The sequence below is a fragment of the Amycolatopsis japonica genome (assembly GCF_000732925.1).
Lineage (GTDB): Bacteria > Actinomycetota > Actinomycetes > Mycobacteriales > Pseudonocardiaceae > Amycolatopsis > Amycolatopsis japonica.
The window spans coordinates 2316407-2373422 of record NZ_CP008953.1 but is presented as its reverse complement, the minus strand read 5'-3'; the positions used below and the strand labels follow the sequence as shown (position 1 = coordinate 2373422).

General features: G+C 69.0%; 55 protein-coding genes and 1 riboswitch (2 of these 56 cut by a window edge). Of the genes, 26 read left to right on the top strand and 29 right to left on the bottom strand.

The window, feature by feature from the left end; translation table 11 throughout:
• The 5 genes from pdxR to AJAP_RS11560 form a co-directional block, all read left to right on the top strand.
• On the top strand, positions 1-857 hold the 3' portion of the coding sequence (pdxR, locus tag AJAP_RS11580) for a MocR-like pyridoxine biosynthesis transcription factor PdxR (RefSeq protein ID WP_038510561.1). Its footprint begins 565 nt before the window's first position; the window shows 857 of its 1422 coding nt (coding positions 566-1422); its start codon lies off the left edge, out of view; it ends in the stop codon at positions 855-857.
• 154 nt (positions 858-1011) lie between these two features.
• Positions 1012-1455 carry a single-stranded DNA-binding protein gene (locus tag AJAP_RS11575; protein WP_038510559.1) on the top strand — a complete coding sequence of 148 codons (444 nt, stop codon included), beginning with the start codon at positions 1012-1014 and terminating at the stop codon, positions 1453-1455.
• Between the two features lie 84 nt (positions 1456-1539).
• Positions 1540-2568 carry a polyprenyl synthetase family protein gene (locus AJAP_RS11570; protein ID WP_228694910.1) on the top strand — a complete coding sequence of 343 codons (1029 nt, stop codon included), beginning with the start codon at positions 1540-1542 and terminating at the stop codon, positions 2566-2568.
• 36 nt (positions 2569-2604) lie between these two features.
• Complete coding sequence (locus AJAP_RS11565) at positions 2605-2913, top strand: cupin domain-containing protein (protein WP_038510553.1); 309 nt, start codon at positions 2605-2607, stop codon at positions 2911-2913.
• A gap of 93 nt (positions 2914-3006) precedes the next feature.
• The gene (locus tag AJAP_RS11560; RefSeq protein WP_038510550.1) at positions 3007-3633 is read left to right on the top strand and encodes a TetR/AcrR family transcriptional regulator; all 627 of its coding nucleotides are present in this window, start codon (positions 3007-3009) and stop codon (positions 3631-3633) included.
• Here the strand turns inward: AJAP_RS11560 and AJAP_RS11555 are convergent.
• Positions 3623-4573 carry a hypothetical protein gene (locus AJAP_RS11555; protein ID WP_038510547.1) on the bottom strand — a complete coding sequence of 317 codons (951 nt, stop codon included), beginning with the start codon at positions 4571-4573 and terminating at the stop codon, positions 3623-3625. The genes AJAP_RS11560 and AJAP_RS11555 overlap by 11 nt on opposite strands.
• 187 nt (positions 4574-4760) lie before the next feature.
• Between AJAP_RS11555 and AJAP_RS11550 the strand changes: the two genes are divergently transcribed.
• The gene (locus AJAP_RS11550; protein ID WP_038510543.1) at positions 4761-5630 is read left to right on the top strand and encodes a hypothetical protein; all 870 of its coding nucleotides are present in this window, start codon (positions 4761-4763) and stop codon (positions 5628-5630) included.
• Here AJAP_RS11550 and AJAP_RS11545 read toward each other — a convergent pair.
• Positions 5627-6181: a hypothetical protein gene (locus tag AJAP_RS11545; protein WP_038510540.1), complete on the bottom strand. Its 555-nt coding sequence runs from the start codon at positions 6179-6181 to the stop codon at positions 5627-5629. The two genes, AJAP_RS11550 and AJAP_RS11545, sit on opposite strands and share 4 nt — an antisense overlap.
• Positions 6182-6238: 57 nt before the next feature.
• Positions 6239-6751: a mycothiol transferase gene (locus AJAP_RS11540; RefSeq protein WP_038510538.1), complete on the bottom strand. Its 513-nt coding sequence runs from the start codon at positions 6749-6751 to the stop codon at positions 6239-6241.
• Between the two features lie 99 nt (positions 6752-6850).
• On the opposite strand from AJAP_RS11540, the gene AJAP_RS11535 reads away from it, so the two are divergent.
• Positions 6851-7192 (top strand): ArsR/SmtB family transcription factor, encoded by a 342-nt coding sequence (locus tag AJAP_RS11535; RefSeq protein WP_037344963.1) that lies wholly within the window; start codon positions 6851-6853, stop codon positions 7190-7192.
• 41 nt (positions 7193-7233) lie between these two features.
• Positions 7234-9066 carry a DNA helicase RecQ gene (gene recQ, locus AJAP_RS11530; RefSeq protein ID WP_038510535.1) on the top strand — a complete coding sequence of 611 codons (1833 nt, stop codon included), beginning with the start codon at positions 7234-7236 and terminating at the stop codon, positions 9064-9066.
• Here the strand turns inward: recQ and AJAP_RS11525 are convergent.
• Positions 9063-9281: an antitoxin gene (locus tag AJAP_RS11525; RefSeq protein WP_038510531.1), complete on the bottom strand. Its 219-nt coding sequence runs from the start codon at positions 9279-9281 to the stop codon at positions 9063-9065. The two genes, recQ and AJAP_RS11525, sit on opposite strands and share 4 nt — an antisense overlap.
• Positions 9282-9423: 142 nt before the next feature.
• Here AJAP_RS11525 and add point away from each other — a divergent pair, with 142 nt between their 5' ends.
• On the top strand, positions 9424-10398 hold the full coding sequence (gene add, locus AJAP_RS11520; RefSeq protein WP_038522848.1) for an adenosine deaminase: 975 nt from the start codon (positions 9424-9426) through the stop codon (positions 10396-10398).
• A gap of 69 nt (positions 10399-10467) precedes the next feature.
• Here add and AJAP_RS11515 read toward each other — a convergent pair whose 3' ends face one another.
• Complete coding sequence (locus AJAP_RS11515; protein WP_038510528.1) at positions 10468-11892, bottom strand: cellulase family glycosylhydrolase; 1425 nt, start codon at positions 11890-11892, stop codon at positions 10468-10470.
• A 274-nt stretch (positions 11893-12166) separates the two neighbouring features.
• On the opposite strand from AJAP_RS11515, the gene AJAP_RS11510 reads away from it, so the two are divergent.
• A complete protein-coding gene (locus tag AJAP_RS11510; RefSeq protein WP_228694909.1) occupies positions 12167-12988 on the top strand; it encodes a lytic transglycosylase domain-containing protein in 822 nt (273 codons plus the stop codon).
• Here the strand turns inward: AJAP_RS11510 and AJAP_RS11505 are convergent.
• From AJAP_RS11505 to AJAP_RS11495, 3 genes are read right to left on the bottom strand one after another with little or no spacing between them, the layout of a single operon-like run.
• Positions 12985-14337 carry a vWA domain-containing protein gene (locus tag AJAP_RS11505; RefSeq protein ID WP_038510526.1) on the bottom strand — a complete coding sequence of 451 codons (1353 nt, stop codon included), beginning with the start codon at positions 14335-14337 and terminating at the stop codon, positions 12985-12987. The genes AJAP_RS11510 and AJAP_RS11505 overlap by 4 nt on opposite strands.
• Positions 14334-15215: an AAA family ATPase gene (locus AJAP_RS11500; RefSeq protein WP_005155088.1), complete on the bottom strand. Its 882-nt coding sequence runs from the start codon at positions 15213-15215 to the stop codon at positions 14334-14336. The genes AJAP_RS11505 and AJAP_RS11500 overlap by 4 nt, the downstream gene beginning before the upstream one ends.
• 21 nt (positions 15216-15236) lie before the next feature.
• Complete coding sequence (locus tag AJAP_RS11495; protein ID WP_038510522.1) at positions 15237-16682, bottom strand: MFS transporter; 1446 nt, start codon at positions 16680-16682, stop codon at positions 15237-15239.
• Positions 16683-16744: 62 nt separating this feature from the next.
• Between AJAP_RS11495 and AJAP_RS11490 the strand changes: the two genes are divergently transcribed.
• The 6 genes from AJAP_RS11490 (at position 16745) to AJAP_RS11465 (ending at position 21750) form a co-directional block, all read left to right on the top strand.
• Positions 16745-17704 (top strand): helix-turn-helix transcriptional regulator, encoded by a 960-nt coding sequence (locus AJAP_RS11490; protein WP_228694908.1) that lies wholly within the window; start codon positions 16745-16747, stop codon positions 17702-17704.
• Positions 17701-18735, top strand: coding sequence for an L-glyceraldehyde 3-phosphate reductase (gene mgrA, locus AJAP_RS11485; RefSeq protein ID WP_038510520.1), 1035 nt, complete (start codon positions 17701-17703; stop codon positions 18733-18735). Before AJAP_RS11490 ends, mgrA begins: the two co-directional genes overlap by 4 nt.
• A gap of 44 nt (positions 18736-18779) precedes the next feature.
• Positions 18780-19538, top strand: coding sequence for a class I SAM-dependent methyltransferase (locus tag AJAP_RS11480; RefSeq protein WP_038510518.1), 759 nt, complete (start codon positions 18780-18782; stop codon positions 19536-19538).
• A gap of 101 nt (positions 19539-19639) precedes the next feature.
• Positions 19640-20125 carry a hypothetical protein gene (locus tag AJAP_RS11475; protein ID WP_148311495.1) on the top strand — a complete coding sequence of 162 codons (486 nt, stop codon included), beginning with the start codon at positions 19640-19642 and terminating at the stop codon, positions 20123-20125.
• Positions 20126-20137: 12 nt separating this feature from the next.
• Positions 20138-20470, top strand: a complete 333-nt coding sequence (locus AJAP_RS11470) for a hypothetical protein (RefSeq protein ID WP_038510513.1) — start codon at positions 20138-20140, stop codon at positions 20468-20470.
• Between the two features lie 104 nt (positions 20471-20574).
• The gene (locus AJAP_RS11465) at positions 20575-21750 is read left to right on the top strand and encodes an MFS transporter (protein WP_084098609.1); all 1176 of its coding nucleotides are present in this window, start codon (positions 20575-20577) and stop codon (positions 21748-21750) included.
• On the opposite strand, the gene AJAP_RS11460 is transcribed toward AJAP_RS11465, so the two are convergent.
• The 4 genes from AJAP_RS11460 to sigC all read right to left on the bottom strand — a co-directional run bounded on the left by AJAP_RS11460 (position 21747) and on the right by sigC (position 26614).
• On the bottom strand, positions 21747-22988 hold the full coding sequence (locus AJAP_RS11460) for a PucR family transcriptional regulator (RefSeq protein WP_038510511.1): 1242 nt from the start codon (positions 22986-22988) through the stop codon (positions 21747-21749). The genes AJAP_RS11465 and AJAP_RS11460 overlap by 4 nt on opposite strands.
• 141 nt (positions 22989-23129) lie before the next feature.
• A complete protein-coding gene (locus AJAP_RS11455) occupies positions 23130-23585 on the bottom strand; it encodes a (2Fe-2S)-binding protein (RefSeq protein WP_005155104.1) in 456 nt (151 codons plus the stop codon).
• A gap of 26 nt (positions 23586-23611) precedes the next feature.
• Positions 23612-25864, bottom strand: coding sequence for a xanthine dehydrogenase family protein molybdopterin-binding subunit (locus AJAP_RS11450; protein ID WP_038510508.1), 2253 nt, complete (start codon positions 25862-25864; stop codon positions 23612-23614).
• Between the two features lie 180 nt (positions 25865-26044).
• Positions 26045-26614, bottom strand: coding sequence for an RNA polymerase sigma factor SigC (gene sigC / locus AJAP_RS11445; protein ID WP_038510505.1), 570 nt, complete (start codon positions 26612-26614; stop codon positions 26045-26047).
• A 58-nt stretch (positions 26615-26672) separates the two neighbouring features.
• Here sigC and AJAP_RS11440 point away from each other — a divergent pair, with 58 nt between their 5' ends.
• The 3 genes from AJAP_RS11440 (at position 26673) to AJAP_RS11430 (ending at position 29210) form a co-directional block, all read left to right on the top strand.
• Positions 26673-27401, top strand: coding sequence for a zf-HC2 domain-containing protein (locus tag AJAP_RS11440; RefSeq protein WP_038510502.1), 729 nt, complete (start codon positions 26673-26675; stop codon positions 27399-27401).
• 208 nt (positions 27402-27609) lie between these two features.
• Positions 27610-28812: an ROK family transcriptional regulator gene (locus AJAP_RS11435; protein WP_037344942.1), complete on the top strand. Its 1203-nt coding sequence runs from the start codon at positions 27610-27612 to the stop codon at positions 28810-28812.
• A 44-nt stretch (positions 28813-28856) separates the two neighbouring features.
• Positions 28857-29210: a nuclear transport factor 2 family protein gene (locus AJAP_RS11430; protein ID WP_038510499.1), complete on the top strand. Its 354-nt coding sequence runs from the start codon at positions 28857-28859 to the stop codon at positions 29208-29210.
• Here AJAP_RS11430 and AJAP_RS11425 read toward each other — a convergent pair.
• Positions 29207-29713, bottom strand: a complete 507-nt coding sequence (locus tag AJAP_RS11425) for a PaaI family thioesterase (protein ID WP_038510496.1) — start codon at positions 29711-29713, stop codon at positions 29207-29209. The two genes, AJAP_RS11430 and AJAP_RS11425, sit on opposite strands and share 4 nt — an antisense overlap.
• Positions 29714-29785: 72 nt before the next feature.
• Between AJAP_RS11425 and AJAP_RS11420 the strand changes: the two genes are divergently transcribed.
• Genes AJAP_RS11420 through AJAP_RS11410 form a run of 3 tightly spaced genes read left to right on the top strand, consistent with a single transcriptional unit; the run spans position 29786 to position 33479 of the window.
• Complete coding sequence (locus AJAP_RS11420; RefSeq protein ID WP_228694907.1) at positions 29786-30343, top strand: TetR/AcrR family transcriptional regulator; 558 nt, start codon at positions 29786-29788, stop codon at positions 30341-30343.
• Positions 30344-30387: 44 nt separating this feature from the next.
• Positions 30388-31122, top strand: a complete 735-nt coding sequence (locus AJAP_RS11415; RefSeq protein ID WP_038510490.1) for an HAD family hydrolase — start codon at positions 30388-30390, stop codon at positions 31120-31122.
• A 56-nt stretch (positions 31123-31178) separates the two neighbouring features.
• Positions 31179-33479, top strand: coding sequence for a glycoside hydrolase family 65 protein (locus AJAP_RS11410; RefSeq protein ID WP_148311680.1), 2301 nt, complete (start codon positions 31179-31181; stop codon positions 33477-33479).
• A 6-nt stretch (positions 33480-33485) separates the two neighbouring features.
• On the opposite strand, the gene AJAP_RS11405 is transcribed toward AJAP_RS11410, so the two are convergent.
• The 4 genes from AJAP_RS11405 to AJAP_RS11390 all read right to left on the bottom strand — a co-directional run bounded on the left by AJAP_RS11405 (position 33486) and on the right by AJAP_RS11390 (position 39297).
• Positions 33486-33665 carry a hypothetical protein gene (locus AJAP_RS11405; RefSeq protein WP_038510487.1) on the bottom strand — a complete coding sequence of 60 codons (180 nt, stop codon included), beginning with the start codon at positions 33663-33665 and terminating at the stop codon, positions 33486-33488.
• 39 nt (positions 33666-33704) lie between these two features.
• On the bottom strand, positions 33705-34661 hold the full coding sequence (locus AJAP_RS11400) for a Ppx/GppA phosphatase family protein (RefSeq protein ID WP_038510484.1): 957 nt from the start codon (positions 34659-34661) through the stop codon (positions 33705-33707).
• Positions 34662-34864: 203 nt separating this feature from the next.
• A complete protein-coding gene (locus tag AJAP_RS11395; RefSeq protein ID WP_038510482.1) occupies positions 34865-35905 on the bottom strand; it encodes an LLM class F420-dependent oxidoreductase in 1041 nt (346 codons plus the stop codon).
• An 80-nt stretch (positions 35906-35985) separates the two neighbouring features.
• The gene (locus AJAP_RS11390) at positions 35986-39297 is read right to left on the bottom strand and encodes a DUF885 domain-containing protein (RefSeq protein ID WP_038510479.1); all 3312 of its coding nucleotides are present in this window, start codon (positions 39295-39297) and stop codon (positions 35986-35988) included.
• A 125-nt stretch (positions 39298-39422) separates the two neighbouring features.
• Here AJAP_RS11390 and AJAP_RS11385 point away from each other — a divergent pair, with 125 nt between their 5' ends.
• Positions 39423-40409, top strand: coding sequence for an AsnC family protein (locus tag AJAP_RS11385; protein ID WP_038510476.1), 987 nt, complete (start codon positions 39423-39425; stop codon positions 40407-40409).
• 317 nt (positions 40410-40726) lie between these two features.
• On the opposite strand, the gene AJAP_RS11380 is transcribed toward AJAP_RS11385, so the two are convergent.
• From AJAP_RS11380 to AJAP_RS45325, 10 genes are all read right to left on the bottom strand, one after another.
• Positions 40727-41653 (bottom strand): RluA family pseudouridine synthase, encoded by a 927-nt coding sequence (locus AJAP_RS11380; protein WP_038510474.1) that lies wholly within the window; start codon positions 41651-41653, stop codon positions 40727-40729.
• Complete coding sequence (gene lspA / locus AJAP_RS11375) at positions 41650-42213, bottom strand: signal peptidase II (RefSeq protein ID WP_037344928.1); 564 nt, start codon at positions 42211-42213, stop codon at positions 41650-41652. Before lspA ends, AJAP_RS11380 begins: the two co-directional genes overlap by 4 nt.
• A gap of 24 nt (positions 42214-42237) precedes the next feature.
• Positions 42238-42825 (bottom strand): hypothetical protein, encoded by a 588-nt coding sequence (locus AJAP_RS11370; protein WP_038510471.1) that lies wholly within the window; start codon positions 42823-42825, stop codon positions 42238-42240.
• 19 nt (positions 42826-42844) lie between these two features.
• Positions 42845-44188: an aminotransferase class V-fold PLP-dependent enzyme gene (locus AJAP_RS11365; RefSeq protein ID WP_038510469.1), complete on the bottom strand. Its 1344-nt coding sequence runs from the start codon at positions 44186-44188 to the stop codon at positions 42845-42847.
• A 32-nt stretch (positions 44189-44220) separates the two neighbouring features.
• Positions 44221-44335: riboswitch (SAM riboswitch) on the bottom strand.
• A gap of 128 nt (positions 44336-44463) precedes the next feature.
• Positions 44464-45147, bottom strand: coding sequence for a M23 family metallopeptidase (locus AJAP_RS11360; protein ID WP_038510466.1), 684 nt, complete (start codon positions 45145-45147; stop codon positions 44464-44466).
• Between the two features lie 131 nt (positions 45148-45278).
• The gene (locus tag AJAP_RS11355) at positions 45279-46757 is read right to left on the bottom strand and encodes a potassium/proton antiporter (protein WP_038510463.1); all 1479 of its coding nucleotides are present in this window, start codon (positions 46755-46757) and stop codon (positions 45279-45281) included.
• A 112-nt stretch (positions 46758-46869) separates the two neighbouring features.
• Positions 46870-47553: an ArsR/SmtB family transcription factor gene (locus tag AJAP_RS11350; protein WP_038510460.1), complete on the bottom strand. Its 684-nt coding sequence runs from the start codon at positions 47551-47553 to the stop codon at positions 46870-46872.
• Between the two features lie 43 nt (positions 47554-47596).
• Complete coding sequence (locus tag AJAP_RS11345) at positions 47597-49198, bottom strand: penicillin-binding transpeptidase domain-containing protein (protein WP_038510457.1); 1602 nt, start codon at positions 49196-49198, stop codon at positions 47597-47599.
• A 214-nt stretch (positions 49199-49412) separates the two neighbouring features.
• Positions 49413-52574, bottom strand: coding sequence for an isoleucine--tRNA ligase (gene ileS, locus AJAP_RS11340; RefSeq protein ID WP_038510454.1), 3162 nt, complete (start codon positions 52572-52574; stop codon positions 49413-49415).
• A 164-nt stretch (positions 52575-52738) separates the two neighbouring features.
• Positions 52739-53095 carry an Imm21 family immunity protein gene (locus AJAP_RS45325; protein ID WP_051972406.1) on the bottom strand — a complete coding sequence of 119 codons (357 nt, stop codon included), beginning with the start codon at positions 53093-53095 and terminating at the stop codon, positions 52739-52741.
• Positions 53096-53367: 272 nt separating this feature from the next.
• On the opposite strand from AJAP_RS45325, the gene AJAP_RS44605 reads away from it, so the two are divergent.
• Positions 53368-53619, top strand: coding sequence for a hypothetical protein (locus AJAP_RS44605; RefSeq protein WP_202965563.1), 252 nt, complete (start codon positions 53368-53370; stop codon positions 53617-53619).
• A gap of 36 nt (positions 53620-53655) precedes the next feature.
• Here the strand turns inward: AJAP_RS44605 and AJAP_RS11330 are convergent, their stop codons facing one another.
• Positions 53656-54912: an HNH endonuclease signature motif containing protein gene (locus AJAP_RS11330; RefSeq protein WP_038510450.1), complete on the bottom strand. Its 1257-nt coding sequence runs from the start codon at positions 54910-54912 to the stop codon at positions 53656-53658.
• A 260-nt stretch (positions 54913-55172) separates the two neighbouring features.
• Between AJAP_RS11330 and AJAP_RS45205 the strand changes: the two genes are divergently transcribed.
• Together AJAP_RS45205 and AJAP_RS45200 are read left to right on the top strand one after the other, a co-directional pair.
• The gene (locus AJAP_RS45205; protein ID WP_321167118.1) at positions 55173-55925 is read left to right on the top strand and encodes a hypothetical protein; all 753 of its coding nucleotides are present in this window, start codon (positions 55173-55175) and stop codon (positions 55923-55925) included.
• A complete protein-coding gene (locus AJAP_RS45200; RefSeq protein WP_321167117.1) occupies positions 55915-56982 on the top strand; it encodes an FUSC family protein in 1068 nt (355 codons plus the stop codon). Before AJAP_RS45205 ends, AJAP_RS45200 begins: the two co-directional genes overlap by 11 nt.
• Here the strand turns inward: AJAP_RS45200 and AJAP_RS11320 are convergent.
• Positions 56979-57016, bottom strand: partial view of a hypothetical protein gene (locus AJAP_RS11320; protein WP_038510448.1) — the 3' end only. It continues 523 nt past the right edge of the window; the window shows 38 of its 561 coding nt (coding positions 524-561); the start codon falls outside the window, past its right edge; the stop codon is at positions 56979-56981. The two genes, AJAP_RS45200 and AJAP_RS11320, sit on opposite strands and share 4 nt — an antisense overlap.

Sequence of the window (57016 nt, the reverse complement as noted above, 5' to 3'; positions counted from 1 at the left end):
TCGACCTGATCGGCCGGGTCCTGATCGAACCCGGAACGCGTGTCGCCGTCGAAGACCCCGGCTATCCCCCGGCCGAACGGCTTTTCACCGCCCACGGAGCCCGGATCGCGAAGGTGCCGGTGGACGCCGAGGGTCTCGACGTCACCGCGCTCGTGAAGGGCACTCGATTGATCTATACGACGCCCTCGCACCAGTTCCCGCTCGGCACGCCGATGTCACTCGCCAGGAGGACGGCGTTGCTGGCGTGGGCGGAACGGAACGACGCGGTGATCATCGAGGACGACTACGACAGCGAGTACCGCTTCTCGGATCGGCCGCTCGAACCGCTCCAAAGCCTGGACCACGACGGCAGGGTGCTCTACGTCGGATCCTTCTCGAAGACACTGCTTCCCTTGCTGCGATTGGGTTTCCTCGTCGCACCCGCCTCGCTGCGACCGGCGCTGCGGCAGGCGAAGCAGCTCATGGACTGGCACGGCGACCTCGTCACCCAGTCGGCGTTGGCGAGTTTCATCGACGAGGGACTGCTCGCCCGGCACGTACGCAAGGCCACCCGGGAGTATTCGGCACGACGGGACCGGATCCTGGCCTTCGTACGCGACGAATTGCGTGACGTGCTGGAAGTCGTCTCGTCCAGCGCCGGACTCCATTTATGCGCGCCGGTCTCTCCACAAGCGACGGTCACTGTGGACAGTGCGGTCACCGAAGCGGCTCGGGCCGGGGTAGCCGTCGAAAGCCTGTCCACGTACGGAGGAACGCGCGGCGGCCTGGTGATCGGTTACGGGCTGGTCGGTTCCGACCGCATCGACGAAGGGCTCGCTCGGCTCGGCGAGTGCGTTTCGGCCGCCAGGATGTCATGAAAGGGTCGTTCAGGACACTTTCCGTCCTGAACGACCCTTTCCTGACATCCGTTCGCCGCGGGACGCCGAAAACTGTCGTACCCCGGTGCTCTCCTGTTCCCAGGCGACAGCGGGCCCGTCCGGGGCCGCGCGCGGAAGCAGAGGAGGAAGTCCCATGGCCGGAGAAACGGTGCTCACGGTGATCGGCAATCTGACGACCGACCCGGAGCTGAAGTTCACCCCGTCGGGAGCCGCGGTAGCGAACTTCACGGTCGCGTCGACGCCCCGCGTCCTGGACCGCGCGAGCGGGGAATGGCGTGACGGAGACCCGCTGTTCCTGCGCTGCGCGCTCTGGAAGCAGGCCGCGGAGAACCTGGCCGAATCGCTCACCAGGGGGACCAGGGTGATCGTGCAGGGCAGGCTGAAACAGCGATCGTTCGAAACCAAGGACGGCGAGAAACGCACGGTGGTGGAGCTCGACGTCGACGAGATCGGACCGTCGTTGCGGTATGCCACGGCGAAGGTCAACAAGGCGGGCCGGAGTTCGGCGGGCACGCCGACGGACGGCGCGTGGGAGCGAACGCCGGTGGCCGCCGGAAATCCGGAGCCGCCCTTCTGACCGGGCGCTTTCCCTCTCGGGAGGGAGCGGTCTCCCTCCCGCGCGTCAGGCGGTCGCGCGCCTCCGGCTCGGATGCTGGAGGGCGTGAACACGACCACGATCGTCACGGAACTCGGGCTGGACCCGGCCCTCGAGCGGCACATGCGGTTCGCCGCCGAACTCCGCACCGGGCTCACCCTGGTCGAGGAAAGACTTCAGGAGGTGTTGCGCAGCCCAGGTCATCCGGAACTCACCGAAGCCGCCACTCATCTCGTCCGCGCGGGCGGGAAGAGGCTGCGCCCGTTGATGGCGTTGGCCGGAGCCGCGTTCGGCGACGGGCGGGACGAGGCGATCTCCGCGGCCGTGCTCGTCGAGCTCGTCCACGTGGCGACGCTCTACCACGACGACGTCATGGACGAAGCGCCGATGCGGCACGGGGTCACCAGCGCGAACTCCTTGTGGGGCAACAAGAAGGCCGTCTTGCTCGGAGACTATGTGCTCGCCTGCGCGGCGCGGGTCGGGGCCGGGCTCGGTGATTACGCGTTGCGTTCGCAGGCGGAGACGTTCGGCAGGCTCGTGCGCGGCCAGTTCCTGGAGACGACAGGGCCGTTCGAAGACTGTGGCCGTCACGCGCCGTACGAGCACCACATCCAGGTGATGGCCGACAAGTCCGCGTCGCTGATCGCGATGGCGGGCAGGCTCGGCGCACAGGTGTCGGGCGCGGACGAGCGGACCATCGAAACGTTGGGCCAGTACGGCGAACTGATCGGCGTGGCGTTCCAGATCTCCGACGACGTCCTCGACATCTCGGCGTCCACCACCGACCTCGGCAAGTCCGCGGGCACGGATCTCCGCGAAGGCATCGTCACCTTGCCGATGCTCCACGCGCTCGACGACGAGGGGCCCGGTGCGGCTCGCCTGCGCGAGATCATCGGGCACGGGCCGGTTCCCGATCCGGCGGTCCGCCAGGAGGCGCTGGGGCTCTTGCGCGACTCCGCCGGCGTCATGCGTGCCCTCGCCGAAGCACACGGGTACGCGGCCAAGGCGAAGGACCTCGCGCTCAGCCTCCCCGACCGGCCCGCCCGAGCGCTGCTCGTCGGCCTTTCGGCGTTCGTGGTCGACCGCGGCGAATAGGACCACGGTGCCCGCGACCAGGGTTACAGTGGCGGAATGACCACCGAAACCCTGGAAAACGTCGAAGGCCGCGACATCGGCTCCGGAGTCTCGATCATCCGCGAACGGACCGACGTCGACGGTTCCGGACCGAGGCTGCACCAGCATCCGTATCGCGAAACCTTCGTCATCATCCACGGCCGGGCCAGGTTCACCATCGGCGACTCCGAGCGCGAAGGCGGGGCGGGCGACGTCCTGGTCGTGCCGGCGGAGGCCCCGCACAAGTTCGCCGTGATCGGCCCGGAAGTCTACGAAGCCGTCCACATCCACGAAAGCGACCATTTCATCACCGAATGGCTCGAGTAATTCTGTCGGACGCCAGAAAACCCTTTCCCGGTCTAGAATCCGACGACGTGCTCGTGGACGGGCGGGCACCCGAGGCGACGGGAACCGGGAATCGTGACCGACGTGGCGGACCGCAATGGTGACAAAACCCGCCAGGTGGACAGATTCGACCAACGACGCGCGCAGCTGGCGATGTCGGCGCTGGTCACGTTGTCCGAACTGGGCTACGCGCGCACGAGCCTGCGGGAGATAGCGCAGAACTCCGAGTTCTCCCACGGGGTGCTGCACTACTACTTCCGCAACAAGGCCGAGCTGATCACCTACTGCGTCAAGCAGTACAAGGCCGAATGCGTCACCCGGTACGACCGGATGGTCGAGACCGCGGAGACGGCCGAAGAACTGAAGGCGGCATTCGGTGCCGCGACCGCTGCCACGCTGTGTGAAAACGCCCGGTTGCACAGGCTCTGGTACGACCTGCGCAACCAGAGTCTGTTCGAGAAACTGTTCCAGGCCGAGGTGCTGGCCATCGACGAGGCACTCGAACTGATGATCTGGCGGGTCGTGTCCCGGTACGCGGAACTGCTGGGCAAGCCGGCGGATTTCGCGCCCTCGACGACGTACGCGCTCTTCGACGGTCTGTTCCAGCAAGGTCTGCTGAGGCACCTCGCCGGCCGGGAGGACGCGGCGAGGTGCCTTCAGGACTCGGTCGAGCAGGTGCTGGCGCGGCTGTTCACCACTTGATGGTCGGATACCAGATGACGCCGGTCCGGCCGAGTACCCGCAGGTCCCAGTACAGCAGCGTGAACGTGCCGGCGACCAGCAACGCGGCACCGGTCACCACGGCGATCCTGGTGGGCTTCGCGAGCATCCATCGCTGCAGCCGCCCGCCCGTGCCGTGGGTGAGCACCAGGAACAACAGCGCCATCACCAGGATGTTGCCCACCGACTGCAGGGCGAACGCGGCGGCGCCGTAGAAGACGTTGTGGCTTTCGGCCGCGCTGCGGAACATCATCCGGAACAGCGGGAACGGCCTCCCGATCAGGAACCCGCCGATGAGCGCCCCCATCAGGACGAGCGGCGCGGGCGGGAACCGGCGGGTGAGACCGGCGATCGGGTTGCGGACGAGACCGACGGAAGCCAGACCCAGCACGATGAACACGATCCCGATCACGCCGTAGACGATCATCGACTGGATGTTCCGCGGCGTGAGCCCGCCCGGCGACGAAGCGGTCGAGAACTGCGGCATCCGGGTGCCCACGAGCGCCACGATGACGCCGTACACCACGGAAACCGTCAGCATTCCCGCCGCGATCCAGCCCAGCGGCTTCAAGGTGTGGGCGAACTTGGGCCGTCCGGCGGTTCCGCCGCCGACAAGCGGGGCGACGGCACCGAAAGCGGCGATGTTGCACGCGGTGAAGGTTCCGGCGAGACCCGAAACGAAGGCGAAGAACGTTCCGGCCAGCACCCCGCCGATCGGGGTCGCCTTGGCGTCGTGTCCCAGGAGGGTGTTGGCGACGCTGTCGCCGATCACACTGTCCACAAAGGGTGCCGACCAGATCACCGTCAGCGCGAAGCCGATGAGGACGGACCAGAGGACGATGCGCCCTTTGTGTTCCGGATAGGGGCCTGAGCCCAGGAAATTCGTCTGAGGGGAAACAGGAGCGCGTTCGGTCACAGACATTCGTACCTCCAGCGGCTGATGATTTCCCCCGCTGCTCATCGTTGTTCCGATGTCCGGGTCGCGCCACCTCCAAAGTGCCGATCCACCCTTGCTCCGACCGGCTCCGGGTAACTCCGAAAAGGTGAAAGCCGCGGAGTCTCGTGGGATCATCGGCGGACGTGTACGGCCACTGAACCTGCGGAGGGCGATGGACTTCGACGAGGTCGCGGACGAGCTCTACGCCGGCGATCCGGCCGAGTTCGTCGCGGTGCGCAACCAACGGGCGAAAGAAGCCAAGGCGGCGGGTGACGCGGCCTTGGCCGAGCGTATCCGCGCCCTGCGGAAACCGACGCTCGCCGCCACGATCCTCAATCGCCGTGCCGGCTCCCCCGAGCTGGCGGAACTGGCCAAGCTGGGCGACGAGCTCCGCAAGGCGCATTCGGCGCTGGCCGGTGAAGACCTGCGCAAACTCGCCAAGCGGCGCCAGGAGCTGGTGAACCGGATCCTGCGGGACGAACGTTCGATGAGCGAGTCCGTCAGCCGCGACGTCGAAGCCACCCTCGAAGCCGTCGTGGCCGATCCCGAGGTGGCGGCGCTCGCCCTCGCCGGACGGCTGAGCAGTGGCGCGGACAGCACCGGCGACCAATGGCTGACCAGCGGCTTCACCCCGCAACCGAAGCGGAAACCCGCGCCTGAGCGCGAAAAGCCGGCCACCGTGTCGCATTTGGACGATCGGCGGAAGGCCAAACGCGCGGCCGCCGAGAAGGCCGAACAGGAGCGGATCGACAAGGCCCGCGAAGAGGCCGAACGCGAACAGAAGCGGGTAGCGGAGTTCAACCGGCTCCGGCGCGAGGCCGCCGATCTCGCGAAGGCCTGCAAGCAGGCCGAGATCGATCTTTCCCGCGCCGAACGCCGGGCCGAGAAGGTCACGGAGAAGACGAACGACCTCCGGCGGCGCCTCGCCGACGCCGAACTCGAGGAAGAGACGGCGAACGGCGAGACCGCGTCCGCGCAGACCGTCTTGGACGATCTGCGCGCCGAGGCGGCACGAATCGACGAAGCCCTCGAGCAGTTCTAGGCCGGTTGCCGGTCACGAACGCGCGTGGCGGTCACACGGCGTCCGTACGGCGTCTTGCCGCCCGGCTTGTAGACCGACAGCACGGTCATGGTCACGTACATCGTCGTGGACACGATGATCGGATAGAACCCGTCCACGCGACGGCCCGCTTCCACGAACACACCGTCCATAGTGGACTCGGCCGCGGCCGCCAGCTCCCTGATCCCCGGCAGCAGCGAGAACAACGTCAGCCCGGCGGCGATCAGGGTCAGCACGAGTTTGATCGCGACCCACTTGTACCGGATCAGTCCCCATTTCGTGCCGACGCTGAGCACGATCCCGCTGACCAGTGCGGTCAGGCTGACCGGCAGCAGCAGGTAGCCGCCGATCTGCTCCATCATCAGGATGGCGGCGTGCTGGCGCCGCGCGTCGTCGGTGAACACGGAGGTGAAGGTCAGGACCGCGTTCACCATGGTGATCCCGAGCCAGCCGAGTGACGAAACGACATGGACGACGAGGACGAGTTTCCGCCACCGCGGGGTGAGCGGTCGCCGCACTGTGGAAGTACTCATGCGACCAGTGTTTCCGCGGGCGAGGCTCTCGTCGTCCGTCGTGGAGCGGCACCTCGCCTACGTATCGCGGAGTACGAGCCCCCGGACGTACGCCGCCTGCCCGGCGTGCTGGAGATCGTCGGACAGCACGCTGACCAGGCGAACCCCGAGGGTGACGGGCGGATCCCACGCCTCGTCGACGATACGGTCGAGATCGGCCTCACCGAGTCCGGCGACCCAGGCCGCCGTCGCCTCGTGCACCGCGTCGTAGTACCCGGTCAGCAGGTCGGCGGAGCCGACACGGACCGCGTCGACGTCCTCGGGGCGATGCCCGTACCCGATGTCCGACGCCGGGAAGGGCAGCCCGAAGCGGCCGTCCCAGTCCTGCGCGGTCCAGAGCTGCTCGGTGCCCATCAGATCGGCGACGTGATCGTCCTGCACCCGGGCCAGATGCCAGACCAGCCACGCGATCGTGTTCGCGCCCGGTGCCGGGCTCGCGATCAGCTGATCGGCGCTCAGGCCCTCGACTGCGGCGTGCACTACTTCCTGGACGCGGCCGAACCCGTCGGCCACCACTTCGGCCAGTTTCATCGATTCCCCTTCCGGCGTCTCCGGCCCACGATGCCACCGCGAGGTGACCCCGGCCTTACAACCTTGACTTATATAAGCCCAGGCCGTGATAGTTGCCGGATGCACGCGTTCGACGTCCTCGGTGATCCGGTACGCCGCCGGATCCTGGAACTGCTGGCGGGCGGGGAACAGAGTTCCGGCGACGTGACCACCGTGGTCCGCGCCGAGTTCGGGATCTCGCAGCCCGCGGTCTCCCAGCATCTGCGCGTCCTGCGCGAAAACGGCTTCACCACGGTCCGTGCCGAGGGCGCGCGGCGGCTGTACTCGGTCGATCCGGGCCCGCTCAAGGAGATCGACGGCTGGCTGGAGCAGTACCGGCGATTCTGGGCCGGGCCGCTCGACGCGCTCGCCACCGAGATCGCCCGAGGCCGCCGGGAACGCCGCAAGGCGGCCGAAGACTAGGCGCGCGGGGACTGTCGGACCCCGCCCCTAGAATCGTCCGGGTGGCAGCCCCCGACATCGGTACCTCGGAAGCCCTCGAAACGCTGAACCGCGTCTTCGGCTACGACGACTTCCGCGGCGACCAGCACGCCATCGTCGAACACGTCATCGCAGGCGGTGACGCGCTCGTCCTCATGCCCACCGGCGGCGGGAAGTCGCTGTGCTACCAGATCCCCGCCCTGGTCCGGCCGGGTGTCGGCGTGGTGATCTCGCCGCTGATCGCGTTGATGCAGGACCAGGTCGACGCGCTGCGCAACCTCGGCGTGCGCGCGGGATTCCTGAACTCGACGCAGGATTACGCCGAGCGGAACCGGGTCGAGGCCGCGTTCCTCTCCGGCGAGCTGGACCTGCTGTACCTGGCGCCCGAGCGGCTTTCGGTCGAATCGACGGTCCGGCTGCTCGACCGCGGCAAGATCTCGCTGTTCGCGATCGATGAGGCGCACTGCGTCTCCCAGTGGGGTCACGACTTCCGTCCCGACTACCTGATGCTGTCCGCGGTGCACGAGCGCTGGCCGGACGTGCCGCGGATCGCGCTCACCGCGACCGCCACGAAGGCGACGCACGCCGAGATCGCTTCCCGGCTCAACCTGGAGGACGCGCGGCATTTCGTCGCGAGCTTCGACCGGCCGAACATCCAGTACCGCATCGTCGGCAAGAACTCGCCGCAGCGGCAGCTGCTGGAGTTGCTGCGCACCGAGCACAAGGGCGACGCGGGGATCGTCTACTGCCTGTCCCGGAACTCGGTCGAGAAGACCGCGGACTTCCTGGTGGAGAACGGGATCCCGGCGGTGCCCTATCACGCCGGCCTCGACGCGCGCACCCGCGCGAAGCATCAGTCGCGGTTCCTGCGCGAAGACGGGCTGATCGTCGTCGCGACGATCGCCTTCGGCATGGGCATCGACAAGCCGGACGTCCGGTTTGTCGCGCATCTGGACCTGCCGAAGTCCGTCGAGGGCTACTACCAGGAGACCGGTCGCGCGGGCCGCGACGGGCTGCCGTCGACGGCATGGCTGGCGTACGGCCTCCAAGACGTCGTCCAGCAGCGCAAGATGATCGACACCTCGGAGGGATCCGACGCGCACAAACGGCAGCTGAGCGCGCACCTCAACGCGATGCTGGCGCTGTGCGAGACGGTCGAATGCCGCCGTGTGCAGGTGCTGAGCTACTTCGGGCAACGGAGCGAGCCCTGCGGCAACTGCGACACCTGCCTGGCGCCGCCGGAGACCTGGGACGGCACCATCCCGGCGCAGAAGCTCCTCTCGACCATCGTCCGGCTGCAGAACGAGCGGCGGCAGAAGTTCGGCGCCGGGCAGATCATCGACATCCTGCTCGGCAAAACGACCCCGAAGGTGACCCAGCACCGGCACGACTCGTTGAAGGTCTTCGGCATCGGCACGGAGCTGAAGGAGCCGGAGTGGCGGGCCGTCGTGCGGCAGCTCCTGGCGCAGGGGCTCGCGGCGGTCGAGGGCGACTACGGCTCGCTGGTGCTGACCGAGGGCAGCGCCGAGGTGCTGAACGGGACGAGAAAGGTCCAGCTGCGGCGCGAGCCGGAGCGGGCGGCGAAGGCCGCGGCCCGGTCGAGCGCGAAGAAGGCCGCGGCCGCCGACATGCCCGCCGAGGCGGCGCCGGTGTTCGAACTGCTGCGGTCGTGGCGGGCCGCGGCGGCGAAGGAACAGGGAGTGCCCGCGTACGTGATCTTCCACGACGCGACCCTGCGCCAGATCGCCACCAAACGGCCGGCCACGCTGCAGGAGCTGGGCACGGTCAGCGGCGTCGGCGAGAACAAGCTCGCGAAGTACGGCGAGCAGATCCTCGAGACGCTCGCGGACGCCTAGTGCTCGTAGGGGCGGTGCGGCGGGCGTCCGGTCATCCCGTCGACCTTGCGCACCGCGCCGTCGATCTGGCTGTGGTACTTGCCCTTGGTCTTGTGGTCGACGAAGGTCGCGGCCTTGTTCACGGCCTTGGAGACCTTCTCGGGGTTCTTCCGCACGTAGGCGCGCACGGCCGTGGCGGTGCCGGCCAGGGCGGTCAACTTCCGCAGTAGAGCCACGGTGGTCCCTTTCGTCGGGGTCGTCTGGTTGTCCTGCTCAACGACCGGTGATGGCTCCTGGGTTCCCCGCGGCGAGCCGAATCACTCATTCCGCCGGAAAACGGGGCGCGCGCCGACGGTCACGACCACTAAATTCGTGCTCATGCGGGATCTTTCGCTGCTGCCCAAGGCCCATCTGCACGTCCACCTCGAAAGCACCATCCGGCCGGACACGCTCCGTGACATCGGCGAGGCGAACGGCATCGCCGTCCCCGTGGAACAACCCGTGTTCGACGGATTCCGCGCGTTCGGTGACTACAACGGGCTGATCCGGTCCTGCCTGCGGAGACCGGAGGACTTCGAACGGGTGGCCCGCGAGTTCTGCGAGGACCAGGTCGCGGACGGCGTCCGCTACGCCGAAGTCACCTTCACGGCGGCTTCGCACGGCGAACGGCTGGGCGAGCCGGACATGCCGCTGGAGTCCGTCCTCAAAGGACTGTCGGCGGGCGCCGCCGAACACGGGCTCCACTGGCGGGTGATCCTGGACCATTCGCGCCGCCGTCCGGTCGAACGTGCCCGGCTCACCCTCGATCTCGCCCGCCGGTACGCCCCGGACGGGGTGTTCGCGATCGGGCTCGCCGGCGAGGAGAAGTACCCGCTCGCGCCGTTCGCCGGGATCTGCGACGAGGCCGAGGAGGCCGGGCTGCACCTGATCCACCACGCCGGGGAGGACGCCGGCCCGGCCAGCATCCGCGAGGCATTGGAAGTCGGGCACAGCGAACGGATCGGCCACGGCATCCGGATCCTGGAGGATCTCGCGCTGGTCGCCGAAGTGCGGGAACGCGGAATCGCGCTGGAGGTCTGCCCCTCGTCGAACGTGACGCTCGGGCTCGTGCCGTCGTTCGAGGAGCACCCGCTCCCCCGGCTGGTCGACGCCGGGCTCGTGGTCACCCTCAGCACCGACGTCCCGTCGATCACCGGAACGACGCTGACCGACGAGTTCCTGCGCACCCGGGAGGCGTACGCCTACCACGATCACGCGCTCGCCGGGCTCGCCCGCGCGTCCGTCGACGCGTCCTTCGCGCCCGCCGAGCTCAAGCGCTCCCTCCACGCGGAGATCGACGCCTGGCTCACCTGACGCAATTAGTCCTCTGAATGCGGTACTTGCGCGTGCAAGTACCGCATCCAGAGGACGAAACGCGAGGGGTCAGCCGGTCGGGAAGTCGTCCGGCGTGCGGATGCGGTCCCGCACCCAGACACCGGCGGGCTTCAGCATCGAAGTGCCGGTGAAGGAGTTCCCGGCGCAGGTTCCGGTCTTGAACACGGCACCGGAGCGGAAGTCGTCGGAGAAGTTCCAGTTCGTCCAGCCGATCTTCTTGGCGGCCAGCAGATCCAGGTACTTCTGCGAGTACGTGAAGTCGTTCCCGCCGTCACCCGTGTAGGTCTGGGTGCCGAATTCCGTGACGAACACCGGGATCTTGTCGGCGGTCCGCGCCAGCGCGTCGTAATGCTCGTCCTGGTGCGACGCCGCGTAGAAGTGGAACGTGTACATGATGTTGGTCGCGTTCACCGGGTTGTCCAGGATGTCGTTCTCGTCGCGGCCGTCGGAGATGCCGAAGGTCGACCAACCGTGCGTACCGAGGAGGACGACGCTGTCCGGGTCCTGGGCGCGGATCACCGGGATGACCTCCTCGGCGTAACGCTTCACGTCCGCCCAGCTGACGCCGTTGGGCTCGTTCGCGACGTCGTAGATGATGTTGACCTTGTCCTTGTGCCGCTGGGCGATCTCGGCGAAGAACGTCTTGGCCAGGTCGGTGTTCTCGTTCGGGTCACCGGGGTCGAGCTGGTGCCAGTCGACGAGGACGTACATCCCGCGTTTCGTCGCCTCTTCGATGTAGTTGTGCACCATGTCGGTGAACTTGCGTGGGTTGCTCTCGTAGCCGTCGTCCTGGATGTACATGGCGACCCGCAGGATGTCGGCCTTCCAGTCGTTGGCCAGCGCGTCCAGCGAAGCGGTCTTCACACACTGGCTGTACCACTGGATCCCGTGCGTGCTCATGCCCCGCAGCTGGATGGGCTTGCCGTACTGGTTGCAGAGTTTGACGCCGCAGACGTGGAGCTTTCCGTTGATGGACACCGGTGTCCCGGTGTTCGAACCGCCACCGCCTTCGACCGACAGCGAGTCCGCGTTGGGGCCGCCGTTCGCCGTGACGGCGGTGGTGCGGATCTTGTTGCTGCCCGCGGCGAGGTTCACCGTGGTGGTGACGGTGCGCCAGGTCGTCCACGCGCCGGTGCCGGCGAACCCGAGGTCGTCGACGGCGAGGGAGCCGTTGACGGTGATGTCGAGCGGGCGGTTGACCGTGGTGCCGTTGGCGTAGCGGAAGGTCAGCGTGTGCTGCCCCGCCTGCGCCGCGTTGACGGTGTACTCGACGTAGCTACCGGTGACGTTGTCGTAGTTGACGAAGCCGGATCCGGTGAAGCCGGTGTGATTGGCTTCGACCACGCCGCGCGAGATCGTCGCGTCCTCGGATTCGTACAGGACGGGAGCCGCGGAAGCGGCCTGGGCGGAGATCGGGACCGAGGCGGCCGCGAGCACCGTGACCAGCGCCGCCCGCCATCTTGGGCGTACCACTTTGTGCCTCCTTCAGAAGCATCGTTGCGTTCCGTGGAGCAGGGGCGCGGCGAGCCCTTGTTAAGAAACCTTCCTAACGCGGACTAGTCTCACCATCGGGATGAAGCGCTGTCAACAGGGCAAAGGGGGCGATCGCGCCCCGCAGTCGGTCCTCTACTTGCGGTAGTTGCACGCGCAAGGACCGCATTCAGAGGACGAAATGCGGGTCGTGGCCCGCATCACCCGGACGGCGGGCCACACAAGTTCTCCACATTCGTCACGTACCGTGGAACCGGTGACCGCTTCGTCCCCTTCGACCCTGGACCTGATGGATCAGTGGCAGCAGCCGCCCCCGAAACGCGGCCCGCGTGGCTGCGTGATGCTCGTTCTGCTGGTCGTGGGCGCCTTGGTCGCCGGTGCCGTCTGGGTCGTGATCAGCCTCAACGACCGTGAGCCGGTGCCGGTCAAACCGGAATTCGTGGTCCCCTCGCTCAAGCCCGCCCCACGTTCGGCGATCCCCGGTGACGCCGGACCGCTGCCCGCGGAGCCCGCGAAGGACGCCTGGATCGCGAAGGTGTCGGAGAACACGGACATCCCTTCGCGCACGCTGCGGGCGTACGTGAACGCGGCCGAGAAGACCGCGAAGACCACTCCGCGTTGCGAGATCACCTGGGCGACCATCGCCGGGATCGGGCGCACCGAGTCCCAGCACGCCCGGCACGACGGTTCCCGCGCCGGTGAGGACGGCATCGTGACGCCGCCGATCATCGGCATCCCGCTCGACGGCTCCCCCGGTGTGCTGGCGGTCGTCGACACCGACAAGGGCGCGCTCGACGGCGACCCGAAATGGGACCGCGCGGTCGGGCCGATGCAGTTCCTGCCCGCCACCTGGAAGCGGTACGGCGTCCGCGCGAGCGGTGACGGCGCCGCGCCGGACCCGCAGAACATCGACGACGCGGCGCTGACGACCGCGCGGTACATGTGCGCGCGGGGCGGCGACCTCGGCGATCCCTCCGGCTGGTGGACCGCGGTGCTGACCTACAACAACTCCACCCAGTACGGGCAGGAAGTGTTCAGCAACGCCGACGCCTATGGGAAAGCCGCGCTGAAGCCCTAGGCGGGCAACAGCCGCGTGACCAGCCGGGTCAGCTGGTGCACGTTCCGGCATTCGTACATCTCGACGACCTCCGCGTACGCGTGCGCCTCGGAGTCGCCGGTGGACCAGAGCGCGGTCCGCTCCGGGTTGAGCCAGTACGTATGCCTTGCCGCGGAAGCGATCCCGCGGACCGCGTCGAGGTTCGGGTCGCCGCCGTTGGTCCTCGCGTCACCGAGGATGAGCATGGACGTCCTGGGGCCCACCGCGTCCGAGTAGCGCTCGACGAACTCGCCGAGCGCGTGCCCGTAATCGCTGTGCCCGTCCCACCGGGTCAGCTCCGCGTCGGCGAGGATGCGCGCACCGAGGTCTTCGGGATCGGCGGCGCCGGTGTCGACGAGGTGGGTGATCTCGTCGCAGGCGTCGATGAACGCGAACACCCGCACCTTGCTGAACTGGTCACGCAGGGCCTGCACCAGCAGCATGGTGAAGTTCGCGAAACCGGCCACCGAGCCCGACATGTCGCACAGCAGCACGATTTCCGGCCTTCCCGGCCGGTGCCGCCGGTACGACGGCCGCATCGGGACGCCGCCGGTGGACAGCGAGCGCCGCAGTGTCCGCCGCAGGTCGATGTGCCCGCGCGCGTGCCGCCGTCGCCGCGCGGCCAGCCGGGTGGCGAGCTTGCGTGACAACGGCTGCACGACCCGGCGGAGTTCGGCGAGTTGCGCCCGGCTGGCGAGCAGGAAGTCGACGCGGTCGGCGGCGGGTGGCACGGCATGCCGCGAAACCCGTTCCCTGCCACGGACTTCCGCCACGCGCCGCCGTGCCTCGGTCCGCACGAGACCGCGGAAACCCTCGACGCGGCGCCGGACGTCGTCGCGGTCCAGCCGGTCGGTGAAATCCTCTGGCGGCGAACCGGCGCGGATCGCTTCGAGCACGCGGACCACGAGGGTCTGCGGCTGAAGCCGTTCGAGCGTCTGATGCGCCGACCAGCCGCCGCTGCCCGCCGTGCCGCCGTACTCCCCCAGCATGTCGACGGCGAGCCCGGCCAGCTGCGTCAGTTCCGGCTGGTCGTTCGCCGCGAGCGCCGTGGCGAGCCGGTCGCGCAGCGCCGCCAGATCGTCGACGGGGTCCTGCGACGGCGCGCCGACGCCAAGCGGGAAGTAGATGTCGAAGGTCGCGTCGAACACCGCGCGCTGGCCGCCGCGCCGGACGAGCGCCGCCGCGAGCCCTTCCCGCATCTGCTCGCGGGAGTCGAGGCCCAGCACTTCCAGTGCCGCGGCGGCGTCGACCGTCTCACTGGGCCCCGCCGGGATTCCGTGTTCCCGCAACGCTTCCACGAATTCGACGAGCCTGCCCGGCACGCCGCTCACGAGTCGAGGACCTTGCCGAGTTCCAGCCGTGCGTCCGCCTTCACGACGTCGTCCTGGTGTTTGAGGATGACGCCGAGGCTCGCGCGGACGACGTCCTCGCCGAGGCTGTCCGCGCCGAGCGCCAGCAGGGTCCGCGCCCAGTCGATGGTCTCGGCGACCGACGGCGCCTTCCGCAGCTCCATCGCCCGCAACGCGGTGATCACCTTGACCACGGACGCGGCGAGCGCGTCGTCGACGCCCGGCACCTTGAGCCGCACGATGCGCTGCTCCAGCGCCGCGTCGGGGAAGTCGATGTGCAGGAACAGGCACCGGCGCCGCAACGCCTCCGACAGCTCCCGCGTCGCGTTGGAGGTCAGCACCACGAACGGTTTGCGCCCGGCGGTGATGGTGCCGAGCTCCGGGACGGTGATCTGGAAGTCGCCGAGCACCTCCAGCAACAGCCCTTCGATCTCGACGTCGGCCTTGTCGGTCTCGTCGATGAGCAGGACGGTCGGCTCGTCGCCCTTGATCGCCGTCAGCAGCGGCCTGGCCAGCAGGAACTCTTCACCGAAGATGTCGTTGCGGGCTTCGTCCCACGTCTCGTCCTTTCCGGCGGTGATCCGGAGAAGCTGCTTCGCGTGGTTCCACTCGTACAGCGCGCGGGACTCGTCGACGCCTTCGTAGCACTGCAGCCGCACGAGCCGGGAGCCGCTCGCCTGCGCGACCGCCTTCGCCAGCTCGGTCTTGCCGACCCCCGCGGGGCCCTCGATCAGCAACGGCTTGCCGAGGGCGTCCGCGAGGAACACCGTGGTGGCGACGGCCGCGGAGGCCAGGTAGCCGGTGTCGGCGAGCTTCGCCGTCACGTCTTCGACGGATGTGAAGTACCCGGTCCCAGCCACGCGGCCTCCCAGCTCGATCGCCTACCCGGCCGACTCTACGTCGCGGATCCGCTTCGGCAGCAGGAACCCGACCGCGAAGGTGAGCACCACCATCACCGCGACCACCCAGAACGTCCGCTGGGCGGCGGCGGTCGGGTCGGCGGTCCCCGCGTCGAAGAACACCGTGCCCAGCAACGCGAGCCCCAGCGCGCCGCCGACCTGCTGGAGCGAGGTCAGCGCGCCCGACGCCGATCCGGCCTCGGCCGGCTCCACTCCGGACAGGGCGATCTCGAAGTACGGCCCCATGATCAGCCCGGAGCCGATCCCGACCACCAGCAACGCCGGCGCGATCTGCCACGGACCCGTCTCCGGGCCGAGGAGCAGCAGCAGGGCGATCACTCCGGCGGTCATGATCAGCGCACCGGTGTGCAGCACCTTGCGGCCGTGCTTGCGCACCGCCTGCACGAGGCCCATCCCGACGATCATCCCCAGCGACATCGGCACCCCGGTCAGCCCGGCCTTGAGCGGCGAGAAACCGAGCCCGAGCTGCAGATACAGCGTGAAGACCAGACCGAAGCCGGAGAACGCCGCGAAGTAGATCGTCCCGGTCGCCATCCCGGCGAGGAAGCTGCGCTTGCGGAACAGGCTCGGCTCGACCAGCGGGTCGCCGCCGCGGCGGCTCTTGCGCTTCTCGAACCACGCGAACACGCCGAACACCACGACCGCGGCGGCCATCATCGCGAACGTCCACAGCGGCCAGCCGTACTCACGCCCCTGCACCAGCGGGAAGACGATCAGCAGCGCGCCGGTCGTCGCGAGCAGCGCACCGGGGATGTCGAGGGTGAGCGAACCGCCGGGACGGGACTCGGGAAGGAACTTGATCGCGGCGAGTACCGCCAGCGCGCCGATCGGGAGGTTGATCAGGAAGATCATCCGCCAGCCGGTACCGAAGAGATCCGCGTCGACCAGCCAGCCGGCGAGGATCGGGCCGCCGACCGCGGCGAGCCCCATCACCGGGCCGAACATGCCGAACGCGGACTGGAGTTCCTTGCCGGCGAACATCTCCTTCATCATGCCGAGGCCCTGCGGCACCATCGCGGCACCGAAGAGGCCCTGCACCACCCGTGCGGTGATGATCATCTCGGGGTTCACCGCGACCGCGCAGAACAGCGAGCCGGCGACGAAACCGATCGCGCCGATCAGGAACATGCGCTTGCGGCCGAAGATGTCGCCGAGCCGTCCGCCGGTGAGCAGACCGGACACCATCGCGAGGGTGTAGGCCACGCCGAGCCACTGGATCATCGCCGTGCCGCCGCCGAGCGACGCCCGCATGACCGGTCCGGCGATGCTCGTGACCGTCATGTCGAGCAGTTCCATCACCGAGCCGGTCAGGATCACGAACAGCGCGGGCCAGCGCCAGCGGTACGGCTTCGCCGAGGGCGTGTTTTCCGAGGTCACACCACTCGGGGTGTCCAGTGTCATCGTCATGGGAACAACGCTAAAGTCAATTCCGGCCACTTTCTGACCGGAATGCGAGCGAACCTGGATTCATGGCGAACACGAGTGCGCGGATGCTGCGGTTGCTCTCCCTTCTGCAGACACACCGCTTCTGGTCGGGGATCGAGCTGAGCGACAGGCTCGAAGTGAGCGAACGGACGCTGCGGCGCGACGTCGAACGGCTCCGCGAGCTGGGCTATCCGGTCAACGCGAGCCGCGGCGTCGCGGGCGGCTACCAGCTTCGGTCGGGCACGGTCATGCCGCCGCTGCTGCTGGACGACGAGGAGGCCGTGGCGATCGCGGTCGGCCTCCGGACGGCGGCGAGCGGTTCGGTGGAGGGCATCGAGGAGACGTCGGTCCGGGCGCTGACGAAGGTCGTCCAGGTGATGCCGCCGCGGCTGCGCAGACGGGTCGACGCGCTCCAGGCGTACACGACTCCGGCGGCCGTCACGGGCCCTCGCGTCAACGCCGCCAGCCTGACGGTGATCGCGCAGGCGTGCCGGGACGACGAGCGGCTGAAGTTCGACTACGCGGCACGCGGCGGCGAGGAGTCCGCGCGGCTGGTCGAGCCGCACCGGCTCGTCTCACTCGGACGGCGCTGGTATCTGGTGGCGTGGGATCTCGACCGGGTGGACTGGCGCACCTTCCGCGTCGACAGGCTCAGCGAGCCGCGCACCACCGGCGCCCGCTACCGGCCGCGCGAGATCCCGGGCGGCGACGCGGTCAAGTTCGTCGAGGCCCAGATCAAGGCCAGGCCGACCACGCACACGCTGGTGATCCGGGTCGAAGCGCCGAAGGACCGGGTCGAAGCGGCGGTGCGGTACCTCGGCGGCGCGCTCGAAGCGATCGACGGGACGTCCTGCCGTCTGACGATGAACGTCGACACCTTCGACTGGCCCGTGCTGATCCTCGCCGCCATCGGCGCGCCTTTCGAGGTCGAGAGCCCCTCGGCGTTCAAAGACCACCTCGCGTCCGTCGCCGCCCTCTTCAAGACGGCTAGCATCGGGCCGTGAGCACCTATGTCGCGGCCGAGGGCCGATACGAGAGCATCCCCTACCGCCGCACCGGGCGCAGCGGCCTGAAGCTGCCCGCCATCTCGCTGGGCCTGTGGCACAACTTCGGGAACGACAAGCCGCTGGGCACGCAGCGGGACATCGCGCGGCGCGCGTTCGACCTGGGCATCACCCATTTCGACCTCGCCAACAACTACGGCCCGCCCTACGGCTCGGCGGAGGAGAACTTCGGCAGGCTGCTGGCGTCGGACTTCAAGCCGTACCGGGACGAACTGGTCATCTCGACCAAGGCGGGCTACGACATGTGGCCCGGCCCGTACGGCGAATGGGGCTCGCGCAAATACCTGCTGTCCTCTTTGGACCAATCGCTCGGCCGGATGGGCCTGGACTACGTCGACATCTTCTATTCGCACCGCTTCGACCCCGAGACGCCGCTCGAAGAGACGGTCGGCGCGCTCGACACCGCCGTCCGGTCCGGACGCGCACTGTACGTCGGCATCTCGTCGTACTCGTCGGAGAAGACCGCCGAGGCCGCCCGGCTCCTGCACGAACTGGGCACCCCGCTGCTGATCCACCAGCCGTCGTACTCGATGTTCAACCGCTGGCTCGAAGGCGACAAACTGCTCGACACACTCGAAACCGAAGGCGCGGGCTGCATCGCGTTCTCACCGCTGGCGCAGGGACTGCTGACCAGCCGCTACCTCGACGGCGTTCCCGAGAATTCCCGTGCGGCACAAGGGAAGTCGCTCAACCCGGACACGATCACCGAGAGCACCCTCGGCAAGATCCGGGCGCTGAACGAGATCGGCCAGCGGCGCGGTCAGACGCTGGCGCAGCTCGCGCTCGCGTGGGGCCTGCGCGACCCGCGGATGACGTCCGTGCTGATCGGCGCGAGCAGCGTCGCCCAGCTGGAGGACAACGTCGGCGCGCTGAAGAACCTGCACTTCACGCACGAGGAGCTGGCCGAGATCGACCGCTACGCCACCGAGGCCGACATCAACCTCTGGAAGCGCTCGACCGACGCGGGCTAGCTAATCGCGTTGCCCCGCCGGGCCGGGGAGCCGAGACTGCGAGAATGACTTTCGAAGATCAGCTCGCCGAAGGAGAAGCTGTCCCGGTCGAAGGCTGGGATTTCTCGTGGTTCGAAGGCCGGGCCACCGAGGAACGGCCGCCGTGGGGCTACTCGCGGTTGCTCGGCGAGCGGATGGCGGCGGCCGCCGCCGGGCTGGATCTGCAGACCGGCGGCGGCGAGGTGCTCGCGGGCATCCCGAAACCGCCGCAGGTCCTCGCCGCCACCGAAGGCTGGCCGCCGAACGTCGAGGTGGCGCGGAAGACTCTCGCGCCCCTCGGCGGACAGGTGGTCGAGGCCGAGTACGACGCGCCGCTGCCCTTCCCCGACGAGTCCTTCGATCTGGTGAGCAGCCGCCATCCGATCGCGAATCCGTGGCGAGAGATCGCCCGCGTGCTGCGCCCGGGCGGCACGTTCCTGTCGCAGCAGATCGGCGCAGGCACCGTGCGGGAACTGAAGGAGTTCTTCCTCGGCCCGCAGGACTACGGCGACTGGACGCCCGACGTGCTGCGCGTCGAGGCCGAAGCCGTCGGGCTCCGGGTGGAGCGGCTCGAACCGGCGAAACTGCGGATGGAGTTCTTCGACCTCGCCGCGGTCGTCCACTTCCTCCGGAAGGTGATCTGGATCGTGCCGGGGTTCGAGGTCCGGAAGTACCGCGACGAACTCGCGGAACTCCACCGGATGATCGAGACCGACGGGAAGTTCGTCGCGCACTCGCGGCGGGTGCTCGTGGAGGCCGTCAAGCCCGGCCACACGTTCGGGTGACAGAACACATTTCGCAAGTCGTTAAGTCGTTGTCATGCCATCGCGCGATCTCCGCCGGAATAACTTCGCCGGGCTCTATCCACCCAGTAACGTCGGGCTACGTGATCAATCGAACGCACTCGATGATTCTCGTAGCTTTCGCTCTCGCTCCGCTCCTTCTCACACCGGGAACTGCCGCTGCCACTATAGAAGTCACTCACGCCGTCACCTTCACGAGCTCCATCGGCAACGTGATCCCCGCGCCGCATTGCGAGCTCAAAACCGGAAACACCTACCTACGCACTTCAGGAGCCAAGAAAGTCGTCGGCTTCAAGCCGAAAATAACCTGCGACGAGGTCATGGACACCATCTCTTTGACCGGCCAGATGTACGCCGTGATCGGCGGGACGACAACCGCGCACGGTGATGCACCGACCTCGACCAACGCCGGCCAGGTTTCCGTCGAGAACAAGCAGATCGGATACAACTGCAACGGCACCGGAAACACGGTCTGGTTCGGCAGGGCTTCAGTGAACGCGGTCTGGCGCGGCATCCCCCAAGCCGCGGTCGTGGACAGCCCGACGGCGACTCTTCCGTGCGGGGTATGACATCCTCCCGCAATGAAGGTGACCGATGGATACACGGGATCCGGGAATGTCGTCAGCACCGATGCGCCCAGCTACTTGGTCGAATTCTGGCGCGCCACCGCCGACGGCACCGGGCATGACGCGTGGACTGCCGTCGAATACGAACTCACCGAATGCGACGTCCACGACGCACTGCACTGGGCTCGCGAGAACGCGCCCTCCGGCGCGACCGTCCACACCGTGGTCTACGCCTGTTATCGGCAACCGGCGGGCTCATCCGAGTCCGACGTCCACATCCTGCTGGTCGGCTCCGACCCGAGCAAGATTCCCACGTCGACCACCACGCTCACCTGGCCGACCGCCTGAAGTGCTTCGCGTCGAGGCGACGCCGTCAAGCCCGGCCACACGTTCGGGTGATCACCGACTCGATGTCTTGAGTGGACGCGCTCGCGGGTGCGATACCTGCGGGCGTGTCCAGCTCCGCACCGCGCCAGCTGGCGCTCACCTCCGCGGCCCAGATCCTCGCCATGGGCCTGTGGTTCTCCGCGTCGAGTGTCGTCCCCGCTTTGCGCGGCGAGTGGGCACTGTCCACTCAGGGCACTGTGCTGCTCACCGCTTCGGTGCAGGTCGGCTTCGCGGCGGGCGCGCTGGTGTCGGCCGTCGCCAATCTCGCGGACCGGCTCCGGCCCGAGCGTCTGCTGGCCGCGAGCGCCGCGACGGGCGCCTTGCTGACGTTGCTCTTTCCCTTGTGCGGAAACCAGTTCTGGCTCGCGGTACTGCTGCGCTTCGGCACCGGGATGGCACTGGCGGGGGTCTACCCGGTCGGGATGAAGATCGTCGTCTCGTGGTTTCCGAACAGCCGCGGGCTCGCCCTCGGTGTTCTGTTGGCCGCGCTCGCGCTCGGCTCGGCATCACCCCATCTGCTGGCCGGGAACCTCCCGGGGTGGCGGACGGTACTCGTGGTCGCGTCCCTTCTCGCCCTCGGCGCGGCGGCGCTGGCCGTGCTCTTCGTCCGCGTCGGCCCAGCCGCCCGGCGTTCGCCGCCGTGGGAACCGCGGTACCTGCTCACCATGGCGCGCGACCGGCGTCAGCGGCTGATCGCGTTCGGTTACTTCGGCCACATGTGGGAGCTTTACGCGTTCTGGACCTGGATCCCGGCCTACGCGGCCGCGGCGTCGAAGACCTCGCCGGGCACGGTGAGCCTGCTCGCGTTCACCGTCATCGGCGTCGGCGGGGCGATCGGCTGCCTGCTCGGCGGCGCGCTGTCGGACCGGTTCGGGCGGATCGACGTCGCGCTCGCGGCGCTGGCCGTCAGCGGGACGTGCTGTCTGGTCTCGGCCCTCGTTTTCGGCGGTCACCCCGCGATGCTGGGCACACTGCTGTTCGTCTGGGGTATCGCCGCGATCGCCGACTCCGGCCAGTTCTCCGCCGCGTTGAGCGAGGCCGCGGACGCCCGCTACGTCGGTACCGCGCTCACCGCGCAGACCGCGATCGGTTTCCTGCTCAGCGCGCTGACCATCCAGGGCCTGCCGGTGCTCGCGGACGCCGTCGGCTGGCGGGCGGCCGCCCCTGTACTGGCCGTCGGGCCGCTACTGGGCGTGATCGCCATGGCGCGGCTCCGCTCCCCCGTGTGCCCGGCGCGCTAGCGCAGCGGGTCCCGCGGCGAGGGCAGATGCGAAGTGTCCGGGAACATGTGGAGCGCGCGCAGGGCCGCGCCGAGTTCGGCGATGTCGGCCGGGTCGGTCAGCGAACGGCCGAGCTCTTCGGAGATCCGCTTCAGGCGGTGCCGGATCGTGTTGGGGTGACAGAACATCCGCTCCGACGTCAGTTTCGTGGAGCCCTGGCATTCGAACCACGCCCGCAACGTCAGCAGCAGCACGTTCCGGTCGTCGCCGGGCAGGTCGAGGATCGGCCGGAGCACGTGGTGCGCGAGCTGGACCGACGCCTCCGGCGCGCTGGCGACGAGGCCGGCGAGCGGGGATTCGTTGAACTGCACCATTCCCGTCGTCCCCGGCATCATGCTGGAGAGCGCGACCCGCGCGAGATGGAGGGCGCGGGAGGTGTTCCCGAGACCGGTGAACACCGGGCTGACGCCGATCCGGCCGGTCTGGTTCTCCCGCAGCAGCCCGATGATCACCTGGGACGCCGCCGGATCCCGCATCGAGACGACCCCGACCTGCAGGTCCGGGGTGAGCCGCCAGGCGGACGCGTGATGCCGTTCGCGCAGCCGGTTTTCGATCTGTGGCAACGGTTCGTGCCCGACGCGCGGGGTCTCCGCCGCGACGACCACGTAGGTCCCGTCGAGCGAGAGTTCCAGCACGCGCGCGATGTCCCACAGCGTGCCTTCGGTGGCCGCGCCACCGGCGAACAGCGCCTCGACCAACGCCGAGCGCCTGCTTTGGTGCGCCAGCATGACTTCGGCGGTGGTGTCGCGGTAAGTCGTCGTCAGCGCCTCGGCGTAGTCGTCGATCAGCGCCCAGATCGCCGACGTCGCGGCGACGAGGCCGCGGAGGTCCTGATGCTCGCCCGAAGCGGTCAGTTCGACGAACCGGTTCCACACTTCGGTGAGCCCGATGCGGTAGGCCCGCAGGAGTTCCGGCAGCGGAGCGCCCTGCAGCGCCCGTGCGCGCCCGGTCGCCCGCGCCTGCGCGAGGTCGGGTTCCTCCGTGCCGCGCAGGGTCCGCATGACGAACTCGAGGTTGTTCCGCACCGACGTCCGCAGTTCGGCGAGGGTGACGAACTGCGCGTCGCGGTACACCGGCATTTCGGCGCGGATCTGCTCGACGGTGCCGTCGATGAGCCCGGGCAGCTGCTTTTCGACCTCGACAGCCAGTTCGGCGACGATGACGGCCGAGCCTTCGCGGAGCACAGTTTCGTAGTGCATGGACGTCCTCCGGGGCAGGGACTCCTCGTCGAGCCCCTGGGGCCGTCATCTAACACGACTTGTCCGGAGGTGGCCTGTCGAAGCGAAAAGAATCCGCTGATGCGGCGGGAAATCGGGATTCCCGCCGCACCAGCGGGATTTTTACATCTTCGCGGCCGCGCTCTTGATGGCTTCGCGGATCCGGAAGTAGGTGCCGCACCGGCAGACGTTCTGGATCGCGTCGATCTCGGCGTCCGTCGGGTTCTTCGTCTTCTTCAGCAGCGCCACCGCGGCCATGATCTGCCCCGGCTGGCAGTAGCCGCACTGCGCGACGTCCTGCTCCAGCCAGGCCTCCTGCACCGGGTGCAGGTCCTCACCGTCGGCGAGGCCTTCGATCGTGGTGACGTCCTTGCCCGAGCAGTCGGACACCGGCGTCACGCACGGGTTGAACGCCTCGCCGTCGAGGTGGCTGGTGCAGGCCTTGCAGACGTTGATCCCGCAGCCGTACTTCGGCCCGCGGACGCCGAGTTTGTCCCGCAGCGCCCACAGCATGGGCAGATCCGCGGGCGCGTCGACGGTGACGGTCTTCCCGTTCACCGTGAAGGTGTAGTTGGGCATCGAAACTCCTTGGCGGGGAAGGAAAGTCAGCGAGGGAACGGGTCGAAGTCGATCGGGAAGTTGATCGGGAAACTACGCGGTTTGATCCCGGTCGCCCGCGCGTAGGCGTTCCCGATCGCGCCGACCGGCGCCGGCACGCCGAGCTCCCCGGCACCGCCGATCTCGCCCGTCTCCGGCATGACGAACACCTTGACGTCCATCGGCGAGTTCTTCTGCCGCGCGTAGTGGAACTGCGAGTAGCTGCCCTCCAGCGGCAGCCCCTTGTCGATGTGCAGGCCCGCGGTCAGCGTGGTGGAGATGCCGTCGGTCAGGCCGCCGAGCATCTGCGCCTCGATCCCGCGCGGGTTGATCGGCTTGCCGACGTCGACCGCGATGGTCGCCTTGGTGACACGCGGCTTCTTCGGGTCGCGGGCGTCCATTTCGACGAGACACGCGGTGTACGACTTGTACTCGCCGTGCACGGCGACACCCTGTGCGAAACCCTTGGGCATCTTCTTGCCCCACTCGCCGAGTTCCGCGACCTTGTCCAGCACGGCACGCTGCCGGTCGTTCTTGATGAACTCGCGCCGGAACTCCACCGGGTCCTTGCCGAGCTTCGCGGCGATCTCGTCGACCATGATCTCTTCCGCGCCGCGCGTGCTCGACGAGTACACCGACCGCCAGGCACCGGTGTGGAAGTCCACCGGAACCTCGTTGAGCAGCTGCGTGGTGACGCCGAAGTTGTACGGCGACTTGACCGTCAGCAGGAACACCGTCTGCGCGAAGCTCAGGTTGCCGCCGACCGGGAGTTCGGCGGCGAAGGCGGTCAGGACCTCGCCGAGCCCGTGGCTCCAGTCGGTCTCCACGCTGGCGACGCGGTGTTCGAAGGTGAGCACCTGGCCGAGGGCGAAGGTGGCGCGGATCTTGTGGTGGCTCGCGGCGCGGGCACGGCCGTGGCGCATGTCGTCGATGCGGCTCCACATCAGCCGCACCGGCCGCTTGAACGCCTTGGAGGCACGCGCGGCCTCGATGGCGCCGTCGGAGAACAGCCGCCGTCCGAACGATCCGCCCGCCTGCTGGACATGCACGACGACCTTGTTCTCGGGCAGCCCGAGTTCCTGCGCGATGTTCTGCTTCGCGAGGATCGGCACCTTCATCCCGGACCAGATGGTCGCGCCGTCCTCGCGGACGTCGGCGACCGCCGAGTTGGTCTCCAGCGGGGCGTGGCTGGCGAAGGCGAAGTCGAACTCGCCGTCGACGTACTGGGTCAGCAGCGGCGGAACGACGAACGGGAGCGCCGCGGCCTGCAGCTTCTTCTTGATCGTCGCGTTGTTCTCCCCGTCGACGGTGCCGCCGTTCCAGCTGACGTCGAGGGCGTTCTTGCCGTCCAGCGCCTGGCCGAAGGTCTCGGCCATCACCGCGACACCGGTTTTGATGACCGCGATGTCGATGATGCCCGGCATCGCGCGGACGGCGGCCTCGTTGTTGACCTTCGCGACCGTGCCGTTGATCGTCGGCGGGCGGCGGACCATCACCGGCTTCGCGCCGGGGATGTCCAGGTCGAGGGTGTACTTCAGCTGCCCGGTGACCATCGCGCGGGCGTCCTTGCGCGATTGCGGCGTGCCGATCAGCTTGTGCGCCGACTCCGCCTTCGGGGTCGCGGTGAGCTTGCCGAGGTCGGCACGGGCGGCGGGCTTGGCCAATGCGCCGTAGTCCGCGCGGCGGCCGTCGGGGGCGATCACCGAACCGTCCCTTGTGGACAGCCGGTCCGCCTTGGCGCCCCACTGCTGAGCGGCGGTCGCGACCAGGCGGGCGCGGGCGGCGGCCGCCGCGGTGCGCACCGGGGTGTAGAGCGAGCGCATCGTGTTGGAGCCGCCGGTCAGCTGGTTGAACAGCAGTTCCGAGCGGGCGTCGGAGAGGACGACGTCGACCTGGTCGAGCGGGAGGTCCATTTCTTCGGCGACCAGCATCGCGTTCGCCGTGGTGATGCCCTGGCCGACCTCGGTCCGCGGCAGTTCCAGCCGGACCCGGCCGTCTTCGCGGACTTCGAGGACCAGCAGGTTCGCGGTCGGGGCGTTCGACAGGATCAGCACGTCGCCGAGGTCGAGGATCTCGGCCGGCCCCGGCGGGGTGGGGATGACGGCTTCGGCTTCTTCGGGCGCGACGGTGTCGATGCCGATCTTCGTGGCGATCGTGAGGGTGGGCGCGGCGACGAGGAAGGTCAGGAACCGGCGGCGGCCGAGGCCTCCGGGGTCCGGAGCCTCGCTGCCGTGGCCCTCAGCGGTGGTGGGACTGGCCATCGGGAAGATCCCTTCGAGAGCGCGCGGAGCAGGCGGGGACCCTCGCGCGGCCTGGGGTTGGATGGCGACACGCTAGGCATCGGCATTCGGCCTAGTCAACGCGGAGTAGTCGTGTCGCCCCATCTGTGTGACGAGGTGACAGCGGAAGGGCTCAAATGTGTGACGCGCCACAGGCGGGCGTCAGATGGAGTCGCGCTCCCGGCCCGCTTCGAGCAGGTCTTCGCGGGCGCGCGCGACGCGCGAACGCACGGTGCCGACCGGGCAGCCGCAGATCTCGGCGGCCTCGGCGTAGGAGAGGCCCAGCACCTGGGTGAGCACGAGGACCTCGCGCCGCTCCGGGTCGAGCCCGTCGAGCAGCATCCGCAGCTCCACCAGGTCTTCGAACCCGGCGACCCCCTCGGCCTGGCGGGCGCCGCGACGTTCGGCGGTGGCCTCCCAGTCGACGTCGGCGAGCTTCGGGCGCGCCGAAGCCGCCCGGATACGGTCGACGACCACCCGGCGCGCGATCGACAGGAGCCAGGTCCGCGAGGACGACCGGCCGGCGAACCGGCGCAGGCTGCCGAACGCGCGGAGGTACGTCTCCTGGGTGAGATCGTCGGCGGCGGCGACGTCGGCGAGGTGCGCGACGAAACGCCAGACGTCCGCCTGGGTGGCACGCACCCAGTCCTCGAGCGCCCGCCGGTCGCCGCGGGCGGCGGCGAGAGCGAGCTCGGTCACCCGCTCGTCGTCGTGGTTGCGCGCCCCGGCCATACGAGAAACGTAGCAGCGTCCCGGGAACCGGGGCAGGCCCGCGCCCGACAAGTGAGACGTGAAGTGCGAGACCTGCCGCGAGGCCCTGTCGGCCCGGCTCGACGGCGAAACCGAACCCGCCCCGCCCGAGGTGGTCGACCGGCACGTGGCAGGCTGCGCCGCCTGCCGGTCCTGGCTCTCGCGCGCCGAACGGCTGCACCGGACGCTGCTGCTGCGTCCGGCGCCCCCGGTCCCGGACCTCACCGCCGTCATCCTCGAACGCACCCCCGCCCCGCCGAGTGAGGGCTGGCCGGCCAGGATCGCGCTCGCCCTGGTCGCGATCGCGCAGCTCGGCCTCGCCTTCGCCCAGCTGCTGGGCGTCGAAGACCACACCGCGGGACACGGCACGGAATCCCTGATCGGGCACCTTTCCCACGAAAGCAGCGCGTGGAACCTCGCCGTCGGCGTCGGGCTCGGCTGGGCGGCCTTCCGCACGAAGGCGGCGTCCGGGCAGCTGCCCGCGCTGACCGGTTTCGTCGCACTCCTGCTGGCGTTGTCGGCGGGCGACCTCGTCACCGGTCAGGTGACCGCCGGACGCGTGCTCACCCATGGGTTGGTCGTCGCCGGACTGCTGTTGCTGTACGTGGTGAACCGGCAGCACCGGCTCCGCAACCGCCCCAGCCCGGCGACGACGGCCGACCATCCGGGTTCCCACAGCGCGGAAACCGGCCACGAGACCGGCGAAGCCCCCGAACGACCCCGGCAGCACAGGGGATTCCGGCGGCCGGCGAGCCGTCACGTCGCCTGACGCCATCTGGTCTAGACCATTACCGGTCACTGGGAGCACGCGTCCGGATACCGGGTGAATCGCGGTTTTTCGCGCGCGGCGTGCGCGATTCGCGGCGCGGGCACGTTTATCGTCGCCTGGGACCACCGAATGTAAACCTTCTTGCCCATTTCGGGCCGGAGGCGGATAACTTTGGTGGAACACCTTGGTTCGACAGGAGGCGAAGCTCGTGGTTGGCGCAGAAAACCCACCCGTCGGCACCCCCGCCGGGATGCGGAAGATCAATCAGCGCGCCGTGCTGGACCTCCTGCGCCGCAGCGGCCCGGCGACGCGGCCCCAAGTCGCCAAGGACACCGGTCTTTCGAAACCCACGGTGAGCCAAGCGTTACTGGCCCTCGAAGCGGCCGGTCTCGCCAGGGCGACCGGGCACACCTCGACCGGCACCGGCCGGTCCGCCGTCCTCTACGAAGCGGATCCCACGGCGGGTTACGTCCTCGGTGTCGACATCGGACGCGAGCACCTCCGCGTCGCCGTCTCGGATCTCGGCCACACCGTGGTCGCCCGCCGTGACGAGCGGAACACCTCGCGTTCGGGCACCGCGCTCGTCAGCGCCGTCGGCGCCCTCGCGGCGGCGACGGTGCGCGAAGCGGGGCTGTCGCAGGCGGACATCGTCGTGCGGGTCCTCGGCTCCCCCGGCGTCGCCGACCCGGACAAACGCTGCTTCCGGCACGCGCCGAACCTGCCCGGCTGGGGCAAGGCGGGCCTGCTCGACGAACTCGAAGGCGTCCTCGGCCCGGACCTCATGGTCGAGAACGACGCGAACCTCACCGCCGTCGGCGAATGGGAACGCGGTGCCGCGCGCGGCGCGTCCGTGTTCGGCTGCATCACCATCGGCACCGGCGTCGGGATGGGCGTGATGGTGAACGGTCAGGTCTTCCGCGGCGCGACGGGTGCGGCGGGCGAGATCGGCTACCTGCCCTACGGCCAGTCGCACGCGGCGAGTGAGGGCGAGGACGCCCCGCCGGTCCGCGGCCACCTCGAAGAGGCGACGGCGGCGCAGTCCGTCGTGCGCGGCGCGCGGGAACTCGGCCTCGGCACGGCGAAATCGGCCCGCGAGGTCTTCCGCCTCGCCCGCGACGGGGACGAACTCGCCCTGCGCGCCGTCGAGGCGGAGGCCGACAGGCTCGCGTACACCGTGGCGTCGGTGGCGGCGGTGATCGACCCCGAACTCATCGTGCTCGGCGGCGGCATCGGCACCGCGGCCGATCTGCTGCTCGACCCGATCGACCGTGCCCTGCGCTCGTTCACCCCCCTGGTCCCTTCGGTCGTCCAGGGCGAACTGGGCGACGACGGCGTGCTGACCGGTGCGATCAGCGTCGGGTTGCGCGCCGCCGAGGGCCTGGTCTTCGAACGCAAGGTGGGCGCGGCCTGAGGCATTACCTCCGCGGTAATCGACAGCGGGTGCACGCTGTTCCTATGACCACAGCCAAGAAGATCGTCCTCGACTGCTTCGAGAACATGTTCGTGCACAAGGACTTCGTCGCCGCGGGCGCGAACGTGCACCCGGATTTCGTCACCCACAGCCCGGGTTTCCCCTCGGGCCGTGACGCTTTCGTCGAAGCCATGCGGAATTCACCGATGGCGGACGCGGACGTCGCGGTGAAACGCGTGATCGCCGACGACGAGCACGTCGTCGTCCACCTGCACGTCGTCCGGCCGGGTGAGGAACCCGGGGCCGCCGTCGTCGACATCGTCCGCGTGGCGGACGAGCTCATCGTGGAGCACTGGGACGTCAAGCAGCCGGTGCCGTCCGGCGCGGAAATGTTCTAGGGCTTGATGATCAGGCAGGTGCTCGACGCCGTCGCGAGCACCTTGCCCTGCCCGTCACGGATGTCGCCCTCGGCGAACGCGACGCGCGAACCGGCCTTCACGACCCAGCCGTGCGCGCGGATCTCCCCCACCGAACCGGAAATCGCGCGCAGGTAGTTCACCTTCAGCTCCACCGAGGTGTAGCCGACACCGGCGGGGAGGGTCGAATGCACCGCGCACGCCACCGCCGAATCCAGCAGGGTCGCCGCGACGCCGCCGTGCACGGTGCCGATCGGGTTGTAGAGCGACTCGTCCGGCGTCGCGGCGATCACGACGTCACCCTCGGCCACACTCACCCAGCGCATGCCGAAATGCGCCGAGATCGGCGCGGGCGGGATCCGGCCCTCGGCGATGCCGGTCAGGTATTCGAGCCCGGACAGCTCCCGGCCGAGCCGGGCGGTGGGCAGCGGATCCTGCCAGGTCACGGTCTTCTGCCTGGTCTGCCCGGTGACGTCGATGGTCATGGCTGCCTCCTAAGACGATCGTCCTAGACTTTCCTAAGACGGTCGTCCTAGTCAAGGACTATGCTGGGCCACGTGTCCGACACCACCACCCGCGAGCGGATGATCTCGACCGCGATGACGCTCTTCCGCCGTGAGGGCTACCAGGCGACTTCGTGGCGGCGGCTGGTCGAACAGGCGGGCACGCCCTGGGGGTCGGCGTACCACCACTTCCCTGGCGGCAAGGAGCAACTCGCGGTCGCCGCGATCGAACTCGGCACCGCCGTCGTGGCGAAGACGGTCCGCCGAGCCTTCGAGCGCAACGAGACGGTCGAAGACGCCGTGGCCTGGTGGTATCGCAAGGCGGGTGAAGCACTGGCCGCCGACGACTACCGCGGTGGCTGCCCGCTCGCCACGATCACGCTGGAGATGACGCACGCCTCCCCCGCGATCACCAAGGCGTGCCAGGACGCGTTCGCCGCCTGGCACAAGCTGCTCGTCGAACTGCTCGGCGACGTCGAGGATCCCGAAGACGTCGCGACGGCCATCATGAACAACCTCGAAGGCGCCCTGCTGGTCAGCCGGGTCCATCGGTCGCCGGAACCGCTGGAGCGGGCCGCGCGGCACGTCGCGCTCGTGGTCCGCGCGGCCTGACGAAGCCGAGCGCCCACCGGCGAGCGCGGGTAGCGTTGCCAGGCATGATCGGTCTGCCCGACACCATCACGGCCTGTCTCTTCGACCTCGACGGCGTGCTGACCGGAACCGCGGCCCAGCATCGCGCGGCGTGGAAGCGCACGTTCGACGAGTTCCTGCGCGCCCGCGACGGTGACGCGTTCTCGCCGTTCACCGACACCGACTACGCGGCCTACGTCGACGGAAGGCCCAGGGCCGACGGCGTCCGCACCTTCCTCACCTCACGCGGGATCGAACTGCCCGAAGGCAACCCCGACGACGACATCGACGCCGCCACCGTCAACGGGGTCGGGAACCGGAAGAACCAGCTGGTGCTGAAGATCATCGACGAGGAGGGCGTGACGCCGTACCCCGGTTCCGTCCGGTATCTGGAAGCGGCGAAGGCGGCGGGACTGCGTATCGGCGTCGTCACTTCGTCGGCCAACGGCGCCAAGGTGCTCGACGCCGCCGACCTGACCAAGTTCGTCGAAACGCGGATCGACGGGATCGTGATCGCCGAGAAGAACCTGCGCGGCAAACCCGCGCCCGATTCCTTCCTCGCCGGCGCCGAGGCGTTCGAGGTCGCACCGGCGAACGCGGCCGTCTTCGAGGACGCGCTCGCGGGTGTGCAGGCGGGCAAGGACGGCGGTTTCGGTTACGTGGTCGGGGTGAACCGCGCGCACCAGGCGGGCGAACTGCTCGCGCACGGTGCCGACGTCGTGGTGGACGACCTCGCCGAACTCCTGGAGGACCGCAAGTGAGCGAAGCGCTTTTCCGCGGCTACGAGGTCGCGCCCTGGGAACTGCGCTGGCACGGGATGGACGTCGACGCGTTGCAGCGCACCGAATCGGCGTTCGCGGTGTCCAACGGGCACATCGGCCTGCGCGGCACGCTGGAGGAGGCGGAGCCGCGCGGCCTGCCGGGCACCTATCTCAACGGTTTCTACGAGCAGCACGACCTTCCGTACGCGGAAACCGGATACGGCTACCCCGAAGAAGGCCAGACCGTCGTCAACGTGACCGACGGCAAGATCCTCCGGCTGCTGGTCGAGGACGAACCGCTCGACATGCGCTACGGCCAGGCCACCGAACACGACCGCGTGCTCGACTTCCGGAAGGGCACCCTCGCGCGCGACACCGTCTGGTCCTCGCCGACCGGTCGCCGCGTCCGGGTGAAGACCGAACGCCTGGTCTCGTTCACCCAGCGCGCCGTCGCCGCGATCCGGTACGAGGTCGAACCGCTCGACGACGATCTCCAGCTGGTGGTGCAGTCGGATCTGCTGGCGAACGAGCCCATCGAGTCCGACACGCGCGATCCGCGGGTCGCGGCGGCGCTGGAATCGCCGCTGGTCGGCGAATATCACCACGCGGAGGCGTATCACGCGGTGCTGGTGCACCAGACCCGGCGATCCGGGTTGCGGATGGCCGCCGCGATGGACCATAAGATCGACGTCTCCGACGGCGTGCGCACGCATATCGAGGCCGAGGACGACCTCGCGCGGCTCACCATCGCCGTCGACGTGCCCAAGGGCGGCCGCCTGCGGATCACCAAGTTCCTCGCCTACGGCTGGTCCGCGCAGCGTTCGGTGCCCGCGGTGCGCGCGCAGGTCGAGGCCGCGCTGGCCGGGGCCCGGCAGACCGGCTGGAAGGGACTGCTCGCCGAACAGAAGGAGTTCCTCGACGATTTCTGGGAGACCTCGGACATCGAGATCGACGGCGACCCGGAACTGCAGCAGGCCGTGCGGTTCGCGCTCTTCCATCTCCTGCAGGCCGGGGCCCGCGGTGAGACGAGGGCGTTGGCGGGCAAGGGTTTGACCGGCCCCGGCTACGACGGCCACGCGTTCTGGGACACCGAGACCTTCGTCCTGCCCGTGCTCACCTACAGCATGCCGGACGCCGCCCGCGACGCCCTGCGCTGGCGCCACTCCACTTTGGACAAAGCGCGGGAAAGGGCGACACAGCTGGGTTTACGCGGAGCCGCGTTCCCCTGGCGGTCCATCAACGGCGCGGAATGTTCGGCGTACTGGCCGGCGGGCACGGCGGCGTTCCACGTCAGCGCGGACATCTCCGACGCCGTCGTGCGGTATCTCAACGCCACCGGCGACGACGAGTTCATGCGGACCTGCGGCGCGGAGCTGCTCCTCGAGACCGCGCGGATGTGGTTGTCACTGGGGCATTTCGACCGGCGGGGCCGGTTCCGGATCGACGGGGTCACCGGGCCGGACGAGTACTCCGCGGTGGCGGACAACAACGTCTACACGAATCTGATGGCCCGCCGGAATCTGTTCTACGCCGCGGAAATCGTCGGCCAGCACGACGACATCGCCCGGCGGTTCGAGGTCGGCGAAGACGAGGTCGCGTTGTGGCGCAAGGCCGCCGACGCGATGCTGGTGCCCTACGACGAGGACCTCGGCGTGCATCCGCAGTCCGAAGGGTTCCTGGAGCACGACGAGTGGGATTTCGCGGCCACGGACCTGGATTTCTACCCGCTGCTGCTGAACTTCCCGTACTTCGACCTGTACCGCAAGCAGGTGGTCAAACAGGCCGATCTGGTGCTGGCGCTGCATCTGTGCGGGGATTCCTTCACCCCTGAACAGAAAGCGCGCGACTTCGCCTACTACGAGGCGATCACCGTGCGGGATTCCTCGCTGTCCGCGGGAACGCAGGCCGTGGTGGCGGCCGAGGTCGGGCATCTCGAACTGGCCTACGACTACCTCGCCGAGGCGGCGCTCACCGACCTGCACGACGTGCACAACAACGTCCGCAACGGACTGCACCTTGCCTCGCTGGCCGGCGCGTGGCAAGGCACCGTCGCCGGATTCGGCGGGCTGCGTGACCACGGCGGGCGGCTGACCTTCGCGCCGCGGCTGCCGCCACAACTGCGGCGGATCGCGTTCCGGCTGACCTTCCGCGGCACCCGGTTCCAGGTCGAGATCGACGGCGAGAGCGCGACCTACCACGTGATCACCGGGGAACCACTGGAACTGGCGCACCACGGCGAGACGTTCACGGTGACCGCCGAGCCGGTGCGGCTGCCGATCCCGGCGATCGACCCGGGCCCGGCGCCGACACAGCCCGCGGGCCGCGCTCCGGCGAGGAGGCAGCCGAAGGACGCGTGATACCCGTCAGTCCGGCGGTTCGATCGGCGCCTCGCCGCCACCCGGCACGTCGTCGACCTCCTTGGTGCCGTGCGGCCCGACGTCACGGTTGGGCGCGCTCGGCACGTCGGTCTTCGGCTGGATCCCGCGGAGGTCGTCGAGGTCTTCTTCGTCGTCCTGCCCGAAGCTCTTCTTGCTTTCCCTCATGTGTCCGGGGTACCCGTTCGCGGCCGGATGCGCCAGTCTTCAGGCGGCTTTCGCCGGTTTGCCGTCCAGCGTGACCAACCCGTCGAGCATGCCGAGCAGCAGTCCGTCCCTGGTGGACCACGGGCAGATGGCGACCTGACCACCCGAAAGCGTCAGCAACGCCTCGGCGACGATCGCGCCCGCGAGCGCCTGATGCGAACGCTGGCGCGAAATGCCCGGCAGTTCGGCGCGGCGTTTCGCGGGCAGCTTCGCCAGCCGCGGGATCCACGCGCGGAGGTCGTCCAGGTGCAGTTCCCTGGAGCGGGACGGCCGGTCGCCGGCGAGCCGGGCGAGCTGCCGCAGCACCTTGGAGCAGCCGACGGCGTGATGGTCGCGGATCTGCGGCAGGACGTCCCGCATCGCGTCGCTGACCTCGTCGAGCACGTGTTCCCGCATCGCCCGCACGACCTTGGGCGACGGGCATTCGGTGCTGAACCAGTCCCGGGTCAGCGAGCGCGCGCCGAGCGGCAGCGAATGCGCGAACCCGGCCTCCTCGGCGTCCCCCGCGGCGAGTTCGACGGTCCCGCCGCCGATGTCGAGCACGAGCAGCCGTCCGGCGGAAGCCCCGTACCAGCGGCGCGCGCCGACGTAAGCCAACTCCGCCTCGCGGCGGCCGGTGAGGAAGCGCAGTTTGACCCCGGTCGCCTTCGCGACGTCGCAGACGACCTGCTTCACGTTGGCCGCGTCGCGGATCGACGACGTGGCGAGCGGGTAAACGTCCTCGACGCCGTGCTTGGCGGCCATGGTCATCCCGGCCTCGACCGCGGAGGAGACCGCGTCGATGCCGCGCCGGGTCAGGTTCCCGTCATCGTCGAGTTCCCGGTCCAGCCGCAGCCGCGTCTGGTGGCTCAGCACGGGGTCGAGTGGCGAACCACCCTTGGCCAGGACGACCAGCCGTGCACTGAACGACCCGACGTCCAGGACCGCGGCGGACGGCTCGCCGATCTGCTTGCGCACGCGAGGCACCTCACCTTCGTCGCGAACGGATTCCCCCGAGGTCTCGCTTTCACTCCTGATAATGGCGGATTTCCCCGCCGTTCAGGCGTGATTCACGTTCTCTTTCCACCGGGAGGCCGTTTTTTGACCACGAAGGGGGTACACCGGCGCAGGTCAAGTATACCGTATCGATACAGGTGAGAGGTTCGCCTCCCCCTGCGCGCCTAGTCGACGAGTTCGCGCAGCTTCGAAACCTGCGCCACGCGGGCCTCTCGGCCGGGCAGCAGCGGGTTGACCACCAGCGTGGTCGCACCGGCCTCGCGGAAGGCGGCCAGCCGCTCCTTGACGTAACCCTCGGGACCGATCAGCGAGATCGCCCTGATCAGTTCCTTCGGCACCGCCGCGGCGGCTTCTTCCTTCTTTCCGTCCAGGTAAAGGTCCTGGATGAGCTTCGCCTCGGCCTCGTAGCCGTACCGCTGGGCGAGACTGTTGTAGAAGTTCTTGCCGCGCGCACCCATACCGCCGATGTAGAGCGCCAGCATGCCGCGAAGGTGGTCCAGCATCCCTTCGACGTCATCACCGATCGCCAGCGCTGTGCCGACGAAGGTGTCCAGCTCGCCCAGCGACGGGTCGCGCTTCGCCTTGCCCTCGGCCAGGGACGCGCCCCAGACATCCGCGGCCTTCTCGGGGTGGAAGAAGATCGGCTCCCAGCCTTCGGCGAGCTCGGCGGTGAGCGCGACGTTCTTCGGGCCGATGGACGCCAGCAGGATCGGGATCCGCTCGCGCACCGGGTGGTTGATCAGCTTCAGCGGTTTGCCGAGCCCCGTGCCCTGCTCGGGTGGCAGCGGGATCGAGTAGTGCGTACCGGAGTGCACCACCTTCTCCCGCCGCCACACCTGACGGCAGATGTCGATGATCTCGCGCGTGCGCCCGAGCGGAGCGTCGTACTTCACGCCGTGGAAACCCTCGATGACCTGCGGACCCGAGGCGCCGATGCCGAGCGTGAACCGGCCGTCGGACACGAAGTCGAGCCCGGCGGCGGTCATCGCGGTCAGCGTCGGCGTCCGCGTGTAGATCTGGAAGATGCCGGACGCGATCTGGACGCGATCGGTCTTCGCCGCGACGTAGCCGAGCTGGCTGACCGCGTCGAACGAATAGGCCTCGGGGACGAAGACGATGTCCAGCCCGGCCTTCTCCAGTTCGACGATGTCGGCCACGCTCTCGGCGAACCCGCCGGCGTAGCTGATCGCGGTCCCGATCCTCATCCGCATCTCCTCGTGAAGTTACTGAGCGCTCGCTTAGCGACAGTATGCGCCGGGACCACGCACTTCGCCTGTGTTCCGGCTCACTGCGCGGCCACCCACTCCTTCACCACGTCGTCCAGGACCCGCAGCGGCAGGATGCCGTTGCTCAGCACGACCTCGTGGAAGCCCTTGATGTCGAACCGGTCCCCGAGCGCGGCCTCGGCCTCGGCGCGGATCCGCTCGATCTCCAGCCGTCCCACCATGTACGACAGCGCCTGCCCCGGAACGGCGGCGTAGCGGTCGATCTCGGCCTCGATCTCCATCCTGGCCATCGGCGTGTTCTCGGCCAGGTAGTCGACGGCCTGCTGACGGCTCCAGCCGAGCGCGTGCATCCCGGTGTCGACGACCAGCCGCCCGGCGCGCATCGAATCCTGGGTGAGCATGCCGAACCTGGTCAGGTCGCTCGAGTACAGGCCCATCTCGTCGGCGAGGCGCTCGGAGTAGAGACCCCAGCCTTCGACGTAGGCGTTGACGTCGGCGTGTCCGCGCAACATCGGCAGGCCCTTGAGCTTGTGCGCGATGCAGATCTGGAAGTGGTGCCCCGGAACGGCTTCGTGGAAGGCGATCGCCTCGCTCGTGTGCTTCGGGCGCTGCTCGGCCTCGTAGGTGTTCGCGTAGTAGGTACCCGGCCGCGAACCGTCGAGCGACGCCTCGATGTAGTACGCCAGCGTGCCGCCGGGTGCCTCCGCGGGCGGGACCGGCTCGACCTCGCACCGTTCCTCGGGAACGGTCGAGAACCACTCCGGCGCGACGGCTTCGGCACGCAGGATGGCGTCACGCGCGGCGGTGAGCAGCTCGTCGCCGTCTCGCCAGCGCAGCGCCGGGTCGGTACGCAGCCGTTCGAAGATCTCGTCGAGATCCTTGGTACCGAAGATCTTCTCGCCCAGCTCGCGATACTGGTCGGCCAGTTTCGCGATCATGCCGAGGCCGGTGTCGTGCAGATCCTGCGCCGTGCGCTCCGTGGACGTGTGCGCCCGGATCAGCGCGGCGTACTTCTCCTGCCCGCCGGGAAGCGCGCAGAGACCCGGCTCCTTTTCGGACTTCGCCACGGGACGCAGCTCGGTGGCGAGGAAGTCGCGATACCGGGTGTAGGCGGGCCGGACGACCTCGGCCAGCAACCGGTCCCGTTCGGTCTCGTAGCCCTCCACGGAAACGGACGCGGTGAGCGCCAGCGGATCGCCCGCCTCGTCGCCGAGATAGCGCTCCACGTAAGCGATCCCGCCTTCGACGAGGAAGCCGGGCGGGACCAGCCCGTCGGCCGCGGCCGCGCGCTGGCGCACGATCAGGGCGTCCAGGTAGGCGCCGAGGCCCTCCAGCCGCTTCAGGTAACCGCGGACCTTCTCCTCGTCGTTCAGCGACAGCACCGCGAGCTCGTTGAGCAGGAACAGCGCGGGCGAGGCCAGCCCGTCGCTGACCGAGAACTCCGCGGCGCGCGAATCGATGACGTCGACCATCGCCTTCGCCTGCTGGATCACGACCTCGCGGGTGACCGCCTCGGCCGGGGAAAGTCCTTCGGCGGCAAGGGCTTCGGCCCGCTCGGCGATGGCGACCGCCGACGCGCGCTGAGCGGCAGCGGCCTCCGCGCTCGGGTCCGGCAGGGAGCCTTCGTCGCCGGGGAGGCCGAGCAGGGAGCGCCACAGCGGAAGCTCCTCGAACTTGAGCTCCATCAGCTCCTCGGCGAGGCCGTTCGGGGTGTCGCCGTGGCCCTTCACCCAGTCGCGGACCACACCGTCCAGCACCGAAAGCGGCAGCGAACCGCCGCCGAGCACGACGTCGTGGAACGCCTTGATGTCGAACCGGCTGCCCAGCGTCAGCTCGGCCGCGGCGCGGATGCGCTGGATCTCCAGCCGTCCCACCATGTACGACAGCGCCTGGCCGGGGAAGGCGATGTACCGGTCCACTTCGGACTCGATCTCCACGAGCGCCATCGGTGTGTTCTCGGTGAGGAAGTCGATGGCCTGGCGGCGGCTCCAGCCCAGCGCGTGCAGCCCGGTGTCGACGACCAGCCGTCCGGCGCGCATCGAATCCATGGTCAGCATGCCGAGCTTCGCGATGTCGTCGGAATACAGGCCCATCTCGTCGGCGAGGCGCTCGGTGTACAGGCCCCAGCCCTCGGCGTACGCGGTGAAGTCGCCGATGCGGCGCAGCAACGGGAGCTCGGTGAGCCCCTGCGCGAGGCTCAGCTGGAAGTGGTGGCCGGGGATGGCCTCGTGGAAGGCCGTCGCCTCGGCCGCGTGCCGGAACCGCTCCTCCGCCTTGTGGGTGTTGGCGAAGTAGATGCCGGGGCGGGAGCCGTCGACCGCGGGCCACATGTAGTACGCGGCGGGCGCGCCGGGCGCGGATTCGGCGGGGACCGCCTCGACCGTCCACGGCTGCGGCGGGATCCGGCCGAACCAGTTCGGTGCCTCGGCCTCGGCCCTGGTGATGGCCGCGCGGGCCGAGTCGAGCATCTCGTCTGCGCTGGACCAGCGCAGGTCCGGGTCGGTGCGGAGCTTGGTGAAGATCTCCTGGAGGTCGCTGGTGCCGAACACCCGGGAGCCGTACTCGCGGTACTCGCCGGCGAGGCCCGCGATCACGTCGAGACCGGTCTGGTGCAGCTCACGCGGGGTGCGGACGGTCGTGGTGTGCATCTCGGCGAGCAGGGCGTAGAGGCGCTCGCCGTCGGGCAGCCAGCAGACGCCGGGCTTGTCCTCGGGGCGGCCGTGCGGCGCGATCTCCTTCGCGAGCACCTCCCGGTACTCGGCGATCGCGGGACGGACGGTGTCGCGCAGCAGGTCGGCGCGGCGGGTCTCGAAGTCCTCGTTCGGCGCGGGCTGGCGCAGCAGCGGATCGGCCGAGGGCTCGGCGAGGTGGCGGTCGAGGTACGCGACGGCGGCGTCGACCAGGTAAGCGACCGGGACCAGGCCGCGGGCGACGCCGTCCCGGTGCCGCTGCGCGGCCTGCCGCAGGTACTCCGGGATCGCGGCGATCCGCCCGAGATGGGCCTCCGCCTGCGCGTCCGTGCCGACCGACATCATCGGCAGCACGGTGAGCACCTCGGCGGCGGGCGAGATGAACAGGTCGCTGATGGTGAACTCGACGAACCGCGAGTCCAGCAGGGCGATCCTCGCCCGCGCCATCGCGATCAGGACGTCACGGGTGGTCTTCTCCTCCGCGCTCAAACCGTCGGTGGCGAGTGCCTCGGCCCGCTCGGCGAGCCCGGCCAGCCGCGCGCGGAAAGCGTCCCCCGCGGCCTCGCTGAGATCGGTGAGCCCGGTCGATTCCGGACGGAAGCCCTGCAAAGCGGGCATGACCGGCTCGGCGTCGAAGAGGGCTTCGACGAACTCGTCGGCGAGGGCGGAGACTTCGCTCATGTTTTCTTTCCCCAGTGGTCGTTGGAGGCGGTATCCCCGACCCTAATGGAGAGCGAGTACTACCGAAGCCGGGATTTGCGGCCTCTCCCCGCGGCGCCGGAGGCGAGACGGTAGCGTTCCCCGACGTGGCCGTGACCGATCCCGTGGACATCCGCCTGCTCGCCGCCCTCGCGGACCTGGGCAAGGCGGCCGTACACGAACTCGCGGCGAAGGTCGGGATGGATCCGCGCGAGGTCGCGTACCGCCTGGTCGCCCTCTCGGGCAGCGGGTTGCCCCTGCTCGTGGGCGTGGAGAGCGACCCGAACGGGCTACGCTCCGCCATCGCCGGCTCGCCGCCCTCCTGGGCCCAGCAGCCCCCTCAACAACCCCAGCGTCCGCCGGGGCACTCCGGACCGCACAACATCCAGGGCACTCCCTCGGGGCCGTACAACGTCCAGGGGACGCCTTCGGGCGCGTACAACGTGCACGGCACGCCTTCGGGCCGCTACCCCGGTCCGCCGTCGGCCCCGGTGCGCCAGCCGATGGCGCCGCCGCAGCCACCGCCGCGTCCGCCCGCCCCGCCGCAGCAGCAGTTCGCCCCGCCGCCGATGGCGCCCGCCGACCCGGTGATGAGCACCTGGGGTGTGCCCCAGACCGCGTCCTGGGCACGCGGCGACGAACAGCAGGTCACCCCGCAGGCCGCCCCGGAGGGCAAGAAGGGCCGGACCGGCGACGTGATGGAGACCCAGGGCCTGGAGGGCGAGCAGCTCACCGTCCAGTTGCTCGAGGTCCAGGACCCGGCGGACTACCTGTTCAGCGCGGCGGGCTACTCACTGGAGGCCGGGGAACGGTCGGTCGTGGTGCACACGGAGATCACCAACCGCGGGAACATCCCGTTCGTGTCGCTTCCGGACAACTACCTCGAACTGCTCACCGCGGACGGCAAGCCGATCGCGAAGGCGCCGGTCTCGCTGACGTCGCGGCCGCCGCACAAGATCGGCGTCCGGCCCGGCGAAACCCTCGGCGGGCACACCGTCTACGTGCTGCCGGACGCCACCCGCGTGGTCGCCGTGCGCTGGTCGCCGCGGCCGGAGCCCGACGAGCGCACGCTGACCTGGTCGATCGAGGACTAGCGCGCCCCCTTTCCGCATTCAGAGGACTAAATGCGGCTCTTCAGGTCACGGCGAGGCAACGGCAGTGAAGGCCTCCTTGAGGGACTCTGGGTCCCTCAAGGAGGCCTTCACGGACAAGCGGACTCGGCCTTCGCGGCTGCCCGGATGTCATGAAAGGGCCGTTCAGGACACATTTCGTCCTGAACAGCCCTTTCATGACATCCGGCACCGATTCTGTCGCCTCACAAGTACGTGAAGGACCCCTTCACTGCGCTAGACGCAATGAAGGGGTCCTTCACGTACCCGCCCGCATTCAGAGGACTAAATGCGGAAAGGGGCTAGTTCTCGTCCTGCAGGATCCGCAGCGCGTTCGCCAGGTCGTCCGGGTACTCCGACTCGAACTCGACCCAGCGCCCGTCGGCCGGGTGCGCGAAGCCGAGCGTCTTCGCGTGCAGCCACTGCCGCGAAAGCCCGAGCTTGCGCGCCAGCACGGGGTCGGCGCCGTAGGTCAGATCGCCGACGCACGGATGCTTGAGCGCCGAGAAGTGCACGCGGATCTGGTGCGTGCGGCCGGTCTCCAGCTTGATCTGCGCCAGCGACGCGGCACGGAAGGCCTCGACGACCTCGTAGTGCGTGACGCTGGGCCGCCCGCCCTGGACGACGGCGAACTTGTAGTCGTGCCGGGGGTGCCGGTCGATCGGCGCGTCGATGGTGCCGCGCGTCGGGTCCGGGTGGCCCTGCACGATGGCGTGGTAGCCCTTGTCGACGGTGCGTTCCTTGAACGCCCGCTTCAGCACGGTGTACGCGTGCTCGCTCTTCGCGACGACCATCACGCCGGTGGTGCCGGCGTCCAGCCGGTGCACGACGCCCTGGCGTTCGGCCGCGCCGGAGGTCGCGATCCGCAGCCCGGCGGCGGCGAGCCCGCCGACGACGGTCGGCCCGGTCCAGCCGGGGCTCGGGTGCACGGCGACGCCGACCGGCTTCGAGATCACCACGATGTCGTCATCGTCGTGCAGGATCTTCATGCCCTCGACGGGTTCCGCGACGACCTCGACGGCCGAGGCCGGATCGGGCAGCGTCACTTCGAGCAGTCCGCCGGCGGTCAGCCGGTCCGACTTCCCGGCGGGCTTGCCGTCGAGGTGGATCTCGCCGGATTCGGCCAGTTCCGCCACGACGGTGCGGGAAAGTCCCAGCAGCTTCGCCAGCCCCGCGTCGACGCGCATTCCGTCGAGCCCGTCGGGGACGGGCAGCATGCGCGCGCTCATTCGGTCGCCGCCTTCTTCTTGTCCTTTGTGGATGTTCCGTCGTAGTCCTTGCCCAGCAAGGAAAGGATCACGATGAGCACGCCGCCGACGCAGATCGCGGAGTCGGCGACGTTGAAGATCGCCCAGCCCTGCCCGTTCGGCGCGAAGGCGGAGATCATGTCGACCACGTGCCCCTGCAGCGGGCCGGGGGCGCGGAAGATGCGGTCGGTCAGGTTGCCGAGCGCGCCGGCCAGCACCAGGCCGAGGCCGATCGCCCAGCCGACCGAGCGCAGCCGCCGCGACAGCCAGACGATGGCGATCACGACGGCGATCGCGACCAGCGCGAGCACCCAGGTCAGCCCGGTCGCCATCGAGAAGGCGGCACCGGGGTTGCGCACCAGCTGGAAGTACACGAGCCCGCCGAGGAACTCGACCGGCTGCTTGCCCTCGAGCGTGGACACGGCGATCTGCTTGGTGAGGAGGTCGATCCCCCACAGCACCGCGGCGACGACGAACACCACGGCGACGCGCTTCTTGGGCAGCGGCGGCGATGGTGGCGCGGTTTCGGGCTCTGTACTCACTCCCCCATTGTCCACTGAGCGGGTTCAGGCCTCCTCGGCGGCCGCCTTCGGCCTGCTCAGCAGGGCCGCGAACGCCCCGGCGAGCGCGACCAGCGACGACAGCACCAGCGCGAGCTGTCCTTGCGGCGGCACGACCGCGCAGACCACGAACGCCGCCGCCACGACGAGCACCAGCACACTGCGTTCCAGCCAGGCCAGCAGCACCAGGCCGACCGTCAGCAGGATCGCGCTCCGGGTGTCGCCGTCGAGTTCGAATTCCCAGTAGCCGACCAGGTCGGCCAGCGCGATGGCGACCAGTCCGCCGACCGCGATCGCGGCGACCTTCCACCACGGCATGGTCTTCGTCCGAAGGGCGTAGAACAGCACCGTGCCGAGGTAGACCGCGAACACGGCGAACAGCCAGTTGTCCATCCTGCCGATGGCCCCGGCCGAAACCGCGGTCAGGGGCGTCCCCGCGCTCTGGACGGAGCCGAACATGCCGCCGTCCCCGTTGGGCACGTAGGCGAACCACCCTTCGGACCGGCGCGAGCCGACGGACAGGGCCACCACGGCCAGCTGGGCGAATCCCAGCAGCGCCAGCGGAAACCAGTAACGCGGTCGCTCGTTCCCCATGCGGGGTGAGGGTAGTGGGTCAGGCGCAGAACGGGGGCAGTTCGCGCGGATCGTTTTCCGGCACCCAGCGGCCTTCCGGCTTCTCGTACTGCCAGCGCGCGCCGCGGGCGACGATCTGGCGCAGCGCCAGGACGATCCGGTCCACGTGTTCGGTCGTGCTGCCCAGGCCGAGGCTCACGCGCACGGCCTGCTGGCCCGTCGAACCGGCGACGGCGATCAGCCGTTTGGTCGCCACGTGCGCGCAGAACGCGCCGTCCCGCACGCCGATGCCGTACTCCGCGGAAAGGACCGCGGCGAGCCAGCCAGGGTCGAAGCCGTCGACGACGAAGCTGAGCGTGCCGACGCGGTCGACCGGCGCGTCGAACAGCCGCAGTTCGGCGAAGCCGGGGATGGCGGCGAGACCGCGACGCAGCCGCGCCAGCAGTTCCTCTTCGTGGGCGACGACGCCGTCCCAGTTCGCGGCCAGCGTCTCGCAGGCGACACCGAGCGCGTAGACGCCGACAGTGTTGGGGGAACCGGCTTCGTGCCGCTCAGGTCCGGAATTCCAGACCACGGAGTCACGGCTGACGAGCTTCGTCGCTCCGCCGCCGGCGAGGTACGGCTGGGCCGCGCGCAGCCAGTCGGCGCGGCCGATCAGCGCGCCGGCACCGAAAGGCGCGTACAGCTTGTGGCCCGACAGCGCGACGTAGTCGACGTCCAGTTCGCGCACCGAGATCTTCCGGTGCGGCGCGAGCTGCGCCGCGTCGAGCGCGATCCGGGCGCCGTGCCGCCGCGCGACGGCCGCGATCTCCTTGACCGGCAACAGTTCCCCGGTCACGTTGGACGCGCCGGTGAGCACGACCAGCCGCGGCCCCTGCGGGCAGTCCGCGAGCGCTTCGTCCACAGCGGACACCGCGGCGAGGCGGGTGCGCGGCGTCTCGATCCGGCGAACGTTCGGCCCCTTCCACGGCAGCAGCGCGGCGTGGTGCTCAGTGTCGAACACGACGACCGACGTGTGCTTCGGCAGGCTGCGGGCGAGAAGGTTGAAGGAATCGGTGGTGTTGCGGGTGAACACGACGGTGTCGGTCGATCGAGCGTCGACGAAGTTTCGCAGGATTCCGCGGGTGCGCTCGTAGAGCTTGGTGGAGACCTGCGAGGCGAACCCGGCCCCGCGGTGCACGCTGGCGTACCAGGGCAGGAACTCGTCGACCGCGGCCCGCACCTTGTCCAGACAGGGGGCGCTCGCCGCGTGATCGAGGTTGGCGTAACCGATGTCGCCGCCGGTGACCAGCGGAACCCGCAGACCGGCACCCGCGACCGTCGGGATTTCTTGCGTGGCAACGGTTTCAGCAGGGGTGCCGGTGCGTTCGAGAGCGAGGGTCATCATCATCCTCCGGGCCAGGGGACCCGACGAGGATCCCGCGCTTGCCCGTCGCACCACGCGACGAGCCAGGTCCTCACCCGGGGCACCCCACCGCGGAAGGAGGGTTGCCGGTCAGCTAGCCGGGGCTTGACGCTGACACTCGTGACCTACGGACGAAGTTAGCGGATGGGCGGGCGATCGAGCCAGCCCTCGTCCGCATCTTGAGACGCCGCTCACGTACTCCGCAAGCGGGAAGAGCCGTTGCCCGGCGCCGCGCCGCGCCGGGCAACGGCAGGTCAGACCCGGAAACGGCCGGGCAGTCCGATGGTCGCGCGGGAGGAGACCTCGGTCGCGGTACCCGAGTACTGATCGGTGCCCGCGGTGAACTGCCAGCCGCCGAAGGTCTTGCCGTCGACCGCCTCGCCGTAGGCCTCGGCGACCGTGGTCGAGACCTCGTCGTAGGACTTGCCGTTCCAGTTGCCGGCGCCGACCCCGAAGTCGCGCGAGTCGCCACCCTGGGCGGCGGCCGTGGGCAGGGTCCACAAGGTGAAGTGCACATGGGCGCCGGTGCTGCTGCCACCGCAGGGCAGCGCGTTGCCGGTCCGGCCGAGGGCGTCGCCGGGGGCGACCTTCTGGCCGTCGGTGACCGAAATGTTCTCCATGTGGTAGTACCCGGTGCGCCAGCCGCCGTCGTGGTCGACGGTCACCCAGTCGCCGCCGGAGCAGTGCTGGATCCGGACGGTGCCCGCCAGCGGGGCGCGAACGGTCCTGTCGCCGGGGCTGAAGTCGATGGCGTTCTTCACGCCGGAGTTCCCGTTGTCCGAGTGGATCCCCGCCGAGTAGACCGATTGGCCCGTCTCGAAGGGCAGCCCGAACGCGGGAAAGGCACCGGCCGCCGTGGCCGTCGGGGCGGCGAGAACCACCCCGACGAGTGCCACCGAGGCCCCCAGACCGGCGAACCGCGCAGGAAGTTTCGTCACCTTGCGTACTCCTTACCCCGTGACACTCACCCATTCGATGGAGTCGATTGCGGGGAAAGTAATCCAAAAGGAGTACAGAAGGGAAGAATTTTCTGAGATCAACCGACGAACAGCTGGTGCCGGTACGTGACCTACTGGCCGGATTCGCCCTTCCACCTGGCCAGACGGCCCGCGCGGTCGACGGCCCGCAGGCGTCGTTCGGCCGCGTCACGGGCTTCGGAGGTGGTCACGACGAGTAACTGGTCGCGTTCCTGAAGCCGCGTGTTCTTGTTCGGCGTGAAGCCGGTGCCGTCGCGGACGAGGAGGCTGATCGTCGCCCCCACCGGCAGCCGCAGCTCGGCCAGGTAGACGCCGTGCATCTTCGACCCGGTGTTGATCCGGACTTGCAGGAGTTCCGCGCCCATCTCGTCGAGCGGCGCGGAGTCGACGTCGATCTCGTGCGCTTCGGCGTGCTGGGCCAGCCCGAGCGCTCGCGCGAGCGGGGTCAACGTCGCCCCTTGGAGCAGCGTCAGCACGATGACCAGCACGAACACCGCGTCGACCAGCTCCTGTGCGCCGGGCACCCCGGACGACAGCGGGATCAGCGCGAGCACGATCGGGACCGCACCGCGCAACCCGGCCCACGACAGGAACACCTGTTCTCGCCAGGGGATCTTGAACGGCAGCGCCGACAGGAGCACCGACAACGGGCGCGCCAGCAGCAACACGACCGCTCCCGCGACCAGGCCCTGGACCAGGCTCTCGAAGATCCTGCTCGGCGACGCGAACAGGCCGAGAAGCACGAACAGGCCGATCTGCGCGAGCCAGCCGAGCCCTTCGGCGAAGGAAAGCGTGTCCGACCGGTGCGGCAGCTTCGAATTCCCCAGCACCAGGGCCGCGACGTAAGTGGCGAGCAGGCCCGACGCGTGGGCGAGCTGCCCGCTCGAGTACGCCACGACGCACACCGCGACGGTGGCCAGCGGGTACAGACCGGTGGCGGGCAGCGCCGCCCGGCGCAGCGCGAACGCCCCGCCCCAGCCGAAGGCCAGGCCGATCACCAACCCGGCGGCGAGTTCGTAGACCACCAGCAGCGGCAGCGACCAGTCGACGGTCGCGCCCTCGGCGAGGACGACGACCGCAATGTAGGCCGGGGCGTCGTTGATCCCGGACTCGATCTCCAGCGCGCCCACGAGCCGCTTCCCGATGCCCGCCGATCTCAGCACGGAGAAGACCGCGGCGGCGTCGGTCGAAGCGAGGACCGCGCCCCACAGCAACGCCATCCGCCAGTCCAGGCCCAGCAACCAGTGCAAAGCCGCGCCGGTGACCGCGATACTCACCGCGACGGCCACTGTGGACAGTGCGATTCCGATGCCCAGCGAGGGTTTCACGGCCGTCCACCGGGTGGTGAGGCCACCTTCGGACAGGATCATCACCAGCGCGGCGAGGCCGAGCGACTGGGTGAGCTCGGGGTTGTCGTACTGGATGCCGAACCCGGCTTCGCCGAGCAGGACACCCATCCCCAGGTACAGCAGCAGCGAGGGAAGGCCGACGCGGATCGACACCCGGACGGCGATGACGGCGACGAGAAGCACCGCACCACCGGTGCCGAGGATGAGCGGGAGCTGCTCCATGTCGCCTCCCGTTCCGGTCGCCGTGAGGGCTCCAGAATAGTGAGGCGGTGATCGTCACACGTTCGTGTACCGGTCGAAAAGCGTCCGGATAACCTGTGTTACAGACTGTCCACTACGGACTGCGCAGGGCCACCAGGTCGACACCGAGTTCCGCGAACGGTTCTTCCGCCGCGGGAAGGACTTTCACCGCGCGGTTGCCCTCACGGGACAACCAGCCGGCGCTCACTCCGTGAGACAGTAACGCCGCGGCGACCCGGCCCGCCAAATGATCACGGCGCACTGTCCAATCCAGACAGTCGCGCAGCATCGGGCGGCGGCCGCCGTCGATCTCCACCCCCAGCGTGTCGAGCACCTCGCGCCCGCGCCCGGTCAGCGTCAAACCGCCGGCGTCGTCGATCAGCCCGGTGGTGAGCATCCCGTCCCGCAGCGCGACACCGACCGTCCCGGCGAGGTGGTCGTAGCAGGTCCTGGCGAATTCGAGCCGCTTCACCCGCACGGAAGACCGCAGTCCCTTCACCGGCCGGTGTTCGGCGTGCTGGGCCAAATGCTCGATCAGCTCGGCCACCCGGGGGTCGGCTATCCGGACGTAACTGTGTCTCCCCTGCTTGACCCGCACGACGAAACCGGCATCGGTCAGCTTCGTCACGTGCTCGCTCGCCGTCGACGCGGTCACCTCGGCCGCACCCGCCAGCTCGGTCACCGTCCAGGCGCGCCCGTCGAGCAGCGCGAGACACATCGACGCGCGGCTCGGATCGGCGAGCACGGCCGCGACCTCGGCCAGTGCGATCGTTTCCATGCCTTCACCGTAGAAGACGCACGGTTCGGCGGCGGCCGAAGCGTCAGCCCGCCAGGAACTTCGCCGCCAGCTGGACCGCGGGCTTGGAGTCGTTGGACCCTTCGAGCATGACGGCGAAGGCGACGTCACCGCGATAGCCGACGAACCAGCCGTTGGCGTCGGCGCCCGAGCCGAACTGCGCCGTACCGGTCTTGCCGAAGACGGCTCCGCTGCCCTTCAACGCTTTCGCGGTCCCCGTCGTGCAGACCTCGCGCATCATCGCGCGGACCTGGTTCAGCACCCCGGCAGGCGGAGCCTGGTAACCGGCGTTGACCTTGGTCTCCAGCCCCTGCCACAGCTTCGGCACGACCGGTTTCCCCGTCGCGACCGTCGCGGCCATGAGCGCCGCGCCCAGCGGGCTGACCTGCACCCTGCCCTGGCCGATCCCGGCCTCGACCTGCTCGTCACCGCTGCCCGACGGCTCCACCTTCCCGGCCTCCGTCGACAGGCCCGGGATTTCGAAGTCGGCGTTGAGGCCGAGCTGCGTCGCCGCCTTCGCGAGGCCGTCCGCGGGCAACTGCCCGGCGAGCCGTCCGAAGGTCGTGTTGCACGACGCGGCGAACGCCGTCTTCAGCGAGACGGTCCCCAGGTCGAACCCGTTGTCGTTCTTGAGCGTGCGGGTCCCGATCTGCTCACTGCCCGGGCACGCCACCTGGGAGTCGGCGGAGACGCCACCCTGCTGCAGCGCCGCGGTCGCCGTGGCGATCTTGAAGGCCGAACCCGGCGAGTACAGGCCGTTGAGCGCCTTCGGCTGGTTCCCGGCGGCGCCGTTCTGCGCGACCGCCAGGAGTTCGCCCGAGGTCTTCATCGCGACGATGATCGCCGGTCCCCCGAAGCCGTCGACGGCCTTCTGAGCGGCGTTCTGGGACGCCACGCTCAAGGTCGAAACCAGCGGCTTGTCGGTCTCGGCGGCCTGCCCGAAGAGCGTCTCGACCGGTTTGCCGGAGACGTCGACGCGCGACACGGTGACGGTCGCTCCGGCGCCGCTGCTCTCCCCGGAGGCGACCTTGGACAACGCTCCCTGCAGGATCGGCGCGACCCCCGTCGCGTCACCGCCGACAAGCGCCTTGCCGTCGCGGTCGGCCACGACCGGCTTGGCCGAAACGGGGGCGACGGAAAGCCTCTGCCCGGCTTCGAGTTTCGGGTGGATCACCGACATCGCCCAGCGGACGACCCATTTCCCGGCGTTGCGCACCAGTTCGAGCTTGCCCTCGTACTTCCAGACGCTGGTGCCCGCGAACGTCCACGCGACGTGGAACGTGGCCGACGTCGTGGTCGCGTTGCCCGGCGTCGTCGGGACCTCGCCGAGCGACGTCCTCACCGACGCCCCGTTGAGCGCCGCGCGCGTCCCGGACAGGGCCGTCGTGGCCGCCGCCGGGTCGTCGACCGGGGCGGTGTTCAGGTCGCCCATGTCGAACAACCGCAGGAACCGGCCGGCGACCTGCGCCGGGCTCTCCTGCGCGCTCTCGGTGGAGTCACCCTGGCCACCGCCGGAGGCCGCCGGCGCCCGATCCTCCCTGACCAGCAGCACCACCGCGGCCACCACGATGGCGACCACCGCCAGCGCGGCGCCGATCAGGATCCCTCTTTTCCGGGCAGGACTCATGGATTCGCTCTCCCCCCATACGGCGCGCACCCTCGCGCGCCCCCGGGCGCCAGCCTGCCGATTTCCCCCGCGCAAGGCGGGGCGACGGCGAGAAAGCGACGGTTCCGAATCCGTTTCGTGATCCCGGTGATCGAGACCCCGCCCCGGAATGCAATGAAAGGTCCTTTCCTCGCAAATTTTGCAAGGAAAGGACCTTTCATAGCGTTCGCGAGGGTCAGGCCTTGGTGACCGCCACGGTCACCTTCGTGCCCTCACCGACCGTCCCGGCCGAGCCGTCGGCGACGGCGCCGTACGCCACCGAAGTCGCCAGCGTCTCCGAAGCGATGAACTCCTCGTGCGTCTTCGCGGCCGTGACCACGTCCTCCGGCGCGTCCACCGTCAGCGCGATGCGGTCGGCGACGTCGAGCCCGGCGTCACGGCGGGCCTGCTGCACGACCCGCACCAGGTCGCGGGCCAGGCCCTCGGCCGCCAGCTCGTCGGTCACCTCGGTGTCGAGCAGCACCAGTCCGGCCCCGCCCGGCAGTTCCGCGGCCGCGCCGCCGCCCTTGGCGACCAGACGCCGGTCGTACTCGCCTTCGACGAGCTCGATCCCGGCCGCCACGACGGCGCCGCTCTCGGACGTCGTCCACTCACCGGCCTTGACGGCCTTGATCACCGTCTGGACGTCCTTGCCCAGCCGCGGTCCGGCGGCACGGGCGTTCACCGCGACCTCGAAACCGCCGTGCGCGGCGACGTCCGTGGTCAGCTCGACGGATTTGACGTTGACCTCGTCGCGCAGGATGTCGGTGAAGTCGCGCAGCGAGTCCGCCTCGTGCGCGGCGACGACCAGCTTGGCCAGCGGCAGCCGCACGCGCAGCTTGTTCGACTTCCGCAGCGACAGCGCCGAAGACGCCACCTGGCGCACCCGGTCCATCGCCGTCACCAGCGCCGCGTCGGCGGGCAGGTCGAGCGCGTTCGGCCAGTCGGCCAGATGCACCGAACGGCCGCCGGTCAGCCCGCGCCAGACGACCTCCGTGGTCAGCGGCAGCAGCGGCGCCACCACCCGCGACGTCACTTCCAGCACGGTGTGCAGGGTGTCGATCGCGTCCTGCTCGCCCGCCCAGAACCGGTCGCGCGACCGGCGCACGTACCAGTTCGTCAGCACCTCGAGGAAGTCGCGGACGGTCGAGCAGGCACCGGCGACGTCGTAGGTGTCGAGCGCGTGCTCGACGTCGGTCACCAGTTCGTGCGTCTTCGCCAGCACATACCGGTCGAGGATGTGCTTCGAATCCGTGCGCCACTTGCCTTCCACGCCCTCGGCGTTCGCGTAGAGCGCGAGGAAGTAGTACGAGTTCCACAACGGCAGCACGGCCTGGCGGACGGCGTCGCGGATGCCCTTGTCGGTGACGACCAGGTTCCCGCCGCGCAGGATCGGGCTCGCCATCAGGTACCAGCGCATCGCGTCGGAGCCGTCGCGGTCGAAGACCTCGTTGACGTCCGGGTAGTTGCGCAGCGACTTGGACATCTTCTGGCCGTCCGAGCCGAGCACGATCCCGTGCGAGATGCAGGTGCGGAACGCCGGCCGGTCGAACAACGCGGTCGCCAGCACGTGCAGCAGGTAGAACCAGCCGCGCGTCTGCCCGATGTACTCGACGATGAAGTCACCCGGGTAGTGGTGCTCGAACCACTCGGTGTTCTCGAACGGGTAGTGCACCTGCGCGTACGGCATCGAACCCGAGTCGAACCAGACGTCGAACACGTCCTCGATCCGGCGCATGGTGGACTTCCCGGTCGGGTCGTCCGGGTTGGGCCGGGTCAGCTCGTCGATGAACGGCCGGTGCAGGTTTTCCAGGCGCACACCGAAGTCGCGCTCGAGTTCGTCGAGGGAGCCGTAGACGTCCGTGCGCGGGTACGCCGGGTCGTCCGACTGCCACACCGGGATCGGCGTGCCGAAGTACCGGTTGCGGGAGACCGACCAGTCGCGGGCGTTCTCCAGCCACTTGCCGAACTGGCCGTCCTTGACGTTCTCCGGGTACCAGGTGATCTGCTGGTTCAGCTCGACCATCCGGTCCTTGAACTCGGTCACCGCGACGAACCACGACGAGACGGCGCGGTAGATCAGCGGGTTCCGGCAGCGCCAGCAGTGCGGATACGGGTGCTCGTAGGTCTCGTGGCGCAGCAGCACCGCGCCCTGACGGGCGGCGGAACCGGTGCCGTTCTTGAGGTCCTTGATGATGTTCGGGTTGGCGTCGAAGACCTGCTGGCCCGCGTAGTCCGAGACGGTCGCGTCGAACTTGCCCTGCGCGTCCACCGGGGTGACCGGGACGATGCCGGCAGCGTCGGTGACGACCTTGTCCTCTTCACCGTAGGCGGGCGCGATGTGGACGACACCGGTGCCGTCCTCGGTGGTGACGTAGTCCGCGGAGAGCACGCGGTGCGCGTTCTCGTGCCCGGCGAAGTACGGGAACGGTGGGGCGTAACGGGTTCCGAGCAGCTCGGTGCCGGTGTAGTGCCCGACGACGGTCGGCTCTTCGCCGAGCTCGCGGGCGTACGAGGCGACGCGCGCTTCGGCGAGCAGGAACCGCTTGCCTTCGCTTTCCACCACGACGTAACGCACGTCCGGGTGGACCGCGGTCGCGAGGTTGGACGGCAGCGTCCACGGTGTCGTGGTCCAGATCAGCAGGTAGGTGCCGTCGAGCTCGTTGTCGTTGCCCTCCAAGCGGAAACCGACCGTGACGGCCGGGTCCTGGCGGCTGGCGTAGACGTCGTCGTCCATCCGCAGCTCGTGGTTGGACAGCGGGGTCTCGTCGCGCCAGCAGTAGGGCAGGACGCGGTAGCCCTCGTAGACCAGGCCCTTGTCCCACAGCTGTTTGAACGCCCAGATGACCGACTCCATGTAGGACAGGTCGAGCGTCTTGTAGTCGTTGTCGAAGTCGACCCAGCGGGCCTGGCGGGTGACGTAGTCCTGCCATTCGCCGGTGTAGCGCAGCACGGACTCGCGGCACGCCTCGTTGAAGACGTCGATGCCCATCGCGTCGATCTCGGACTTCTCGGTGATCCCGAGCTGGCGCATGGCCTCGAGTTCGGCGGGCAGGCCGTGGGTGTCCCATCCGAAGCGGCGCTCGACGCGCTTGCCCTTCATGGTCTGGTAACGCGGCACCAGGTCCTTCACGTACCCGGTGAGCAGGTGACCGTAGTGCGGGAGACCGTTGGCGAACGGCGGACCGTCGTAGAAGACGTACTCGTTCGAACCGTTGACGCCGGGGTCGCGGGCGTCGATCGACGCCTGGAAGGTCCGATCGGCTTCCCAGTACGCGAGGACGCGCTTTTCCGACTCGGGGAACGAAGGCTGGGACGGGACGCCGGTCTCGCCGTCCAGCTGTGCCTTGGGATACATCTTCGGTGCTCCTCGCGGTTCGTCTCTCGTACGGGCTTTCACCCACACGGGGACGAGACGGCCGTTTCCGGCGCGTTCCGCGGTACCACCCCGCTTGCCCGGCCGGTTGGTGTTCCGGCTGGGCCGCTCATTCGACGGCTGTGACGGGCCGTACCCGTCCGGTTCTACTGAGGGCTCAGCCGCTGAGGACATGGGCCCTGTTCTTCCGGAGGCTCCCCGGTGATGGCCGGATCGGTGCCAGTTGATTCAAGGGTAGCGCGCGGGGGCAACCGGGTTGTCACCCGGTCATCTGCACCAGGCCGACGCCTCGGGCGTGGACGGCCCTGATCGCGAAACTCCCACAGCGTGACGGGATCGGCGAGGATCCGCTCGGCCTCGGTGCGCAACTCGTCGTCGGAGTCGGCGGCGAGCCAGCGAAGGAACGCGCGGTGCTCCGGGAGGTAACAGGTGGCGGCTGGTTCGTCGTCGAGGACCAGGCCCGTCGCCCCGCCGATGGAGAGCGTGCCCGCGAGCGCGTTCACCGCACAGGCGCGGTCGTAGTCGTCCTCACTCCTTCAAGGCTTCCCTTCCAGTGCGCCAGACGGAAACGGGTACGACGATGAGCGGGCCGCCAAGGGATTCGACCCAGGAATGAGTCCGCGTGATGGTCACGGCGGCAGTGTGCCGTGAGGGACCGACAGTTTCGGCGATAATGCGGCCATGGGCCGCACTTCGCCGATCCCGAAGTCCCTTGCCTGCAGCCGTATTGGCTTCAGGCTTGGCTGGACGACGGCCGGGGAAACGGGATCTATCGTTGGCGATCCTTTCCCGAGTTGCCTGCCGGTTCGGTCGAGCACGTATCCGTTTCCTCGAAGAGCGCTTCCTGGCCGAAGTGCACGTCCGGATCGGAACACGGTCGCTTGCACTGGTCGCGGGCGAGCTGGAGACGACGCCCGCGGGTGGATTGCTGTCCAACGGCTCGACGAACCCCGCCCTCGTTGTCACTGATTTTGTTGCTGTCGCACGTGCCGCCTGGAACATGGCGCGACAGATCCGCCGCTTCTGAAAGCGGGAGCGTGTAGGTCGTTATACAGGTTTCGGCCTATGCTCTGAGGTGCATGGTGTTCCTCCTTGGCGTTCCGGTCGAGTCGAGGTAAGCGGGCGGGGTGAATTCGGGTCGGCCGTCCTGGGCGATCTGGACTTTCCATTCGCTGCGGTGGATCAGCCGGTGATGCCGGGTACACAGCAGCACGAGGTTGTCGATCTTCGTTTCGCCGTGGTGTCGCCAGAAAACGATGTGGTGGGCGGTGCACCGGGGCACCGGCATGTCGCAGCCAGGGAAGGCGCAGCCTCCGTCGCGGAGGGTCAACGCGTACTTCTGCGCCAATGACACGGTGCGTTTGGAGCGGCCGATGTCCAGTGGTTCACCTGCGGTACCGAGAACGCCGGGCCGCACACGGGCGTCGCAGGCGAGGATTCGGGCGTCGGTCGCACTGATCGACCCGACCAGATCCAGGTGGGCTTCGCCGAGGTCGTTGATCAGGTCCTCGTACGACATGGTGACCAAAATGTGGGTCGCCTCGCCGGCTTGGCCGGGAAGGTTGCGGCTGGTGGTTTTCAACCGCACGTAGTCGGTGAAGGCATCCCCGTAGCGTTCGTCCTGCGTGCGGGAGTCCCGGATGCCGTCGATGGCTTTGTGAGGTTTGGCCATCGGATCCAGGTCGGACTTCAACCGAGCATAGGTTTCCAGATCAAGCCGGGCCTTGAGGCCGAGTGAGCCGTCGCGGTGTTTGACGAACCGCAGCTCCGGGCGGATGTCTTTCGGATCCTCGTTGCGGGGCTCTTTTCCGTCGGGGTCGAGTTCGTCCAGCAGGCGACGTCCGGCACGGGCGATCTGCCGAGGGCCCGCCCGACGAGCCAGCTCGACGAGGATTTTCTCTCCCGCTCGCACGTCTTCGTCGGGAACCGAAGAAGGGATACGGGCCAGGGTCCGGATGATGGCGTCGATCTGACTGCCCCCGATCGCCCCCTCAGCGGCGGCCTGGGCGGTCAACGGGGCCAGGGGTGGTTCGGGGTCTCCGCCGAGGGCAGGGCCGGGATGCAGGGCCAGCACGCGGTCGGCGCGGGCGTTGGCTTCCTTGTCGGTCACGAGGAAGTCCTCGAAAATCAACGCCGCCAACGTCGAATGACCCGAACATCCCCGCACCCCGCGGGAATTGATTTCCGCGAGGATCGCATTCTGCTCCGCATCCATCCGGCGCTTCAGGACTTCGAGTTCTTGTTTGCGGGCATGCAGCGTCGCGGTATCGACGCGCCACCACTCGATGGGCGTCTCTGGAGGTGCATCGTTGCTGGCCACGACCTCAAAGCTACGCCGAACCGAACACTTGCGCTAGCCCGAACAGACCAACGTGAAGAATTGCCGAAAAATGGCAACAGCGAAGGGAGTCTTAAAGCAGCGAAGCACCTTAAGGGCACGAAGGCGCCTTAAGCACTAGATAGCCTTAAGGCACGAATTGCACTCACGAGCGCGACCAACGCCAACCCACCACGCAAGGCCCCGAGTTGCCGTCCCCGCCACCGCCTCTAGGTTGACGGTATGCCGATCTGCGTGGCCCGATGAAAGGGCCCGGACTCCTCGTCGTCCTGCTGGTCGTCCTCGGTGGCGTCAGCGGGCTCGGGTTCCTCTTGGGACTGGGCAACGCGGCCGTCCTGGCCGCCCTCACCGCGCTCTTCTGTCTCATCGCGGCGGTCGGCGGGCCGCTCTGGGCGGATCTGCGGCTGCTGGCGTGGTTCGCGCCCGCGCTGATCCTCGCGGTCGGGGTGCCGCGGTTGCTGGGCGCGGTGTCGCAGTGGGCGGCGATCGGGCTGCTGGTGGCGATCGTGGTCGTCGCCGGTCTGGTGCCCGTGCTCGGGCCGCGGTTCGTGACGGTCGGGCTGGGGCTCGGGATGGCGTCGCTGTTCGGGTACGGCTTTCAGTTGACGGGCACGGCGTCGGCCGGGCAGATCCTGGGCGCGCCCGCGATCGCGGTGGGGGTCGTGATCCTGTTGCGGGTGCTGATGGGCGCGAAGGATCCCGCCAAGCCGACCCGTGACGCGCTGGCCGACGCGCTCTCGACGGGTACTTCCGAAACCCAGGTGCGGGCGGCGAGGCTTTGGCTCGCGGATCGGCCCCGGCGCTGGACCGGCGGGGGTCCTCGGCGGCCTGTTCCGGTATCGCGCGGCCACGGGGTTGCTGGAGATCCGCCGGAAACGTCTGGACAGCAAGGAAATCGGCGAAACACTCGACGCCGCCACGGAAGAAGCCGCCAGGCTGGCCGAAGCCGTCCGAAGCCCCGCTGCGCCGAACGACGTCGAACCGGTGCGGCGTAACGAACCCGGCGGTCTGCCCGGCGCCACGGCGAGGCTCGTCACCGCGCTTTGGGAGGCGCTCGAAACCATCCGGACCGCGACGACCGAACGTGACGAGTCGCGTGTGGACGTTCCGAAGGGACTCCGCAAGGAACTGCGCAGGATCGAGTTGGGCGGCGCTTTCTCCTGGCAGTCGGCGCAGTTCCGGCACGCGCTCCGCTGCGGGCTCGGCGTCGGTTTGGCCTTGGTGGTCGCGAGTTTCCGGCCAGGCGACCCGCTCACCGTGTCGTTCCTGCTCGGCACCTTCGCCATCCTGCAACCGGAATGGCGGGACAGCCTCGGCAAGGCCTGGCAGCGGATCGGCGGTTCACTCGGCGGCGCCGTCGTCCTGAGTCTCGTTCTTTGGCTTCTGCCGCAAGGATTCCTGCTGCCGATCGGGCTCGTCGCGCTCCTCGGCGGGTTCTCGTTCATGCAGACGCGGCCGGCGGTGTTCAACGGCTGCATGGTCCTGATGTCGGTCGGCATGAACGCGACCACCAGACATCTCGACCCGCGCTACGTCCTCGTCGAGTACCTGCTTCTGATGATCCTCGCCGGCGTCATCGCGTTGCTGTTCGGCTTCGCCGCGATCCCCGGGGTGCCGAAACCCGGTCCGGCGGAACGGTTCGAGAACGCCGTCGGCGCCACCCGGGAGCTACTCGGTTCGGTGGCGCGGAAACTACGCGGCGAAGACGTCGATCCGCGGACGCTCGGCCGCGAGTTCCGCGCCGCCACCATCGCCCATCACGGTCTGCTCGCGGCGGAGCCGGGCACCAAGGAACCCGCGCCCGGTCAACGGGACGCGCTGGAGAAGGCCGCCGAAGCCTTGCGTGGCCTGTCCGTCACGGCGTCGTCGCTCTTGCTGCGGCCCGGATCGACCGAAGCGGCGGACGCCGTGGACGAGGCCGCGCGCACGCTCGGCACCGATGAAGCCGCGGAGATCCCTGTGCCACGGGACGCCGACGAGGAACAGCGCCTGGTGCTCGACACGATCGCCGCCGACGTCGTGGCGGTCGGCGAAGCGGCGCAGAAGCTCTAGCCCTTCTCGCGGTGCTTCCCGGCGATTTCGGCAT

Bases quoted from the DNA above. Each gene is read 5' to 3' on its own strand.
- AJAP_RS11395 (WP_038510482.1), bottom strand. From the start codon at position 35,905: ATGAGGATCGGGACCGCGATCAGCTACGCCGGCGGGTTCGCCGAGAGC.
- AJAP_RS45205 (WP_321167118.1), top strand. From the start codon at position 55,173: ATGAAAGGGCCCGGACTCCTCGTCGTCCTGCTGGTCGTCCTCGGTGGC.
- AJAP_RS11535 (WP_037344963.1), top strand. From the start codon at position 6,851: ATGCACGCGTTCGACGTCCTCGGTGATCCGGTACGCCGCCGGATCCTG.
- AJAP_RS11410 (WP_148311680.1), top strand. From the start codon at position 31,179: ATGGACGTCGACGCGTTGCAGCGCACCGAATCGGCGTTCGCGGTGTCC.
- ileS (WP_038510454.1), bottom strand. From the start codon at position 52,574: ATGTATCCCAAGGCACAGCTGGACGGCGAGACCGGCGTCCCGTCCCAG.
- AJAP_RS11575 (WP_038510559.1), top strand. From the start codon at position 1,012: ATGGCCGGAGAAACGGTGCTCACGGTGATCGGCAATCTGACGACCGAC.
- AJAP_RS11390 (WP_038510479.1), bottom strand. From the start codon at position 39,297: ATGAGCGAAGTCTCCGCCCTCGCCGACGAGTTCGTCGAAGCCCTCTTC.
- AJAP_RS11480 (WP_038510518.1), top strand. From the start codon at position 18,780: ATGACTTTCGAAGATCAGCTCGCCGAAGGAGAAGCTGTCCCGGTCGAA.
- AJAP_RS11365 (WP_038510469.1), bottom strand. From the start codon at position 44,188: ATGACCCTCGCTCTCGAACGCACCGGCACCCCTGCTGAAACCGTTGCC.
- AJAP_RS11355 (WP_038510463.1), bottom strand. From the start codon at position 46,757: ATGGAGCAGCTCCCGCTCATCCTCGGCACCGGTGGTGCGGTGCTTCTC.
- AJAP_RS11460 (WP_038510511.1), bottom strand. From the start codon at position 22,988: ATGCACTACGAAACTGTGCTCCGCGAAGGCTCGGCCGTCATCGTCGCC.
- AJAP_RS11550 (WP_038510543.1), top strand. From the start codon at position 4,761: ATGGACTTCGACGAGGTCGCGGACGAGCTCTACGCCGGCGATCCGGCC.
- AJAP_RS11540 (WP_038510538.1), bottom strand. From the start codon at position 6,751: ATGAAACTGGCCGAAGTGGTGGCCGACGGGTTCGGCCGCGTCCAGGAA.
- AJAP_RS11425 (WP_038510496.1), bottom strand. From the start codon at position 29,713: ATGACCATCGACGTCACCGGGCAGACCAGGCAGAAGACCGTGACCTGG.
- AJAP_RS11490 (WP_228694908.1), top strand. From the start codon at position 16,745: ATGGCGAACACGAGTGCGCGGATGCTGCGGTTGCTCTCCCTTCTGCAG.
- AJAP_RS11455 (WP_005155104.1), bottom strand. From the start codon at position 23,585: ATGCCCAACTACACCTTCACGGTGAACGGGAAGACCGTCACCGTCGAC.
- add (WP_038522848.1), top strand. From the start codon at position 9,424: ATGCGGGATCTTTCGCTGCTGCCCAAGGCCCATCTGCACGTCCACCTC.
- AJAP_RS11565 (WP_038510553.1), top strand. From the start codon at position 2,605: ATGACCACCGAAACCCTGGAAAACGTCGAAGGCCGCGACATCGGCTCC.
- AJAP_RS11430 (WP_038510499.1), top strand. From the start codon at position 28,857: ATGACCACAGCCAAGAAGATCGTCCTCGACTGCTTCGAGAACATGTTC.
- AJAP_RS11545 (WP_038510540.1), bottom strand. From the start codon at position 6,181: ATGAGTACTTCCACAGTGCGGCGACCGCTCACCCCGCGGTGGCGGAAA.
- AJAP_RS11415 (WP_038510490.1), top strand. From the start codon at position 30,388: ATGATCGGTCTGCCCGACACCATCACGGCCTGTCTCTTCGACCTCGAC.
- AJAP_RS11495 (WP_038510522.1), bottom strand. From the start codon at position 16,682: ATGACGATGACACTGGACACCCCGAGTGGTGTGACCTCGGAAAACACG.
- AJAP_RS11450 (WP_038510508.1), bottom strand. From the start codon at position 25,864: ATGGCCAGTCCCACCACCGCTGAGGGCCACGGCAGCGAGGCTCCGGAC.
- AJAP_RS11370 (WP_038510471.1), bottom strand. From the start codon at position 42,825: ATGGGGAACGAGCGACCGCGTTACTGGTTTCCGCTGGCGCTGCTGGGA.
- AJAP_RS11345 (WP_038510457.1), bottom strand. From the start codon at position 49,198: ATGAGTCCTGCCCGGAAAAGAGGGATCCTGATCGGCGCCGCGCTGGCG.
- sigC (WP_038510505.1), bottom strand. From the start codon at position 26,614: ATGGCCGGGGCGCGCAACCACGACGACGAGCGGGTGACCGAGCTCGCT.
- AJAP_RS11380 (WP_038510474.1), bottom strand. From the start codon at position 41,653: ATGAGCGCGCGCATGCTGCCCGTCCCCGACGGGCTCGACGGAATGCGC.
- AJAP_RS11405 (WP_038510487.1), bottom strand. From the start codon at position 33,665: ATGAGGGAAAGCAAGAAGAGCTTCGGGCAGGACGACGAAGAAGACCTC.
- AJAP_RS11555 (WP_038510547.1), bottom strand. From the start codon at position 4,573: ATGTCTGTGACCGAACGCGCTCCTGTTTCCCCTCAGACGAATTTCCTG.
- AJAP_RS11470 (WP_038510513.1), top strand. From the start codon at position 20,138: ATGAAGGTGACCGATGGATACACGGGATCCGGGAATGTCGTCAGCACC.
- AJAP_RS11350 (WP_038510460.1), bottom strand. From the start codon at position 47,553: ATGGAAACGATCGCACTGGCCGAGGTCGCGGCCGTGCTCGCCGATCCG.